54 protein-coding genes, 3 tRNA genes, 1 pseudogene and 1 riboswitch (2 of these 59 running past the window's edge) are annotated in these 54,306 nt (G+C 59.8%); of the genes and pseudogenes, 26 read left to right on the top strand and 32 right to left on the bottom strand.

All coding sequences use genetic code 11. From position 1 onward, the window contains the following. The 3 genes from HMPREF3143_RS15655 to HMPREF3143_RS15645 form a co-directional block, all read right to left on the bottom strand. On the bottom strand, window positions 1-708 hold the beginning of the coding sequence (locus HMPREF3143_RS15655) for an AMP-binding protein (RefSeq protein ID WP_008499866.1). 726 nt of this gene lie to the left of the window's left edge; only the first 708 of its 1,434 coding nucleotides appear in the window; the start codon lies at window positions 706-708; its stop codon lies beyond the left edge, outside the window. Then, window positions 705-1,823 (bottom strand): MBOAT family O-acyltransferase, encoded by a 1,119-nt coding sequence (locus HMPREF3143_RS15650; protein WP_008499865.1) that lies wholly within the window; start codon window positions 1,821-1,823, stop codon window positions 705-707. The genes HMPREF3143_RS15655 and HMPREF3143_RS15650 overlap by 4 nt, the downstream gene beginning before the upstream one ends. Window positions 1,824-1,951: 128 nt before the next feature. Then, entirely contained in the window at window positions 1,952-3,088 is a 1,137-nt protein-coding gene (locus HMPREF3143_RS15645; protein ID WP_070533603.1) for a D-alanyl-lipoteichoic acid biosynthesis protein DltD, read from the bottom strand. A gap of 278 nt (window positions 3,089-3,366) precedes the next feature. Here HMPREF3143_RS15645 and HMPREF3143_RS15640 point away from each other — a divergent pair. Further along, a tRNA-Ser gene (locus tag HMPREF3143_RS15640) sits at window positions 3,367-3,454 on the top strand. A gap of 44 nt (window positions 3,455-3,498) precedes the next feature. Here HMPREF3143_RS15640 and HMPREF3143_RS15635 read toward each other — a convergent pair. The 3 genes from HMPREF3143_RS15635 to hpxO are packed head-to-tail and all read right to left on the bottom strand — an operon-like array spanning window position 3,499 to window position 6,652. Next, complete coding sequence (locus HMPREF3143_RS15635; protein WP_070533602.1) at window positions 3,499-4,434, bottom strand: PDR/VanB family oxidoreductase; 936 nt, start codon at window positions 4,432-4,434, stop codon at window positions 3,499-3,501. Window positions 4,435-4,445: 11 nt separating this feature from the next. Then, the gene (hpxD, locus tag HMPREF3143_RS15630) at window positions 4,446-5,480 is read right to left on the bottom strand and encodes a molybdenum cofactor-independent xanthine hydroxylase subunit HpxD (protein WP_063616704.1); all 1,035 of its coding nucleotides are present in this window, start codon (window positions 5,478-5,480) and stop codon (window positions 4,446-4,448) included. A gap of 17 nt (window positions 5,481-5,497) precedes the next feature. Beyond that, on the bottom strand, window positions 5,498-6,652 hold the full coding sequence (gene hpxO, locus HMPREF3143_RS15625) for an FAD-dependent urate hydroxylase HpxO (RefSeq protein ID WP_070533573.1): 1,155 nt from the start codon (window positions 6,650-6,652) through the stop codon (window positions 5,498-5,500). Between the two features lie 239 nt (window positions 6,653-6,891). Here hpxO and uraD point away from each other — a divergent pair, with 239 nt between their 5' ends. Then, window positions 6,892-7,392 carry a 2-oxo-4-hydroxy-4-carboxy-5-ureidoimidazoline decarboxylase gene (gene uraD, locus HMPREF3143_RS15620; protein WP_070533572.1) on the top strand — a complete coding sequence of 167 codons (501 nt, stop codon included), beginning with the start codon at window positions 6,892-6,894 and terminating at the stop codon, window positions 7,390-7,392. Next, entirely contained in the window at window positions 7,389-7,712 is a 324-nt protein-coding gene (uraH, locus tag HMPREF3143_RS15615; protein ID WP_063616707.1) for a hydroxyisourate hydrolase, read from the top strand. The genes uraD and uraH overlap by 4 nt, the downstream gene beginning before the upstream one ends. Here uraH and guaD read toward each other — a convergent pair. Further along, window positions 7,692-9,008 (bottom strand): guanine deaminase, encoded by a 1,317-nt coding sequence (gene guaD / locus HMPREF3143_RS15610; RefSeq protein ID WP_045406703.1) that lies wholly within the window; start codon window positions 9,006-9,008, stop codon window positions 7,692-7,694. The genes uraH and guaD overlap by 21 nt on opposite strands. A gap of 102 nt (window positions 9,009-9,110) precedes the next feature. Then, a complete protein-coding gene (locus HMPREF3143_RS15605) occupies window positions 9,111-10,607 on the bottom strand; it encodes an NCS1 family nucleobase:cation symporter-1 (RefSeq protein WP_070533571.1) in 1,497 nt (498 codons plus the stop codon). Window positions 10,608-10,751: 144 nt separating this feature from the next. On the opposite strand from HMPREF3143_RS15605, the gene HMPREF3143_RS15600 reads away from it, so the two are divergent. The 3 genes and pseudogenes from HMPREF3143_RS15600 (at window position 10,752) to puuE (ending at window position 13,155) form a co-directional block, all read left to right on the top strand. Beyond that, window positions 10,752-11,468, top strand: coding sequence for a GntR family transcriptional regulator (locus HMPREF3143_RS15600; protein ID WP_070533569.1), 717 nt, complete (start codon window positions 10,752-10,754; stop codon window positions 11,466-11,468). Next, window positions 11,468-12,207, top strand: a pseudogene (locus HMPREF3143_RS15595) (aspartate/glutamate racemase family protein); the annotation flags it as partial. The gene HMPREF3143_RS15600 and the pseudogene HMPREF3143_RS15595, both read left to right, overlap by 1 nt. 15 nt (window positions 12,208-12,222) lie before the next feature. Beyond that, window positions 12,223-13,155: an allantoinase PuuE gene (puuE, locus tag HMPREF3143_RS15590; RefSeq protein ID WP_070533564.1), complete on the top strand. Its 933-nt coding sequence runs from the start codon at window positions 12,223-12,225 to the stop codon at window positions 13,153-13,155. Between the two features lie 114 nt (window positions 13,156-13,269). Here the strand turns inward: puuE and hpxZ are convergent, their stop codons facing one another. From hpxZ to hpxW, 4 genes are read right to left on the bottom strand one after another with little or no spacing between them, the layout of a single operon-like run. After that, a complete protein-coding gene (hpxZ, locus tag HMPREF3143_RS15585) occupies window positions 13,270-13,656 on the bottom strand; it encodes an oxalurate catabolism protein HpxZ (RefSeq protein ID WP_008499851.1) in 387 nt (128 codons plus the stop codon). Next, window positions 13,653-15,050, bottom strand: a complete 1,398-nt coding sequence (locus tag HMPREF3143_RS15580; RefSeq protein ID WP_070533562.1) for an AtzE family amidohydrolase — start codon at window positions 15,048-15,050, stop codon at window positions 13,653-13,655. Before HMPREF3143_RS15580 ends, hpxZ begins: the two co-directional genes overlap by 4 nt. Next, window positions 15,047-15,235, bottom strand: a complete 189-nt coding sequence (gene hpxX / locus HMPREF3143_RS15575; RefSeq protein ID WP_021240826.1) for an oxalurate catabolism protein HpxX — start codon at window positions 15,233-15,235, stop codon at window positions 15,047-15,049. The genes HMPREF3143_RS15580 and hpxX overlap by 4 nt, the downstream gene beginning before the upstream one ends. Before the next feature lie 10 nt (window positions 15,236-15,245). Next, complete coding sequence (gene hpxW, locus HMPREF3143_RS15570; protein WP_070533560.1) at window positions 15,246-16,829, bottom strand: oxamate amidohydrolase; 1,584 nt, start codon at window positions 16,827-16,829, stop codon at window positions 15,246-15,248. Window positions 16,830-16,971: 142 nt separating this feature from the next. Here hpxW and hpxU point away from each other — a divergent pair, with 142 nt between their 5' ends. From hpxU to hpxK, 7 genes are all read left to right on the top strand, one after another. Then, window positions 16,972-17,811, top strand: a complete 840-nt coding sequence (gene hpxU / locus HMPREF3143_RS15565; RefSeq protein ID WP_069598101.1) for a MurR/RpiR family transcriptional regulator HpxU — start codon at window positions 16,972-16,974, stop codon at window positions 17,809-17,811. A 191-nt stretch (window positions 17,812-18,002) separates the two neighbouring features. Beyond that, window positions 18,003-18,785, top strand: a complete 783-nt coding sequence (locus HMPREF3143_RS15560; protein ID WP_023311064.1) for a transporter substrate-binding domain-containing protein — start codon at window positions 18,003-18,005, stop codon at window positions 18,783-18,785. 4 nt (window positions 18,786-18,789) lie between these two features. Continuing rightward, a complete protein-coding gene (locus tag HMPREF3143_RS15555; RefSeq protein WP_039023905.1) occupies window positions 18,790-19,455 on the top strand; it encodes an amino acid ABC transporter permease in 666 nt (221 codons plus the stop codon). After that, the gene (locus HMPREF3143_RS15550) at window positions 19,455-20,111 is read left to right on the top strand and encodes an amino acid ABC transporter permease (protein WP_014883296.1); all 657 of its coding nucleotides are present in this window, start codon (window positions 19,455-19,457) and stop codon (window positions 20,109-20,111) included. Before HMPREF3143_RS15555 ends, HMPREF3143_RS15550 begins: the two co-directional genes overlap by 1 nt. Next, window positions 20,092-20,829, top strand: coding sequence for an amino acid ABC transporter ATP-binding protein (locus tag HMPREF3143_RS15545; protein ID WP_008499843.1), 738 nt, complete (start codon window positions 20,092-20,094; stop codon window positions 20,827-20,829). The genes HMPREF3143_RS15550 and HMPREF3143_RS15545 overlap by 20 nt, the downstream gene beginning before the upstream one ends. Window positions 20,830-20,842: 13 nt before the next feature. Continuing rightward, window positions 20,843-22,084: a pyridoxal-phosphate-dependent aminotransferase family protein gene (locus HMPREF3143_RS15540; RefSeq protein WP_070533558.1), complete on the top strand. Its 1,242-nt coding sequence runs from the start codon at window positions 20,843-20,845 to the stop codon at window positions 22,082-22,084. Then, on the top strand, window positions 22,081-23,310 hold the full coding sequence (hpxK, locus tag HMPREF3143_RS15535) for an allantoate amidohydrolase (RefSeq protein WP_021240819.1): 1,230 nt from the start codon (window positions 22,081-22,083) through the stop codon (window positions 23,308-23,310). Before HMPREF3143_RS15540 ends, hpxK begins: the two co-directional genes overlap by 4 nt. 85 nt (window positions 23,311-23,395) lie before the next feature. Here the strand turns inward: hpxK and HMPREF3143_RS15530 are convergent, their stop codons facing one another. After that, a complete protein-coding gene (locus HMPREF3143_RS15530; RefSeq protein WP_021240818.1) occupies window positions 23,396-24,397 on the bottom strand; it encodes a magnesium transporter in 1,002 nt (333 codons plus the stop codon). A 60-nt stretch (window positions 24,398-24,457) separates the two neighbouring features. Then, window positions 24,458-24,627, bottom strand: a riboswitch (M-box (ykoK) riboswitch). Between the two features lie 158 nt (window positions 24,628-24,785). Between HMPREF3143_RS15530 and HMPREF3143_RS15525 the strand changes: the two genes are divergently transcribed. Further along, window positions 24,786-25,289, top strand: a complete 504-nt coding sequence (locus HMPREF3143_RS15525) for a DedA family protein (RefSeq protein WP_070533556.1) — start codon at window positions 24,786-24,788, stop codon at window positions 25,287-25,289. 1 nt (window position 25,290) lies between these two features. Here the strand turns inward: HMPREF3143_RS15525 and HMPREF3143_RS15520 are convergent, their stop codons facing one another. Beyond that, on the bottom strand, window positions 25,291-26,040 hold the full coding sequence (locus HMPREF3143_RS15520; protein WP_070533554.1) for an SDR family oxidoreductase: 750 nt from the start codon (window positions 26,038-26,040) through the stop codon (window positions 25,291-25,293). A gap of 100 nt (window positions 26,041-26,140) precedes the next feature. Between HMPREF3143_RS15520 and HMPREF3143_RS15515 the strand changes: the two genes are divergently transcribed. Continuing rightward, entirely contained in the window at window positions 26,141-26,500 is a 360-nt protein-coding gene (locus HMPREF3143_RS15515; protein WP_008499836.1) for a winged helix-turn-helix transcriptional regulator, read from the top strand. Window position 26,501: 1 nt separating this feature from the next. Here HMPREF3143_RS15515 and HMPREF3143_RS15510 read toward each other — a convergent pair whose 3' ends face one another. Together HMPREF3143_RS15510 and HMPREF3143_RS15505 are read right to left on the bottom strand one after the other, a co-directional pair. After that, window positions 26,502-27,296 (bottom strand): SDR family NAD(P)-dependent oxidoreductase, encoded by a 795-nt coding sequence (locus HMPREF3143_RS15510; RefSeq protein ID WP_032674506.1) that lies wholly within the window; start codon window positions 27,294-27,296, stop codon window positions 26,502-26,504. A 125-nt stretch (window positions 27,297-27,421) separates the two neighbouring features. Continuing rightward, window positions 27,422-27,865 carry a winged helix-turn-helix transcriptional regulator gene (locus HMPREF3143_RS15505; protein ID WP_008499834.1) on the bottom strand — a complete coding sequence of 148 codons (444 nt, stop codon included), beginning with the start codon at window positions 27,863-27,865 and terminating at the stop codon, window positions 27,422-27,424. 152 nt (window positions 27,866-28,017) lie between these two features. Between HMPREF3143_RS15505 and agp the strand changes: the two genes are divergently transcribed. Then, window positions 28,018-29,259, top strand: coding sequence for a bifunctional glucose-1-phosphatase/inositol phosphatase (agp, locus tag HMPREF3143_RS15500; RefSeq protein WP_070533552.1), 1,242 nt, complete (start codon window positions 28,018-28,020; stop codon window positions 29,257-29,259). A gap of 35 nt (window positions 29,260-29,294) precedes the next feature. Here agp and HMPREF3143_RS15495 read toward each other — a convergent pair whose 3' ends face one another. After that, window positions 29,295-29,522, bottom strand: coding sequence for a YccJ family protein (locus tag HMPREF3143_RS15495; RefSeq protein ID WP_008499832.1), 228 nt, complete (start codon window positions 29,520-29,522; stop codon window positions 29,295-29,297). A gap of 20 nt (window positions 29,523-29,542) precedes the next feature. Continuing rightward, the gene (gene wrbA / locus HMPREF3143_RS15490) at window positions 29,543-30,139 is read right to left on the bottom strand and encodes an NAD(P)H:quinone oxidoreductase (protein ID WP_008499831.1); all 597 of its coding nucleotides are present in this window, start codon (window positions 30,137-30,139) and stop codon (window positions 29,543-29,545) included. Between the two features lie 391 nt (window positions 30,140-30,530). Between wrbA and HMPREF3143_RS15485 the strand changes: the two genes are divergently transcribed. Together HMPREF3143_RS15485 and HMPREF3143_RS15480 are read left to right on the top strand one after the other, a co-directional pair. Beyond that, entirely contained in the window at window positions 30,531-30,701 is a 171-nt protein-coding gene (locus tag HMPREF3143_RS15485; protein ID WP_013097201.1) for a con-10 family general stress protein, read from the top strand. A gap of 118 nt (window positions 30,702-30,819) precedes the next feature. Beyond that, window positions 30,820-31,740 carry a DMT family transporter gene (locus HMPREF3143_RS15480; RefSeq protein ID WP_023327076.1) on the top strand — a complete coding sequence of 307 codons (921 nt, stop codon included), beginning with the start codon at window positions 30,820-30,822 and terminating at the stop codon, window positions 31,738-31,740. 110 nt (window positions 31,741-31,850) lie between these two features. Here the strand turns inward: HMPREF3143_RS15480 and rutG are convergent, their stop codons facing one another. The 7 genes from rutG to rutA are packed head-to-tail and all read right to left on the bottom strand — an operon-like array spanning window position 31,851 to window position 37,285. Next, window positions 31,851-33,173, bottom strand: a complete 1,323-nt coding sequence (gene rutG / locus HMPREF3143_RS15475; protein WP_070533550.1) for a pyrimidine utilization transport protein G — start codon at window positions 33,171-33,173, stop codon at window positions 31,851-31,853. A gap of 21 nt (window positions 33,174-33,194) precedes the next feature. Next, on the bottom strand, window positions 33,195-33,689 hold the full coding sequence (gene rutF, locus HMPREF3143_RS15470) for an NADH-dependent FMN reductase RutF (protein WP_039023899.1): 495 nt from the start codon (window positions 33,687-33,689) through the stop codon (window positions 33,195-33,197). A 9-nt stretch (window positions 33,690-33,698) separates the two neighbouring features. After that, window positions 33,699-34,289, bottom strand: coding sequence for a malonic semialdehyde reductase (locus tag HMPREF3143_RS15465; protein ID WP_047747677.1), 591 nt, complete (start codon window positions 34,287-34,289; stop codon window positions 33,699-33,701). A 9-nt stretch (window positions 34,290-34,298) separates the two neighbouring features. After that, on the bottom strand, window positions 34,299-35,099 hold the full coding sequence (rutD, locus tag HMPREF3143_RS15460) for a pyrimidine utilization protein D (protein ID WP_021240807.1): 801 nt from the start codon (window positions 35,097-35,099) through the stop codon (window positions 34,299-34,301). Window positions 35,100-35,106: 7 nt separating this feature from the next. Beyond that, entirely contained in the window at window positions 35,107-35,493 is a 387-nt protein-coding gene (gene rutC / locus HMPREF3143_RS15455; protein ID WP_008499822.1) for a pyrimidine utilization protein C, read from the bottom strand. Window positions 35,494-35,504: 11 nt separating this feature from the next. Continuing rightward, window positions 35,505-36,194, bottom strand: a complete 690-nt coding sequence (gene rutB, locus HMPREF3143_RS15450) for a pyrimidine utilization protein B (RefSeq protein WP_070533548.1) — start codon at window positions 36,192-36,194, stop codon at window positions 35,505-35,507. After that, on the bottom strand, window positions 36,194-37,285 hold the full coding sequence (gene rutA, locus HMPREF3143_RS15445) for a pyrimidine utilization protein A (protein ID WP_045372964.1): 1,092 nt from the start codon (window positions 37,283-37,285) through the stop codon (window positions 36,194-36,196). The genes rutB and rutA overlap by 1 nt, the downstream gene beginning before the upstream one ends. 245 nt (window positions 37,286-37,530) lie before the next feature. Between rutA and rutR the strand changes: the two genes are divergently transcribed. Beyond that, complete coding sequence (gene rutR, locus HMPREF3143_RS15440) at window positions 37,531-38,169, top strand: HTH-type transcriptional regulator RutR (protein WP_008499819.1); 639 nt, start codon at window positions 37,531-37,533, stop codon at window positions 38,167-38,169. On the opposite strand, the gene HMPREF3143_RS15435 is transcribed toward rutR, so the two are convergent. Together HMPREF3143_RS15435 and putA are read right to left on the bottom strand one after the other, a co-directional pair. After that, window positions 38,166-38,561: a lysozyme inhibitor LprI family protein gene (locus HMPREF3143_RS15435; protein WP_070533545.1), complete on the bottom strand. Its 396-nt coding sequence runs from the start codon at window positions 38,559-38,561 to the stop codon at window positions 38,166-38,168. The genes rutR and HMPREF3143_RS15435 overlap by 4 nt on opposite strands. Before the next feature lie 101 nt (window positions 38,562-38,662). Continuing rightward, window positions 38,663-42,625: a trifunctional transcriptional regulator/proline dehydrogenase/L-glutamate gamma-semialdehyde dehydrogenase gene (gene putA, locus HMPREF3143_RS15430; RefSeq protein WP_070533543.1), complete on the bottom strand. Its 3,963-nt coding sequence runs from the start codon at window positions 42,623-42,625 to the stop codon at window positions 38,663-38,665. A gap of 423 nt (window positions 42,626-43,048) precedes the next feature. Here putA and putP point away from each other — a divergent pair, with 423 nt between their 5' ends. Both putP and HMPREF3143_RS15420 read left to right on the top strand, forming a co-directional pair. Continuing rightward, window positions 43,049-44,557, top strand: coding sequence for a sodium/proline symporter PutP (putP, locus tag HMPREF3143_RS15425; RefSeq protein WP_070533541.1), 1,509 nt, complete (start codon window positions 43,049-43,051; stop codon window positions 44,555-44,557). A 116-nt stretch (window positions 44,558-44,673) separates the two neighbouring features. After that, window positions 44,674-45,093: a DUF3574 domain-containing protein gene (locus HMPREF3143_RS15420; RefSeq protein WP_045417148.1), complete on the top strand. Its 420-nt coding sequence runs from the start codon at window positions 44,674-44,676 to the stop codon at window positions 45,091-45,093. A gap of 70 nt (window positions 45,094-45,163) precedes the next feature. Here the strand turns inward: HMPREF3143_RS15420 and HMPREF3143_RS15415 are convergent, their stop codons facing one another. Continuing rightward, a complete protein-coding gene (locus HMPREF3143_RS15415; protein ID WP_021240801.1) occupies window positions 45,164-46,348 on the bottom strand; it encodes a NupC/NupG family nucleoside CNT transporter in 1,185 nt (394 codons plus the stop codon). Window positions 46,349-46,599: 251 nt separating this feature from the next. Here HMPREF3143_RS15415 and efeU point away from each other — a divergent pair, with 251 nt between their 5' ends. The 4 genes from efeU (at window position 46,600) to phoH (ending at window position 51,179) form a co-directional block, all read left to right on the top strand. Then, window positions 46,600-47,433 carry an iron uptake transporter permease EfeU gene (gene efeU / locus HMPREF3143_RS15410; protein ID WP_070533539.1) on the top strand — a complete coding sequence of 278 codons (834 nt, stop codon included), beginning with the start codon at window positions 46,600-46,602 and terminating at the stop codon, window positions 47,431-47,433. A 40-nt stretch (window positions 47,434-47,473) separates the two neighbouring features. Beyond that, window positions 47,474-48,601 carry an iron uptake system protein EfeO gene (efeO, locus tag HMPREF3143_RS15405; RefSeq protein WP_070533537.1) on the top strand — a complete coding sequence of 376 codons (1,128 nt, stop codon included), beginning with the start codon at window positions 47,474-47,476 and terminating at the stop codon, window positions 48,599-48,601. Window positions 48,602-48,606: 5 nt separating this feature from the next. Further along, entirely contained in the window at window positions 48,607-49,890 is a 1,284-nt protein-coding gene (efeB, locus tag HMPREF3143_RS15400) for an iron uptake transporter deferrochelatase/peroxidase subunit (RefSeq protein WP_045334692.1), read from the top strand. 500 nt (window positions 49,891-50,390) lie between these two features. Continuing rightward, the gene (gene phoH / locus HMPREF3143_RS15395; RefSeq protein WP_008503509.1) at window positions 50,391-51,179 is read left to right on the top strand and encodes a phosphate starvation-inducible protein PhoH; all 789 of its coding nucleotides are present in this window, start codon (window positions 50,391-50,393) and stop codon (window positions 51,177-51,179) included. A gap of 154 nt (window positions 51,180-51,333) precedes the next feature. Here phoH and HMPREF3143_RS15390 read toward each other — a convergent pair. The 3 genes from HMPREF3143_RS15390 to HMPREF3143_RS15380 all read right to left on the bottom strand — a co-directional run bounded on the left by HMPREF3143_RS15390 (window position 51,334) and on the right by HMPREF3143_RS15380 (window position 53,127). Beyond that, window positions 51,334-51,421: transfer RNA gene (locus HMPREF3143_RS15390), tRNA-Ser, on the bottom strand. A gap of 147 nt (window positions 51,422-51,568) precedes the next feature. Further along, window positions 51,569-52,246, bottom strand: a complete 678-nt coding sequence (locus HMPREF3143_RS15385) for an isochorismatase family protein (protein WP_008503510.1) — start codon at window positions 52,244-52,246, stop codon at window positions 51,569-51,571. Window positions 52,247-52,266: 20 nt separating this feature from the next. After that, the gene (locus HMPREF3143_RS15380; RefSeq protein WP_008503511.1) at window positions 52,267-53,127 is read right to left on the bottom strand and encodes a pirin family protein; all 861 of its coding nucleotides are present in this window, start codon (window positions 53,125-53,127) and stop codon (window positions 52,267-52,269) included. A 109-nt stretch (window positions 53,128-53,236) separates the two neighbouring features. Between HMPREF3143_RS15380 and HMPREF3143_RS15375 the strand changes: the two genes are divergently transcribed. After that, window positions 53,237-54,142, top strand: coding sequence for a LysR family transcriptional regulator (locus HMPREF3143_RS15375; protein ID WP_025912992.1), 906 nt, complete (start codon window positions 53,237-53,239; stop codon window positions 54,140-54,142). Window positions 54,143-54,276: 134 nt separating this feature from the next. On the opposite strand, the gene HMPREF3143_RS15370 is transcribed toward HMPREF3143_RS15375, so the two are convergent. Continuing rightward, a tRNA-OTHER gene (locus HMPREF3143_RS15370) sits at window positions 54,277-54,306 on the bottom strand; it runs 47 nt beyond the window's last position.

Here is a 54,306-nt window from a genome sequence, read left to right as displayed (position 1 = left end):
CTGCTGGTAAGCAAAAGAGGGGGTGGAAACCCAGGCGGAGACGGCGTTGCTTTTCAGTCGCTCCAGCCAGTTCGCTTTCTGAATATCGTCTTTGGCGTTCAGCACGATGTGTCCACCCATCGCCAGATTCGCCAGTAAAGGGATCAGGGAGAGGTCAAAGCTGAACACCGCGTGGTTCATCAGGACCGGTTTTTCCGGCAGCGAAAAGTCCTGGCTGACCCATTTCATGAAGTGCCACACGCTTTCACGCCCAATCTGCACCCCTTTAGGCTTGCCGGTGCTGCCGGAGGTAAACATGATGTAGGCCAGATCCTGCTCCTCCAGCACCTTGCCCGGTTCACCCGTGGCGATGAACTGCCGGGTCGCGACGTCGTAATAGTAAGGGGCGCTGGCCAGGTGGCAGATCTCCCGCAGGCGCTCCTGCGGGTAAATGCAGTCCACCGGAATGTACGGAATGTTGTGCAGCAGGCAGCTATAAATCGCCACGGCGAACTCGGCCTGCTGGTGTCCGTACAAGACGACCGGCGTACCGGCAACAGGCTGGCTACGCTGATAGCGCTGCGCCCAGTCCGTCACGGCAGCGGAAAGCTGCAGCCAGCTTAAGGCTTCGTCGCTGCCGCTGATGGCCATCTGCTGCGGGGAGGCGGGATCGCATAATGCTGCACGCAAGAAATCCTGCAGTTCCTGAAGATCGGAGAGATTTTTCATAGAGGTGACATTCCACTAAAGATGTAAAGGGCGCCCGCGGCGCTTCCCAGCGTCAGAATGCGCCCTAAAAACGCAACAGCCGGATACTGCAACCCGCGGTGCAACGCCGGGCTGCGTTTGGCTGACCACAGCAGCATGTTGTGAGCGACAGAAATGGCGCCAAACAGCGCGCCGCTGATGACGTAATGGCGTTCCAGGCCATTCCATGCCCCCATGCAAAACAGGGTGCAGAAAATACCGATATTTTGCGCCAGCGTTTTGTTCTGACGGAAAAAGTTAAACTTCATCAGGTTCATATAAACGGGCATAAAGACCACATCGCGCAGCCATTCAGACAGGCTAATGTGGAAGCGGCGCCAGAAGTCCTGCGGGTTCTTTGCCAGAAGCGGCATATTGAAGTTTGCCGGAATGTTCAACCCAAACAGGCGGCCCGCACCGATGGCCATATTGCTGTAGCCCGCAAAATCAAAATAGAGGTAGGCGCTGTAGGCTATCGACATCACCACGCCCACGGTCAGCGTAAACGGCTTATGGCTCCAGGGCTGCACGACAAGTGAATCAACCAGCATGGCAAACAGGAACTTCTGGATAATGCCGGTAATGATTTGCTCCAGCGCCACTAAAAACTGTTCGCGGTTAAGGGCAAAGACGGGCTTGCTGACGTCGTTCATCCATGTCCGCCAGCGGTACATTGGGCCTGCCAGAATAATAAAGGGCATAAACAGATAGCAGAAATAGTGCACGAAATTCTGCCCTTCTTTTTTACTGCGATAGAGCAGCACGTCCACCGCGCGGAATGTCATAAAAGAGAGGCCGATCATGCCGAGATGATGATTAAGGTGCAATTTCACCAAAAATAAAGGAAGCAGCGTTAACACAATCGCCTGCCAGGTTTTTAACCATCCTTTTTCTTTTAACGCGGCGACTAGATAAAAACTGATAAAAACGACCGCGGGAACACGGTAATCACCCTGAAAAATATAGCCCCAGCCTAATGCGGCCATGACGGATAATGCCGATAAATACGTCAGGCGATGGCGTAATAGGCGATTGACCAGCGCAAACGCTAGGGCGGATGAAAACAAACAGACAAAAAACATTCCTGAGCTATACATTATTCGGCCTCAGAACTTTTGATATTCAAAATGCAGCTGCATACTCATACTGTCATCGACAGAGGTCCACGCGACGATGGTGATCGCCAGCAGGAGATAAAGGAAAAAAAGACGGATTGCGATTTTCATTATTTAAAGCTCTGTGCAATAAAGCGAATCATAGGAACCCAGGCCAGTTCGGAAGGGTGCAAACGATCCCAGTTCCAGCCATTCTGATAAGGCATGGCGTACATATCTAAATACGGGATCTGGTTCTTTTCCAGAATGGTTTTAATTTGCTTATCCACCGGGCGGAAGGTATCGGTGTTGTAAAGCGCCCAGGGGTTAACCGGGTCGACGATAGCAATCACCTGCACGTGGTGTTCTTTAAGCAGCTGGACGGTTTTACTGAAGGCGGCGATTTGCGCAGGCACGACAGGCGTGTCATCCCACTGCTGCCGCGTACCGTCCTCCTCGTAAATCGTTTTGTCCATCCACAGGGTGGCCGCGCTCTGCTGGCGTTTTTTATTTAACTCGCGGGCATTCGCCAGCTCTTTATCCCAGTCAGGGGCAATGTGGGTGGTCGGCTGTGGCGGCCACGGCTGTTCCGTCCGGGGCGTGATGTGAAGCAGCGCCAGCCAGTCGTTTTTTATCAGGGTGCAGACGTTGGCAAACTGGAAACTCACCTCGTCCCATATCAGATCGGGGTGCCAGCCAAAGACACGCATTTGGCCAAAGGTTAAATGGCTTATTTCTTTACTCTCAATATGTTTTAAATAATTAACCAATATTGGGCGTGCCTGCGGATCCTTCATCAAAGGATTAAAAACAGAACCCGGGAAATTATCGGCATAGATAGCGGGAGGCAGGCCTTTTGAGTAAAAGCTGTCAGGTGCCAGCAGCAAAACAACTTTACTGTTTGCGTTAAGGCTATTTTTAAAACGTGAGAACAGTAAAAACTGCGTTTCGTCATCGACAAACGCATCGCCATACGCCACGACGGGTTTGTGCAATTGCTTATTAAAGTAATTATAGACAGCGTAATGTTCATCTTCTGACGTCGCCACCTCAGACGCACCAATGAAGAATATCGCATTCCCTTCTAAGGCATGAGAAATAGTGGCAATTTTTTCCGCCTGTTCTTTAGGCGTGCCCGCCATTGATTTAATCAGCGGCTGGAAGGTAAGCGGCGGATCGAAGCTCGCCACCAGCGGGTGAATACAAAGAAACGAAATGGCCAGAAACGCCATCAGAAAATGTAAGCAAAGCGTATTTTTGATTTTCATCATCAACCAGTAACACTGCATGGCAGTAATGTCTTAAATCTGCGGAAATTCAGATTAATAACAATTACACAACAAATAGCCGTCTATTTTTGTGGCATTCTATACCAGAGCGATTTAAAAGGATGAGCGTTGCTGTGTTACGGTATGTACAAGGTCGCGGAGAGTGATGTGAAGTCAGCGTTTGGGTGACTTTTTGCGCAGTCAAACGCCCGTGGGGAAAAATCGAAAAATTCCTGCTTTACAAGGCGCTAATAGATGTTTATAGTGCGCCTCACTTTGGAAGCGTGGCCGAGCGGTTGAAGGCACCGGTCTTGAAAACCGGCGACCCGAAAGGGTTCTAGAGTTCGAATCTCTACGCTTCCGCCAAATTCGAAAACCCTGCGATAGCAATATCGCAGGGTTTTTTCGTTTTACAGCCCAATCACCAGCTCCCCGGAATAGCTTCGCGAACAGCACAGCGCCACCTGCTGGTCCGTTGCGCCTTTTTCCGCCTCCGACTGCACGCTATCCCGGTGATCCACCGCACCGTCAATCACCGGCGTCAGGCAGGCGCCGCAGATCCCCATCTCACAGGAAAGCGGGACCGTCACGCCATTTTCCTGCAGCACCTGGGCGATGGTTTTATCCGCAGGCACCGGCCAGCGCTCCCCGGTGGAGGCCAGTTTGACCGTGAAGATCTCCCCGGCTTCACCGCCTGCGGCGGGCGCAACGGGCTGAAACGCCTCGCTGTGAAGATGGGCGTCATCCCATCCCTTTGCCGCCGCCACCTCACGCACTTTTTCCATAAAACCTGCCGGACCACAGACCCAGGCGTGAAGGCCAGATTCGGCTGCGAGGAGATGTGCCGCCAGCGCTGTGCGCGGGCTGGTGGTATGAATGAGGCACCCACCGAGCCGGGAGAGTTCGCGCTCAAACGCCGCGCTTTCCCGGTTTCTGACGTAATAATGCAGCGTGAACGGCGTTCCGGTCGCCTTCAGCTGCAGGGCCATCGCATACAGCGGCGTAATGCCAATTCCCGCCGCCAGGAGCAAAACCCGCTCTGCCTGCTGCAGCGGAAACAGGTTGCGTGGAGCCGATATCATCAGCTTTTGCCCGGGACGCAGCGTCTCGTGAACGTAACGCGACCCGCCGCGCGAGGCGGTTTCACGCCCCACGCAAATAAGATAGCTCTCGTCCCCACATGCTCCGGTCAGGGAATACGGGCGCACCACGCCGCAGGGCAGGTGGACATCAACGTGCGCCCCGGGCTGCCACGCCGGCAGCGCGTCGCCGTTATCAGCCACCAGCCTGACGGCGAGGCTTTTGTCGCCCTCGCGCCACAGCCCGTCAACAATTACGCTCAGCATATTGGCCTCCGTCATACCAGGAAAAACTCGCCAAAGCCCATTTTCTTCAGCCCCCGACGATAGGCAATCGAGCTTTTATCCGCGGGGATATGCGCCTCCAGCGTCAGGTCCAGCGGCAAGCTTTCCGGGCGCTGGGTTTCCACCATCAGGCGATCCTCTTCAAAAATGCGCAGGTTAAAGGCATGCACGTCCTCCACCGGAATATGCAGATCAAAGTTGCGCGCGATGGGCGCGAACATGCGGGTCACCCGTGACGAGACGGGCGAGGCGGCGTTCATGATCACCAGCCGCGATTCACCCGGAAAATGAATCGTCAGGGTGGCGGTGAACGGCAGGTGCATTTCAAAATGGCGCAACCACTGGAACCCTTCTGGCGCCTGCACGGGGGAACTGGCGGGATAGTTGCTCACGGCGCTCCAGTAATCCGCCACGAAGCCGAACGGCGTCTCCTGTGGCTGATAGGCAGGCACAAGCTGATTATTGGGGTCGGCAAAGGTTTCGGTGTGGATCCACGCAAAGTGCGCCACGTCCAGAAAACCCTCTACCTGACGTCCGGCAAAGCCGTTCACCTCAAACGCCGGGCAGTTAATCTGCTGAAATCCGTCGTCATCCCAGTGCGGCATGGTGGGCAGCGGCGCGGGGTTTTCCGGATCATAGGCCAGGCAGGCCCAGATCAGCCCGAACCGCTCTTCGACCGCGTAGTTAATCAGGTTCAGCTTCGCCGGAACGGGCTGGTCGGGGCTGGACGGAATACGGTTGCAGCGTCCGTCCTCCCCAAAGCGTAAGCCATGATAGGGGCAGATAATCCCGTGCTCGTCGTGAAAGCCGAGCGTCAGCGGCACGCCGCGGTGCGGGCAAACGTCACGGGCGACCACGACCTGGTCGTTAATGCGGTAAATCACCAGCTGTTCATCCAGCAGCGTCGCTTTGACCGGCGCCGGACCGACGTCGCAGGCGCGCGCGACCGGATGCCAGCATTTCGCCAGACGCAGCCAGTCCTCTGGCTCAAACGTACAGTGGGCGGGTGGGGTCGGTTCTCTTTTCATCGTTGTCCCTCTTGCGTTCAGCCTAACGGGCCGCCCTGAATGGTCTCGCACAGACCGTTGATGATGCGCTCTCCGGTCTCCTCTTTGAGCTCCTGATACCAGGCCTGCGTCAACGCCATATCTTTGCCGTGGGTGACGTCGCAGCGCTTGCGCGCCTTCAGCACCAGGTCGCGTACGCGGTCGCAGCGCAGCGCCTCGTACTGCCGCAGCGCCAGCGTGATGTTGTGGTTTTCACGCAGGCATTCCCCCAGCACCACGGCATCTTCCATCGCCGCGCAGCCGCCCTGGCCGATATCCGGCGTGGTGCTGTGCCCGGCATCGCCCAGCAGCGCGACGTTGCCGCGCACCAGGCTGTCGAACGGCTCAATGTCGTGGATTTCAATCCGATTGGTCGTTTCAGGATCCAGCGCCGCGATAAGCTTCTGCACCGGCGGTGCCCAGCCGCGGAAGTAGCCCGTGAGATCGGCGCGCAGGGTGGTGCGATCCTCCGCCAGGCCTGCGGGCAGCGGCACGTCAAAAAAGAAATAGAAGCGTCCGCCGGAGACGGGCATCAGCGACACGCGTTTGCCTTCGCCAACGAAGGTGGTCCACTGGTGCGCCGGGGCGATCTCTTCGTCAATCTTCACCAGCCCGTTCCAGTTCACATAGCCCGCGTAGCGGCGCTCCGGGGTGTATCCCAGCACGTACGGGCGAACCGCCGAGTGGCTGCCGTCGGCGGCAATCAGGAAATCGCCGGCGGCGGTGGTGCCATCGGTGAAGGTCACGCTCACGCCCGCGTCGTCTTCATGGACGCCTTCGACGCGCTTGCCGAACTGCACCTTGTCGCGACCCCAGAAGTCCAGCATTTCGCGCTGAAGCTCAGCGCGCGAGACGGGGCAGGGGCGCCCGCCGGTACGCTCAACCAGCGGGGCAAGGCTAAAGCAGGTCAGGGTATCGCCGCGCCGGTAATCCTTGTAGGCCATAAAACGCATCGGCCCGCCCCAGGTCTCGATGATGTCGCCCATGCCGAGGTGCTGCATGCATTTCACGCCGTTAGGCCAGATGGAGATGGCCGCCCCGACGGGCCTGATCTCCTTTACGGCTTCAAACACGGTACAGTCGATGCCCGCTTTCTTCAGCGCGACGGCGGCGCTCAGGCCGCCAATACCCGCGCCAATAACGATTGCTTTCATGCTTCTCTCCTTTTGCAGGGTGTAAAGACAGTCAGCAATTTGCGTACCAGGCTGCAGCATGGCGAAAACGGCGTTGTAAGGGAGACGTTTGCACTGCTAAGGTGCGTAAACGCGGTGAGCGTGCCTTTTTATGAATCAAAAATTTCCTGGTCGACCTTGTGGAATCGACTGTTTCACGCCTGTGCTCAGGGTGGCGTGGTTTGTGCAATAGCCTGGAGAAGGACAATAAAGGAGACACTATGATCGCACTGCACGACTTCAATCATCTTCCCCATGAACAGGCGTTAGCGCTGATTCACCCCTGCGTGGCGCTTCCCTGCTGGGCCGATGCGCTGGTTCACGGGCGGCCTTACGCCAGCCGGGACGAATTGTTCAGTACGGCGAAATCGCTGATGCAAAACTGGGACGAAGCGGCGCTGGCGCAAGCCCTGAGCGCCCATCCGCGCATCGGGGAAAAACCAGCGGGTTCAGCGGCGGAGGCGGCGCTGTCGCGCCAGGAGCAGGGGGCGGTGAATGACCGCGATGCTGCTCTTGCCCGGGCGCTGCGTGAAGGCAACGCCCGCTACGAAGCCCGCTTTGGACGCGTCTTTCTGATCCGCGCGAAGGGCCGCAGCGGCGAGGAGATATTGCAGGCCCTGCACGCGCGGCTGGAGAACAGCGACGCGCAGGAAATCCGTGCTGCGCTGGAACAGCTGCGGGAAATTACGCTGCTGCGCCTGGAAGGAGTCATCCACGAATGAGCACACTCAGCACCCATATTCTCGATATTTCGACGGGCAAGCCCGCGGAGGGCGTGACGGTTCATCTGCAACAGGACGGGAAGACGCTGGCCACGGGCGTGACCAACGCCCAGGGGCGCATCGCCGCGTTCGTTCCCTCTCTGCCCGCGGGCCGCTATCGGCTGGTGGCGGAGATCGGGGCGTGGTTTAGCGATACCGGCCGGAAGACGATCTATCCCTGCGCGCACATTGAGTTTATCACGGGAGAAACGGCAGACGAACACTTCCATCTGCCGTTTGTGATTGCCCCCGGCGGATGGTCAACCTACCGGGGCAGTTGACCACACCCGCTCGCCGTTGACCCAGGTCTCGCTGATGTTGCGCTCGTCGCCGAGGGTCATCAGCACGAAAAGCTGCTCGTAGATATCCTGACAGCGCCGATTGCGCAGGCGCTGCAGCGGCGTGACGTTGGGGTCGATAACCACAAAATCCGCCTCTTTGCCTGCCGCGAAGTTGCCAATCTTGTCATCCAGCCGGAGGGCGTGCGCGCCGCCCAGCGTGGCGTGGTAAAAGGCCTCGCTGGCACGCAGGCGGTAGCTTTGAAGCTGGCCGACCTTGTAGGCTTCCCCCAGGGTGCGCAGCATGCTGAAGGTGGTGCCCGCGCCGACGTCGGTGCCGATGCCCATCCGCACCCTGTGCTGCCAGCAGGCGGGCAGGCGAAACAGCCCGCTGCCGAGAAACAGGTTTGAGGTGGGGCAAAACGCCACCGCCGAGCCGGTGTCATGCAGGCACTGCCACTCGCTGTGGTGCAGATGGATCGCGTGGGCAAACACGCTGCGCTCGCCGGTCAGGCCGTAGTGGTGATACACGTCCAGATAGCGCTCATGCTCCGGCCAGAGATCGCTCACCCAGGCCACTTCGTTGGGGTTTTCGCTCAGGTGGGTCTGCAGCCAGGTATCCGGGAACTCCTCTCTGAGCAGGCTGACCGCCGCAAGCAGCTCGGGTGATGAGGTCGGGGCAAAGCGCGGCGTTATCGCATAACCCAGCCGCCCACGGTGATGCCAGCGCTGAATCAGCGCCCGCGTCTGCCGGTAGCTCTGCTTCGCGTCTTCGCTCAGGTAGTCCGGCGCGTGTCGGTCCATCATCACCTTTCCGGCGATAAGGCGCATATTGAGGCGCAGGGCTTCGGTAAACAGCGCTTCGACCGATTCCGGATGCAGCGTGCAAAACACCAGCGCGGTGGTGGTGCCGTTGCTCACAAGCTGCTGAATGAAAAATTCGGCGATCTCTTTCGCGTAGGCCTCATCGGCAAACTGGCTCTCCACCGGGAAGGTGTAGGTGGTCAGCCACTCCAGCAGCTGTTCGCCAAAGGCGCCGATCATCTCCGTTTGCGGGTAATGGACGTGGGTGTCGACAAAACCGGGCAGCAGCAGCCTGCCGCGCAGGTCGGTATAGCCTTTGTGCGGGTCAAGATACTGCTCGCCCTCCTGCCACGGCATCTGCGCCAGAATTTTTCCGTTCTGGATAAACAGCAGGCCGTCCTCAAGGTAGCGCGCGTGCCGGGCAATGGCGTCTGCGCTGTCGCAGACCCGGGCAATATCAAAAAATGCACCGCGTATCGCAGTCTGGTATTCCATCATGGTTCCTGCCTTCGTGTGTGCGTAGCGGGGTGGGAAAACTCAGCAAGAACGGTGCCAGAATGAACGGGCCGCAGATACGCTGCGGCCAGAGGGGAGGGGTTACTCTTTTTGCGTCGCCACGCGGGAGCCAAACGACGTCGCGCCTGCCGTCTCGCGCTCTTCCCGCGCCAGCCAGCGGTAGGTGACGCCGCCGAGGAAGACGCCGATAAACCAGCTGAAGTTTGCCACCTCATGCAGGGCCGGGATAAAGCTAATGATCAGGCCCACGGCAACGGACGGGATCAGGGCACCAATGGCTTTCGGGTTAAAGCCGTTGCGGTACCAGTATTTGCCCTTTGGCGTGTCGTCGAACAGATCGTCAACCGACACCTTGCCGCGCTTAATCAGGTAGAAATCGGCAATCAGAATGCCGAACAGCGGGCCGATAAACGCCCCGAGCACGTCCAGGGTGTAGTGGATAAGCTCCGGCGAGTTGAACAGGTTCCACGGGGTGAGCAGGATCGAGCCGACGGCGGCAATCATGCCCCCGGTGCGGAAGCTGATTTTCTGCGGCGAGCAGTTAGAGAAATCAAACGCCGGGGAGACGAAGTTCGCGACGATGTTGATCCCGATGGTGGCGGTGATCATCGTCAGCAGGCCAATCGCCACGGCCAGATCGTTGCCCACGCGGCTGACGGTTTCGATCGGATCGGTGATCATGCGGCCAAACAGCGACTGGGTGCCGGAGACAATCACCACGGTGACGATGGAGAACAGCAGGAAGTTAAACGGCAGCCCCCAGCGGTTGCCGCGGCGGATCTCGCCCATGCTTTTGCCGTAGCGGGAGAAGTCGCCAAAGTTGAGCAGCGGGCCGGAGAAGTAGGAGACCACCAGCGCGGTCGCGGTGATCATCTGCCAGGTCTGTTCGCCCGCGCTCAGGGATTTGCTGGCGAGGGTAAAGGAGATCCCGTCAAAACCGGTCTTGTATACAATCCAGCCGGCAAGGGCCAGCATTACCACATAGACCGCCGGACCGGCGATATCAATAAAGCGCTTGATGGCACTCATGCCGTGCCAGAAGACCATCGCCTGCAGGACCCACATAATGGCAAAGCAGATCCAGCCCAGATGCGACAGGCCCAGGAATGCGCCGGTAGTGAGTGAAGAGAGCGATGGCCAGAACTTCAGCGCCACCAGCATCAGGGCGTTGGCGGCGAGATAGGTCTGAATCCCGTACCACGCGAAGGCAATCAGCCCGCGGATCACCGCCGGAATATTGGCCCCGAACACGCCGAACGCCTGACGACTGATCACCGCATAGGGCACGCCCGCCATCTGGCTCGGTTTGGCCACCAGGTTGGCGCACAGCTGCACGATGCAAATCCCCACCAGCAGGCAGAGCAGCACCTGCCAGCTTGCCAGCCCGAGCGTAAAGAAGCTCGCGGCGACCACATAACCCCCCATGCTGTGAACGTCCGACATCCAGAACGAAAAGATGTTGTACCAGCTCCAGTTCTGGTCACGCGTCGGTGCCAGATCCTCATTGCAAAGACGTGGGCTGTAAACCGCACCGGAATCAGCGGCCGTACCTTGCTGCGCGTTTTGACTGTTTGGCATGAAACCTGCTCCTGTGAATGAAAACCCGTTGAGTGGGAGTGCAAACGGTGTTGCAGGATCCAGGCCAAAATAATAAATCTTGTATGCAATATTTTATTTTTATGTATACGATTCGATAACGGAAAGTAAAATTCGGAGTGGTGAATGAACAACATTAACGCCCTGCAGACCGCGCCAGACCTGCATGACAAAGACGAAACCATCTTCCAGGCGCTGATGACCGCGATTGTCGAACACCAGCTGCTGCCGGGGAGCAAATTGCCGGAAGAGGCGCTGGCCGAGGTCTTTGGCGTGAGCCGCACGGGCATCCGCAAGGTGCTTCAACGACTCGCTGCTGTGCAAATGGTCACCCTGACGCCCAAGCGTGGTGCACACGTCGCCAGCCCGACGGTGGAAGAGGCGCGGCACATCTTCCGCACCCGCGCGCTGCTGGAGGTCGCCAACCTGCCGGACGTGCTGGCGCACTGCCAGCCGCCGCATCTTGCTGCGCTCGAGGCCATTATTCGCCAGGAGCTGCAGGCGCACGAGGCCTATGACGGCCCGGCGGCGATTCGCCACTCCGCCAATTTCCACATTCAGCTGCAGGCTATCTCCGGCAACCAGGTGCTCACGGAGATGGTGACCGGCCTGAGCCAGCGTTCTTCGCTGGTGATCGCCACCTGGGGCGCGCCGTGGCGTCAGGGCTGCCGCTGCAACGATCATGAACAGCTGGTGGATCTGCTGCGCCAGAAGGCGCTTGAGCCACTAAGCAATGCCCTCATGCACCATTTTGAACATATCGTCGCCAGCCTCTGCTTCGAGCGGGCGGGCGAGTGCCTGCCTGATTTTGCCCGGCTGTTTGCCGGCCACAAGGAGTCGTAATGTCTGTCTGTATACAAGTGATCAACCCCAACACCAGCCTCGCCATGACGGAAACCATCGGCGCGGCGGCCCGCGCGGTGGCGGCGCCGGGGACGGAGATCCTCGCGGTCTGCCCGAGCGCGGGCGTGCCGTCCATAGAAGGCCACTTCGATGAGGCCATCGCCGCCGTGGGCGTTCTTGAACAGGTCAAGCTCGGAAGAGAGCAGGGCGTGCACGGTCACGTCATCGCCTGCTTTGGCGATCCGGGCCTGCTGGCGGCGCGCGAGCTGGCGCAGGGGCCGGTGGTGGGCATTGCGGAAGCCGCCATGCATATGGCGACGCTGGTCGCGACGCGCTTTTCGGTGGTCACCACGCTGCCGCGCACGCTGATCATTGCCCGTCATCTGCTGCACCAGTATGGCTTTCAGGACCACTGCGCGGCGCTGCACGCTATCGATCTCCCGGTGCTGGCGCTGGAAGACGGCAGCGGTCTGGCGCAGGAGAAGGTGCGCGCGCGCTGTATACAGGCGCTGCAAGAGGATGGCTGCGGCGCCATCGTGCTGGGCTGCGGCGGCATGGCGACCCTGGCGCAGGAGCTGACCCGCGAACTGCGCGTGCCGGTGATCGACGGCGTCAGCGCGGCGGTAAAGATGGTGGAGTCGCTGGTGGCGCTGGGGCTGTCGACCAGCAAGCACGGCGATCTGGCGTTCCCGGAGAACAAAGCGTTCAGCGGACAATTTCAGGCATTGAATCCATTTTAAATTTTGGGGGTGGCATGGGGCTTTTCGAACAGGATTATCCGCGGGATCTGCGCGGCTACGCGGGTAACCCGCCGCACGCGCGGTGGCTGAATCAGGCACGCATCGCCGTGCAGTTTGTGCTCAACTATGAGGAAGGGGCGGAAAACCACGTTCTGCACGGCGATGCCGGATCCGAGCAGTTCCTGTCGGACATCATCGGCGCGGCCAGCTACCCGGACAAACACATGTCGATGGACTCCCTCTACGAATACGGCAGCCGCGCCGGGTTCTGGCGGATCCACAATGAATTTCAGAAACGCGGCCTGCCGCTGACGGTCTTTGGCGTGGCGATGGCGCTGGCGCGTCACCCGGAGATTGTTGAGGCGATCAAAGCGGCGGATTACGACGTGGTCAGCCACGGCTGGCGCTGGATCCACTATCAGAATATGGACATCAGCCAGGAGCGCGAACATCTGCACAAGGCGGTGCACGTTCTGACCGACCTGTTCGGCAAGCCGCCAACGGGCTGGTACACCGGGCGCGACAGCCCCAACACGCGTCAGCTGGTGGTGGAGCATGGCGGCTTCGACTACGACAGCGACTACTACGGCGACGACTTACCCTTCTGGACGGAAGTGGCCTGCAGCGACGGCTCCCGCAAGCCGCACCTGATCGTGCCGTATACGCTGGATGCGAACGACATGCGCTTTGCGACCGCGCAGGGATTTAACACCGCCGAGCAGTTTTATACGTATCTGAAGGACAGTTTTGACGTGCTGTACGAAGAGGGGGAAAGCGCGCCGAAGATGATGTCCATCGGCATGCACTGCCGCCTGCTGGGGCGACCGGGGCGTTTTCGCGCGCTGCAGCGGTTCCTGGATTATGTGCAGCAGCACGAGCGGGTATGGGTCTGTACCCGCCAGCAGATTGCTGACCACTGGCGGGACGTACATCCGTTTCAGAAATAATTGAGCCGTGTTGTGCCGGGTGGCGGCTGCGCCTTACCCGGCCTACAGAGCCCACATGGCATACGGGACATCGTAGGCCCGGTAAGCGCAGCGCCACCGGGCAGGTTTTCAGCGTTACACCATCAAACTCACCTGCGCCGCCACAATGCGCCACCCGTAGGCAAACCGCACCCACGTCTGCTGCTGGCGGCCAATGCGTTCCGTGCTCTCGCGGGTAAACTCGGTGCTGCACACGGCATAATCCTCCCCGAAGGTGGTGATGACGGTGTGGCGCAACGTCCGCTGCAGCCCGGCGGCGGGGCGCGCCGCGCGAAAGGCGCGGATTTCATCGATCCCGTACAGGTTTTCACCCGCCCCCAGCCGCACCGTGTTTTTGTCGTGCCAGAACAGCTCGTCCAGCACCGCAACGTTGTTGCTCACCAGCGCGTCCTCATAGCGGTAAAACGCGGCCGTCACCTCGGCAACCACCCACGGGAGGTTAATGTCATCGTGATTCATCATGCTGCTATCTCCGTCGGGCGGGCATCGGTGATGCCGCTCTCTTCCAGAACCCGCGCGACGCGCAGGCAGGCCTGCTCGTTAAACGGCGCGGCAATCAGCTGCAGGCCAATGGGCGCGCCCTGCGCGGTGCGCAGCGGAACGGTGGTCACGGGCAGGCCTAAAAACGAAATCGGCTGGGTCAGCATCCCCATGCTGGCGCGGATGGGAAGCGGCTGACCGTTAATCTCCATGGTTTGCTCGCCGATCCGCGTGGCGCTGCGCGGCGTTGCCGGGGCAATCAGCACGTCGGCCCGTGCAAACAGCGCGTGAAACGCCTGCCGTGCCTGCGCGCGAAACCGCTGGGCCTGAATGTACCAGGCGGAAGGGATCATCGCCCCGGCCAGCAGGCGTTCGCGGGAGTGCGGCTCAAAACGCTCGGGCTCCCGGCGAAGCGCAGGCAGGTACTGATTTCCCCCTTCGGAGGCGCTGATGATAAACGCCGCGGAACGCGCCAGCTCGGCGTCAGGAAACTGAAGCTCATCCTGCACGTCGAGCGCCTTCGCCACCCGCGCCACGGCGTCTCTGGCGTCCGCGTCGCACCAGGTGGTGAAGTAGCCGCCGAGCACCGCGCAGCGCAGGCCGTCAAGCCCGCGGTCAAGCAGGGGGCGCGTCTGTTCCCGCGAGCTCTCTGCCTGAAAACCGTCGCTGGTGTCCCGGCCCTGCAGCGCGTCGTACACGGACGCCAGGTCGCATACGCGGCGCGCAAAGGGCCCGATATGATCCAGGCTCGCGACAAACGGATGGCTGCCGGATCGCGACAGGCGGCCAAAGGTGGGCTTCAGGCCGTAGATGCCGCACAGGGAGGCCGGAACGCGAATCGAGCCGTTGGTGTCGGTGCCGAGCGAAAAGTGCACCAGCCCGGCGGCCACCGCGGCGGCTGAACCGCCGGACGACCCGCCCGCAATGCGCGTCAGATCGTGCGGGTTACGCGTCGCGCCGTAGTGGCTGTTCTCGGTGGTAAAGCCGTAGGCGTAGGCGTCCATATTGACCATCCCGGTCAGCAGCCCGCCCGCGCTGCGCAGCTGGCGCACGGCGAAGCTGTCGGCGGCCGCGGCGGGGCGCTGGCTGAACAGCTCGGCCCCGGCGAGGGTGGTGTGACCGGCAACGTCGAACAGGTTTTTCACCGCGTAGGGTACGCCCGCCAGCGGCGGCAGGGGACGCTTTTCCCGTCGCAGGGTATCGATATTGTCGGCCTCGGCGAGCATGCGTGCTTCCGTCACGGCGGTCCAGGCGCCGATCTGCGGGTTAACGCGCGCAATCCCCTCCAGCGTCTGTCGGGCGATCTCGCGAGCGCTCAGCTCCCCAGCGCTCAGCGCCTGCTGAATAGCGCTGATACTCATCTCGTGTAGCGTCATGCTTTATACACTCCTGCAATCTCCAGACGGTCGTCGAGCGGCAGCGCCATCAGCGGGGCGGCCATGGTGACTATGCGGCTGAACTGCAGCTGCAGCTCGGCGCGGCGGGCGTCATCCAGCGTCACGCCGAGTACGGTTTCCATTTGTGCCAGGTACGCCTGCCAGTCGGGTTGGTGTGTCGTCATTATTTTCTCCTCAGAATCCGGCGGCCGCGCCGTTGCTGCGCGGGTCAAATGCCCCTTCAAACAGCCCGTTGGGGTGGCGAACAATGGCGCCCGCGTGGCCCATGGCTTCACTAAAGTCAGGGAATACCTCCACCTCGTGACCGAGTGCCCGCAGGCGCGCGACCGTCTCGGGTGAAAAACGCCCTTCAAGCTTTAGGGTGTCGGAGGTTTGCCCCCAGGTGCGCCCCAGCAGCCAGCGTGGGCGGGTGATGCTCTCCTGCAGGGGGACGCCCTGGACAACGTAGCGGGTAAAGAGCGCGGCCTGGGTTTGCGGCTGTCCGTCGCCGCCCATCGAGCCGTAGACCATCACGCGACCGTCCTTCAGACGCGCCGCCGCCGGGTTCAGGGTGTGGAACGGCTGTTTGCCCGGCGCGAGGGCCAGAAGATGGGCGGGATCGAGGCTGAACGATGCGCCCCGGTTCTGCCAGACGATGCCGGTATCGGGCAGCACCACACCGCTGCCGAACTCGTGATAAAGGCTCTGGATAAACGACACGGCAAGCCCGCTGCTGTCCATCACCCCCATCCACACCGTATCGCCGGGACCTTTTCCGGTTCCCCACGGCGCGGCGCGGCCGTCGTCAACCCTGTCGGCAAGCGCCTGCAGGGCGGCGGGATCCAGCAGTTTCTGAACATCGGTTTTCAGCGCGCGCGGGTCGGTGATGTGGGCATCGCGCAGGCTAAAGGCCAGCTTGGTGGCTTCAACGATGCGGTGAATGGTTTCGGCATCGTCGGCTTCCGCCATGTTCAGGCGGTCGGTGATGCCGAGTATCGCCAGCGAGACCAGCCCCTGCGTTGGCGGGGCGTGGTTAAAGATCTCTCCCTGCTGATGCTCCAGCTTCAGCGGCGTGGTGCGCCGGGCCGCGTGGGCGTTGAGATCGGCCAGCGTCACGGGGAGACCCAGCGTCTCCATGCCGTGCGCCAGGACTTCCGCCAGCGGGCCGCGATAAAAGCTGTCCAGACCCTCTTCCGCCAGGCGCGTCAAGGTCGTGGCCATGGCGGGCTGGTAAAACCGGCTCCCGACCTGCGGTGGCTTACCGTCGACCAGCCAGGTTTCCGCGAAGCCGGGGATGGCCTTCAGCTCGTCGAACTTGCTGGCCGTGGCGTGGGCCTGAGAGGCCGTGACCGGGGTGCCGTTCTGCGCATAGTCAATGGCGTCGGCCAGCAGGCGGGCCAGCGGCAGCGCCTTGCCGGTCATCTCACGGGAAACCTTCAGCGCCTCGTCCCAGCCGCTGACCGTGCCGGCGACGGTCAGCGCCGCCTGCGGTCCGCGATGGGGGATCTGCGTGAGCCCATCGTAGGCGGCCAGCGTCGCGCGCGATCCCGCCGCGCCGCTGGCGTCAATGGCGATGGGGTCGCCTTCCGGCGGCACGATAAGCCAGAAGCCATCGCCGCCCAGCCCGTTCATATGCGGGTAAACCACGGCGATGGTGGCCGCTGCCGCGACCATCGCCTCTATCGCGCTGCCGCCTTCGCGCAGCACCGCCAGCGCGCTCTGGCTGGCAAGATGGTGGGGCGCAACGGCCATGCCGTGCGTGGAGACATTACTTTGCATGAAGCGTCCTCGTAACCCTGAAAGTCACAAGGTGCTGCAAAAGCTGTTCCAGTTCTGAAAGAAAAGTTTCAGTAAACTGGCACGTATAATGAATACATACAAAAAAGGTACAATGTAATGAAACAAAAGTTACAGAGGCGCTATGGAACAGTTAGATGAACGTCTGAAAGCACAATACCCGTCGCTGTCGCCGCAGGAGCAACGGGTGGCGGACTTTATATTCGACCATTTTGACGATCTGATTAGCTACAACAGCGCCGAGCTTGCGCAGCTGAGCGGGGTGTCGAAAGCCACGGTGAGCCGTCTGTTTAAGCGGCTGGGCTATGAGAAATATAAGGACATGCGCGACGAGCTGCGCACCCTGCGTCAGAGCGGAATGCCGCTCACCGATAATCGCGACGCGGTGCAGGGCAACACGCTGCTGGCGCGCCACTATAAGCAGGAGATGGCGAACCTGACCCAGTGGGTCAATGCCCTTGACGCGCAGCAGTTTGCCGACGCCATAGCCTGCATGGTCAGGGCGCGGCGCATCGTCATTATCGGCATGCGTAACGCTTATCCGGCGGCGCTTCATCTGCGCCAGCAGCTGCTGCAGGCGCGCGGTCAGGTGCTGGTCCTGCCGCAGCCCGGGCAGAGCCTGAGCGAGGAGCTGGTGGACTTAACGCCGGACGATCTGGTGGTGATGATGGCCTTTCGCCGTCGCCCGCGCATCATCCGTCCGCTGCTGCAGCAGCTTCAGAGCAGCGGTATTCCGGTGCTGCTGATGTGCGAGCCGCAGGCCCACAGCCTGTTTCCGCTGGCGAGCTGGCGGCTCTGCACCCCGCTGGACAGCGTCTCCGCCTATGACAGCTATTCGTCGGTCAACAGTCTGATCAACCTGCTGGCGAACGCCTTCCTGCATGACATTCTCGATAAGGGCCGTCCGCGCATTCACGAGATCGCCTCCCTCTACCAGCAGCTGGACGAACTCGAACAGCGATAATGGGGCATCAGGGTGGTGCTTTGCATTAAAATGGTGCATAAGGGCGGGGCGAAAATGGAGAGCGTTTTCGCCCCGCCCGCGTTTTATCAGGCTTTATTAGAAAAATCCCCGCTTCGCCTTATCTGGCACATTAGTTGCAAAAACACCTTCAAAGAATCTTTTGTTTCATGTTAACGTTACGGGGAAGCACCATGAAAAAACTGTTAATTGCACTGGCCGGGGCCGCATGCCTCTTCACACAGCTGCCGGCAAAGGCTGACCAGCTTCAGGATATCGAGAAGCGCGGCACCATTCGCATTGCCGTTCCGCAGGATTTCCCGCCGTTTGGCTCGGTGGGAACCGATCTGCAGCCGCAGGGCTACGACATCGACATGGCGCGCTACCTCGCCAAACAGATGAAGCTCAAGCTGCAGCTGGTGCCGGTGACCAGCGCCAACCGCGTGCCGTACCTGCAAACCGACAAGGTGGATCTGGTCATTTCCAGCCTCGGTAAAAACCCGGAGCGCGAGAAGGTAATCGACTTCAGCCGCGCCTACGCGCCGTTCTTCCTCGGCGTGTTTGGTCCGAAAGGGGCTGAACTGAAGGACGCCGCCGCGCTGAGCGGAAAAACCATCGGCGTGACGCGCGGGGCGGTGGAGGACATGGTGCTGACCGGCCTGGCGCCGAAAGACGCGGACGTGAAGCGCTACGAAGACAATAACACCACGCTCTCCGCCTACCTCTCTGGCCAGGTGCAGTACGTGGCAACAGGCAACCTCGTGGTGGCGGCCATTTCGCGCCAGAACGCGGATAAAGCCCCGGTCCCGAGCTTTATGCTGAAAGATTCGCCGTGCTTTATCGGCCTGAAGAAAAACGAACCGGCCCTGAAGGCAAAAGTGGACGCGCTGATTGAGCAGGGCATCAAGGACGGCACGCTGAACGGCCTGTCCGAGCAGTGGCTGAAGGCCCCGCTGCCGGCAAATCTTGGCGCCTGAGCCGATGACGGAGCAACTTGATTTTTCAGCCCTCTGGCCGCACTGGCCGGCGCTGCTGGCGGGATTGTGGGTCACCATTCAGCTGACGGTGATGGCGACCGTCGGCGGGCTGGCAATCGGGATTTTCGGGGCGGCGATCCGCAGCGGACGCACCACCTGGTTCAGCCGGATCTGGGGCGCGTACGTGGAAATCATCCGCAACACGCCGTTTGTGGTGCAGCTGTTTTTCATCGTCTTCGGTCTGCCGAATCTGGGCCTGAAGATGACGGCGGGGGAAGCGGCGCTGCTGGCCATGGTGGTGAACCTGGGCGCCTACAGCACCGAAATTATCCGCGCGGGCATTCAGGTCACGCCGAAAGGGCAGTGGGAGGCCGGGCGCGTGCTGGGGCTGACCCGCCTGCAGACCTTTATTCGCGTGGTGCTGCCGCCCGCGCTGCAGCGCATTTACCCGGCGCTGGTGAGCCAGTGCATCATCGTGATGCTCGGCTCGTCGGTGGTGTCGCAGGTCTCGTATGAAGAGCTGACCTTCGCCGCCAACCTGATCCAGTCCAGAACGTTTTTGAGCTTTGAGGTCTATCTGGTGACAACCGGCATTTACCTGGCGCTATCGATTACCCTGCGCCAGCTGATGATGGCGGCAGGACGCAAATGGCTGGGGGTGCAGGCATGATGACCACCTTTACCGACTGGGACATTATTCGCAACCTGCTGCTGGCCGGACGCTGGACGGTGCTGCTGTCGCTGGTGGCGTTTGTCGGCGGGGCGGTGGTGACGCTGCCGCTCCTGCTGCTGCGCCTCACCGGCGGGCGCACGGTGAAGCGCATCATCCGCGGCTATATTGAGCTGTTTCAGGGCACGCCGCTGCTGATGCAGCTGTTCCTGGCCTTCTTCGGCGTGGCGCTGTTCGGCATCGACGTCTCGCCGTGGACCGCCGCCTCGCTGGCGCTGACGTTTTACACCAGCGCGTTTCTGCTCGATATCTGGTACGGCAGCATTCGCGCGCTGCCGAAGGGGCAGTGGGAAGCGTCGCGCTGTCTGGGGCTGACCTTTGGCCAGACCCTGTTCCGCGTGGTCGCCCCGCAGGCGCTGCGCATCGGCATTGCGCCGACGGTCGGCTTTGCCGTGCAGGTGATCAAGGGGACCGCGCTGGCATCGATTATCGGCTTTATCGAGCTGACCAAGGCCGGGACCATGCTGACCAACGTGACCTATCAGCCGTTTAAGGTCTTTGCGCTGGTGGCGCTGGGCTACTTTATTCTGTGTTATCCGCTGTCGCGCTACAGCCGCTATCTGGAGACGAAATTCAATGCCTCTCATCACCATTAATCAGGTGCAGAAGTACTACGGCGATAACCACGTGCTCAAGGGCGTCGATCTGGATATCGACATGGGCCAGGTGATCTCCATCATCGGGCGCAGCGGATCGGGCAAAAGCACGCTGCTGCGCTGCATCAACGGCCTGGAAGGCTATCAGGACGGCAGCATTAAGCTTGGCGGCATGACCATTACCGACCGGGATTCTCAGGCGCGCGAAATCAGCCGCTCGGTGGGGATGGTGTTCCAGAGCTTCAACCTGTTCCCGCACATGACGGCGCTGGAGAACGTGATGCTCGCCCCGCGTCGGGTGCTGAAGAAAAGCGCCGCCGAATGCCGCGAATTGGCCCAGCGCATGCTGGAGAAAGTGGGGCTTGGCGATCGTCTGGATTACTACCCGTCGAGCCTCTCCGGCGGCCAGCAGCAGCGCGTGGCGATTGCCCGCGCGCTGGCGATGTCGCCGAAAGTGTTACTCTGCGACGAGATCACCTCCGCGCTCGACCCGGAGCTGGTGGGCGAAGTGCTCAAGGTGCTGGAGCAGCTGGCAGCCGAGGGGATGACGCTCATACTGGTTACCCATGAAATGAATTTTGCCCGCGAAGTGGGCGACCGCGTGGTGTTTATGCACCAGGGGAAAGTCTGGGAGCAGGGCGACAGCAAAACGCTGTTCGCCAACCCGCAGACCACGGAACTGAAGCAGTTCATCTCCTCCGTGCGCGGCCTCAACTGATAAGGACTGAACAATGGATATCGCACACTTTCCGCAAATCAACCCGCCGCAGCGCCTGCTGATGGGGCCGGGCCCGATCAACGCCGACCCGCGCGTGCTGCGCGCCATGTCGAGCCAGCTGATCGGCCAGTACGATCCGGCCATGACACACTACATGAACGAGGTGATGGCGCTCTATCGCGGCGTGTTCCGCACCGAAAACCGCTGGACGATGCTGGTGGACGGCACCTCCCGCGCGGGGATTGAAGCCATTCTGGTCTCCGCCATTCGCCCGGGAGATAAGGTGCTAGTGCCGGTGTTTGGCCGCTTTGGTCACCTGCTGTGCGAAATTGCCCGCCGCTGCCGCGCGGAGGTGCATACCATCGAAGTACCGTGGGGCGAGGTGTTTACCCCGGACCAGGTGGAGGATGCGATTAAGCGTATTCGTCCGCGCCTGCTGCTGACCGTGCAGGGTGACACCTCCACCACCATGCTGCAGCCGCTCGCCGAGCTTGGCGCGATCTGCCGTCGCTACGACGTGCTGTTTTACACCGATGCCACCGCGTCGCTCGGCGGTAACGCGCTGGAGACCGACGCCTGGGGGCTTGACGCCGTCTCGGCCGGGATGCAGAAGTGCCTCGGCGGCCCGTCCGGCACGTCGCCGATCACCCTGAGCGCGCGGATGGAAGAGGCAATCCGCCGCCGCAAGTGCGTGGAGGAGGGCATTCGCACCGACGCCCACCGCGACGGCGACGAGGAGATGATCTACTCCAACTACTTCGATCTCGGCATGGTGATGGACTACTGGGGGCCGGAGCGGCTGAACCACCACACCGAAGCAACTACCGCGCTGTTTGGCGCTCGCGAATGCGCGCGACTGATCCTGCAGGAGGGGCTGGATAACGGCATCGCGCGTCACAAGCTGCACGGCGATGCGCTGCTGAAGGGCATTCAGGCGATGGGGCTGGAGACCTTCGGCGACCTGAAGCACAAGATGAACAACGTGCTGGGCGTGGTCATCCCGCAGGGGATCAACGGCGACCAGGTGCGTAAGCTGATGCTGGAGGATTTCGGGATTGAAATCGGCACCTCGTTTGGCCCGCTGCACGGCAAAGTGTGGCGCATTGGCACCATGGGCTATAACGCGCGCAAGGACTGCGTGATGACTACCCTGAGCGCGCTGGAGTCGGTGCTGAACTACCTGAAGTTCACCACCACGCAGGGGGCCGCCATGCAGGCTGCGTGGGACCACTACCGTCGCGAGACGCCGCAATGAGCCCGGCGGCAGAGCGAGTGATGGCGCGCGCCGACGCGCTGGCCGCCATCAGCGAAACCCCGGACGGCCTGACGCGGGTCTATCTCTCCACGCAGCATCTGCAGGCCAACCAGCTGGTCGGGGAGTGGATGCGCCAGGCGGGCATGACCGTCTGGCAGGACAGCGTGGGCAATATCTGTGGACGCTACGAGGGCGCGCAGGAGGGGGCGCAGGCGGTGCTGCTCGGCTCGCATCTGGACACCGTACGCAACGCCGGGCGCTACGACGGCATGCTCGGGGTGCTCACCGCCATCGAAGTGGTGGACAACCTGCACAAGCAGGGGCGGCATCTGGCGCAGGCCATCGAGATTGTCGGCTTTGGCGACGAAGAGGGCACCCGTTTTGGTATCACCCTGCTGGGCAGCCGGGGGCTGACGGGAACCTGGCCGCAGGGCTGGCTGGAGACGTGCGATGCTCATGGCATCAGCGTGGCGCAGGCGATGGTGCAGGCGGGGCTCGATCCCACTCGCGTGGCGCTCGCGGCACGCCATCAGGAGGATTTCAGCGCCTGTCTGGAACTGCATATCGAACAGGGACCGTGTCTGGAGCAGGAAGGGCTGGCGCTGGGCGTGGTGGAAGCCATCAACGGCGCGCGCCGCCTCAACTGCCGCTTCACCGGCGAGGCCGGGCACGCCGGTACCGTGCCGATGAACCATCGTAAGGATGCTCTGGCCGCCGCCGCCGAGTGGATGGTGCTGATTGAAAACACCACCCGGCAGCAGGGCGGCAACCGGGTGGCAACGGTCGGAGAACTGCGTTGCCTGCCCGGCGCGGTGAACGTCATCCCCGGCGAGGTTGCGCTCTCGCTGGATATTCGCGGCCCGCAGGATGCCCCGCTGGACGCGCTGCTCGCTGAACTGCTGGCGCAGGCGCAGGCGATCGCCGCCCGTCGCGGGCTGAGCTTCAGCGCCGAGGAGTTTTACCGGATCGCCGCCACGCCGTGCGATGCGCGTTTGCAGCGCCTGCTGGGCGACGCGGTTGAATCGGTGCAGGGGCGCTCGTTATCTCTGCCCAGCGGCGCCGGGCATGACACCATCGCCCTGGCGGAACGCTGGCCGGTGGGGATGCTGTTTGTGCGCTGTAAGGGCGGGATCAGCCACCACCCGGCAGAATCGGTGATGGCTGAGGATGTTGCCCTGGCGATTGAGGCATTTGGGCAGGCGGTGAGAGCGCTTGGTGCGATCTGATTGTTGCCCGGCGGCGCTGCGCTTGCACGGGCCTACGGGATGGGTAGGCCGGGTAAGCGGCAGCGCCACCCGGCAAGGAATCACATCACTCCAGCCCCAGCGTATATTGCGCGATCTTAAAGTAGATAATCAGCCCGGTACCGTCGATCAGCGTCGCGATAAACGGCGCGGAGACGACCGCCGGGTCAATGCCGCAGCGCTTGAGCACCATCGGAATGACGGACGAGACAATCGCACTCCACAGCGTAATGCACACCAGCGTCAGGCTGACGATGAGCGTAATCTCCAGCCCGATCCCCATCATCCAGGCGCGAATGCACCCGGCAATGCCGAGCGTCACGGCAATCATCAGCGAGGTGGTCATCTCTTTGCGCAGCACGCGGCCCACGTCGCGCAGATGAACTTCACCCAGCGCCATGGCGCGCACCAGCGTGGAGGTGATCTGCGTCCCGCTGTTGCCGCCCGTGCCGATCAGCAGCGGAATAAAGAACGCCAGCGCGATGGCGGACTCCAGTGCCTCTTCAAAATGCTGAATGACCGAGCTGGTGTAGGCTTCGGCGACAAACAGCAGCAGCAGCCAGACGGAGCGTTTCTTCCACAGGCTGAAGGCGCTGGTTTCCAGATAGGGCTTCTCCAGCGGCAGCGTCGCCCCCTGAAGCTGAGCATCTTCGGTGACGTCATCTTCCAGCAGATGGGCAATTTCCCGCTCGGTCAGGCAGCCGACGAGTTTGCCGTGGGTCACCACGGGCACGACATCTGCGTCGCCGTGCGCCAGCAGTCCTGCAACATCGGCACGTTCATCCTCCGGTTTGACCTGCAAAAACTGCGAAATCATCAGGCTTTTAATTGGCTGTACGGTATCTGTGGTCTGTAGCAGCTTGCGCACGGCAACCATCCCCGCAAGGCGGCCATTGTCTTCAATAAAAATATGCGACGGAATATCATCGTCTTTTAATTTTTTGAAGAATTGCTCGCGCGCCAGCGCCACGCATAATGCGATATCGAGGACGATAAAATCGGTATTCATATATTGCGCGACCGCGCTGTCATTGAATGCCAGGTTTTGGTTGTGAATAGCGTAAGACATAGTGAATTCCCTTTGAATAATAACATCTCTCAGGGGCGAGCAAGACAGGGCATGTCGAAGAGGAGATCCCCACGTCCTGGGTTCAGCACTGTACACCGTATCCCGCAAGGGAAGTTATACTGACAAAGCCTTGATTCGACAGTGCCTGTTTTACCCTGTGCCGGTTCTCTCGAACCTACCAGAGCGATAACGTGTATTTGTACAGGAGCCTCGCCATAACGAGATCGTTGTAAAACGAGAGGGATAATACGCCTGTTTAAATTTAGCGCTCAGAAAATTAAATAATGTTTAAGAACGGTTTAGATAAATATTATTAATAAAATGTTGAGGCTTTATTTAGGTTTATTCACTTTAAATGGAGGATTAAATAATTAACGGAGGAGAGAAAATGGCGTGGCTTGATAATCTGCTGAATCATTTTGCGCTGTATCCGGCACATCTGTTCGCGCTGTTATTTGTGATGGCGCTGAGCAAGTCCACGGTGCTGATCTCCTCCGTGCTGCCGCCCGCCTCGGTGATGCTGCTGGCGGGCATCGGCGTCAGCCAGGGGAGCATGCATCCTGCCCTGGCGTGGCTGGCCGTGGTGATGGGGGCGACGGCAGGTTCGATGCTGAATTACCATATCGGCCAGCTGATGGGGCACACCCGGCTGGTCGCGCGCTTTACGGCGAAGCATGCCGCTACGTTTTTACGGGTTCAGCATCAGCTGCAAAAAAACGGTGTCATCGTACTGTTTACGTCGCGCTTTCTGGCGGTGTTGCGCTATGTCGTGCCGCTGGCGGCGGGTATGCTCAGGCTTAACGCCGTCAAAGTCTACGCCGTCAGCCTGCTTTCCGCCTGCGCGTGGGCGGCGCTGTATGTCGGCGCGGTCACCGGCATCAGCGCCTTTTGAATTACAGACTTCCCATTCCGCCGTCCACCAGCAGCTCCGTTCCCACCGTGTAGCTCGACTCGTCGGAGGCCAGATAGAGCGCGGCTTTTGCCAGCTCCGTCGTCGAGCCCATTCTGCCGAGCGGCACCAGCTTGATGATTTCCGCCATCATCGCGTTAAGCGCCTCGTCGCTTAAGCCCGTTTTCGTAAACGCCGGGGTCTCCACCGGACCGGGGCTCAGGCCGTTGACGCGGATCCCGCGCGGCAGCAGCTCCGCCGACAGCGTGCGCGCCAGCGACAGCAGGGCGGCCTTGCTCGCGGCATACACGCTGCTGGTGGGCAGGCCGATGCGCGCGCTCACGGAGCCGCAGAGGATCACCGAGGACGGGTTGTTCAGCAGCGGCAGCAGCGCCTGGATTAAAAAGAACGGCCCCTTCAGGTTGATGTTTATCAGACGGTCCCAGGCCTCTTCCTGCCAGGCTTCCAGCGGCGCGTGCGTCACGTCGCCGGCGTTGAGAAACACCGCGTCCAGGCGCGGCCAGCGGGCGGCGAGGGTTTCCGCCAACGCTTTTTGCGAGGCGATATCGCCCGCATCGGTCGGGATCACCCAGGCCTTATCGCCCAGAATGCGCTCAGCTTCAGCGAGGGTGTCCGGGTTGCGTCCGGTCACGGCGACGCGCGCCCCTTCGGCGATAAACGCCTGCGCGGTGGCAAGACCGATGCCGCTGGTGCCGCCGGTAATCAACGTATACTTATCGGTTAAACGACCCATGTTCTTCTCCTGAAATGTCACTGGAGAAAGCACTATAGAAACGTTAGTATCGAAAGGAAACCAGGTACCAAATGGATACTAACGAGGCAAGAGGTGTGCTATGGCAGAAATGCTGGGTGAGTGCTGTGAAAAAAAATCTGAGGCCTATACCTGCCCGATGACGCAGTTTGTAAACCTGATTTCCGGCAAATGGGCAATCCCGATCCTTTATCGTCTTATTGTGATTAACACGCCTGTCCGCTTTGGCGATTTGCTGCGGGCGGCTGCACCCATCACCCAGAAAGAGCTGACGAAGCAGCTGCGCCTGTTTGAACAGCGCGGGCTGGTGACGCGGACGGTCTACCCGGAGATCCCGCCGCGCGTGGAGTATCAGATTACCGGGCTGGGGTTAACCCTGCAGGATGCGCTCTCGCCGCTGGCCGCCTGGATGAGCGAGTACGGCGACCAGCTGGAGCGTTAGGCTACTGCTTTACGTAGCGCGGAGCCGGGATGCCGGTGCGCGCGCTGTTAAACAGCTCGAGGCGCGCCGCTTCGTAGCGGTCCCACAGGCTGACGTCATGCATCGGCGGGATGGTGATCGGTTCGCCCTGATCCAGACCCGCCAGTGACGCATCCACCATATCGTCGGTGGTCATCACCGATCCTTCCGGCAGATCGTCCACCGTGACGCCAGAATGGCTCCAGATCTCCGTCGCGGTCGCGGCGGGCAGCACGGCCTGAATGCGCACGTTGCTGTCGGCAAATTCTTCCTGCAGTCCGCGGGTAAAGCTCAGTACCCAGGCCTTGGTGGCGCTGTAGAGCGCGCTGCCCGCACGGACATGGAGCGATAACACCGATGCGATATTGATCAGCGTGCCGCGATTGTTCCGCGCCAGTCGCGGGAGAATGGCGTAGGTCAGCCGCATCAGCGCCGTGGTGTTGAGGGTATTGATGGCCTGATGCTGCGCCACCTCGCCCGCGAGGAACGGCGCCATCTGCGCGGTGCCCGCGTTGTTAACCAGCGTATCAATGGCGGTATTGCTGCGCAGTTCCTCTTCCACCGCCCGGATCCCGGCTTCATCGGTGAGATCGGCCACCAGAATATCGACGGCCACGCCGTAGCGCGCGCGCAGGTCGGCGGCGAGGGTTTTCAGGCGATCCTCGCGGCGGGCGACCAGGACCAGGTTGGCACCGCGCGCGGCAAGGCGATCGGCATAGACGGCACCGATCCCGGAAGAGGCACCCGTGATCAGGGCGGTGGTGATTTGCGTAGTCATAATGCATTACCTCAGGCAAAGTGGGTTATTTGGTTTCAATATGAAACTGAATTAACTCTCTGCCATTTGGTTTTATAATGCAACCACATTGGCGGGATTTTTTTGCTTTTGCCTGGCGGGTGGGCTCAGGAGGGGAGTTTGGCCACGATCTCTTCAGGCGTCAGTTCGCGCCCGTCGTCAGCGATAAGCATCAGTTTTCGCAGCGGTTTGCGCTGTTCGCTATCGACGAGAACGGTGCCGCATTCGTTTTCCGCGAACAAAAATTCATTGCCCCACTGGGACAAGGCAACCAGCACGGTTTGCAGGGCGCGTCCCTTGTCGGTCAGGACGTATTCCTGCCAGGCGCTGCCGTCGGAGGCGGGCTGAAGCCGGAGGATGCCTTCGTCCACCAGCAGCTTGAGCCGCGTGGTCAGCATGTTTTTCGCGATACCGAGGCTTTTCTGAAACTCGCCGAAGCGTTTAATACCGCGAAGCGCGTCTCGAACGATCAGCAGCGACCACCAGTCGCCGATGATATCCAGCGAACGGGCGACGGGGCAGGTGCTCTCTTCAAGGCGGGTACGTTTCACAGCGAATTCTCCGGTGGGGTGTGGTTTTATTATAAAACTAATTGGCACACTCCGTAAGCACGTTAATCATCAGTTTGAGAAATGCTTCCCGGAAAATTGTGACGAACCTGTCACACTGAACGCGACATTTTAAAACGAGTGAGGAATTAGGGATGAGAAAAGCACTACTCGCGCTGGCAGTCGCCGGTTCCATTTCAGCAACGTTTGGCGTACAGGCGCAAGAGACGCCGGAAGGGTATCAGCTGGAGCAAGTTTTAATCATGAGCCGTCACAACCTGCGCGCGCCGCTGGCCAATAACGGCAGCGTGCTGGAGCAGTCCACGCCGAAGCAGTGGCCGGAGTGGGAAGTGCCGGGCGGCCAGCTCACCACCAAAGGTGGCGTGCTGGAGGTGTATATGGGGCACTACATGCGCGAGTGGCTGGCGCAGCAGGGGATGGTGAAGACGGGAGAATGTCCACCGGCGGAGAGCGTTTACGCCTATGCTAACAGCCTGCAGCGCACCGTTGCCACCGCGCAGTTCTTTATCACCGGCGCGTTCCCGGGCTGCGATGTGCCCGTGCACCATCAGGAAAAAATGGGCACCATGGACCCGACATTCAATCCGGTGATTACCGATAACTCGCCGGCATTCCGCGAAAAAGCGCTCAAGGCGATGGAGTCCGAGCGGCAGAAAATGCAGCTTGGTGAAAGCTACAAGCTGCTGGAGCAGATGACCAACTACGCCGACTCGCCGTCCTGCAAAGAGAAAAAGGTCTGCTCGCTGGCGGACGCGAAAGATACCGTCAGCGCCGACTATGAAAAAGAGCCCGGCGTTTCCGGGCCGCTGAAGGTGGGCAACTCGCTGGTGGACGCGTTCACGCTGCAGTATTACGAAGGCTTCCCGGCCGACCAGGTGGCCTGGGGCGAAATCAAAACCGACCAGCAGTGGCGCGTGCTGTCGAAGCTGAAAAACGGCTATCAGGACTCGCTGTTTACCTCTACCGAGGTGGCGCAAAACGTGGCGAAACCGCTGGTGAAGTATATCGATAAAACGCTGGTCACCGAGCAGGCGAAAGCGCCAAAGATCACCCTGCTGGTGGGGCATGATTCGAACATTGCTTCCCTGCTCACCGCCCTCGATTTCAAACCGTACCAGCTGCACGACCAGCAGGAGCGCACCCCGATTGGCGGCAAGATTGTCTTCCAGCGCTGGCATGACAAAAATGCCAACCAGGAGCTGATGAAAATTGAGTATGTCTATCAGAGCTCAGAGCAGCTGCGCAACGCCAGCGTGCTGTCGCTGCAGTCTCCGGCGCAGCGCGTGACGCTGGAGCTGAAGGGCTGCCCGGTGGATGCGAACGGCTTCTGTCCTGTCGATAAATTCAATGCGGTGATGAATAACGCGGCGAAGTAAGAGAGAACCCCCCGCGTGATGGCGGGGGGAAACGCTTAAACGTTTTTACGTTCGATGGTTTGCTCACCCCAGAAGAGCGAGTCTTTGTCCGTTTTTTCGAAGGCGCGCACCAGCACTTCATCGTTGCCTTCTTCCCAAATCTGCTCGGCCAGCTTTTCATCGTATTTCGCGACTTCAAAGATAGCTTCGGCAATCTCCGGAGAGGTGTTGCGTAAACTTGCCCATTCGCCCACGTGGTGAGCTTTGGATTCTTGAGTTGGCATGCTTGTCCTCCTGTTGGGTGTTAGCCGTTGAGTTTTTTGGCCAGACCCGCGACGTATTCACCCTGATAGCGGGCGATAGACAGTTCTTCATTGCTTGGCTGGCGTGAACCATCCCCACCGGCAATGGTGGTTGCACCGTACGGCGTACCGCCGCGCACCTGGGAAATATCAAACAGCTCCTGCGCGCCGTAGCCAATTGGCACAATCACCATCCCGTGATGAGCAAGGGTAGTCCAGGTTGAGGTAATCGTCTGCTCCTGACCGCCGCCGGTCCCGGTAGAGCTGAATACGCTGGCGAGTTTGCCGTAGAGCGCCCCGGATGCCCAAAGTCCGCCGGTTTGATCGAGGAAGGTGCGCATCTGGCCTGACATATTGCCGAAGCGGGTTGGGGTGCCGAAGATAATAGCATCATAATCCGCCAGCTCCTGCGGGGTGGCGACCGGGGCGTTTTGTGTTTTTCCCCCGGCTTTCGCGAAGGCTTCCGCCTGCATGGTTTCCGGTACGCGTTTCACCACAACCTCAACGCCGTCAACCCTGTTTGCACCTTCTGCTACCGCGTGAGCCATGGTTTCAATGTGTCCATACATGGAATAATAGAGCACCAGAACTTTTGCCATTTTGCTTCACTCCTCGTTGGTTTCTCTGACAGCGGATCGCTGCGCTCTTTTAAAGATATGTCATCACAGCCAGACTGCAAAAATGAACGCCATTTATTTGATTTATAACAACATGAGGAGAAAAATGGCTTTGTAGCAAAATGATACAACTTTCCCGGTGCGGATTTTTAAAATGATAAGAAAGGCTTATGAATTACCGCCGCGTCATCTCACCCGAAAGACTGAGATCATGTTGCAGGATATTACCTTCGGCTTGCCGGATAACCTCATTCCACTAAGCTTAGTTTCACGCGGCACAGATAAAGGCGTTGTCCTTGAGCCGCGAGGTGAAAGAATCCTCTTTTACTGAATGCAATATGATGTCTAATGTTTCACACTCTGGAGGTTAGAGATGGCAAACCATCGTGGTGGTTCAGGTAATTTCGCAGAAGACCGTGAAAGAGCATCAGAAGCAGGCCGTAAAGGTGGCCAGCATAGCGGGGGGAATTTTAAAAATGACCCTCAGCGCGCATCTGAGGCTGGCAAGAAAGGGGGGAAAAACAGCCATGGCGGTAATAAGTAATTCGCCGGGTTGACTCCCTGCCGCCGGGTTTCCCCCGGCGGTTTTTTTATTTCTGCAACATTGAACTGTAACCAAAGGCAACGCACACTACAGAATTGTTCTCATTTGCTGGTGCCGCATGTCTGTCTCACGCTTTAAATTCTCCGTAAAACCACAGGAAGCCATCCTCATTCTCATCACCATGTTTTGGGGCGGGACGTTTCTGGCCGTTCAGTACGCGGTGACCCTCAGCGATCCGTTCTTCTTTGTCGGCCTTCGCTTTGCGACGGCGGCGTTAGCCGTGGGGCTAATATCCCTTAAAACGCTGCGGGGTCTGACGCTGAAAGAGCTTAAGGCGGGCGTGGCGATTGGGGTGGCGATAGCCATGGGCTACAGCCTGCAGACGTGGGGATTGCAGACCATCTCCAGCAGCAAATCCGCGTTTATCACTGCCATGTATGTGCCGCTGGTGCCGCTACTGCAATGGCTGTGCCTGGGGCGGCTGCCGGGTCTGATGTCCTGTATTGGCATCGTGCTGGCGTTTATCGGCCTGATCTTACTGGCCGGGCCGGAAAACAATCTTCTGGCGCTGGGGCCGGGCGAGATCATTACCCTGATTGGGGCGATTGCCATTGCGGCGGAGATTATTCTCATCAGCGCGTGGGCGGGCAAGGTCGACGTCAAACGGGTGACGGTGGTGCAGCTCGCGACCGCGTCGCTGGTGGCCTTTGCGACCATGGTGCCGGCAGGAGAGTCCGTGCCGCCGATGTCCACGGGCCTGGTCGTGGTGGCGCTGGGGCTGGGGATTTTCAGCGCCATTATCCAGGTCACCATGAACTGGGCGCAGCGCAGCGTATCGCCAACGCGGGCAACGGTCATCTACACCGGCGAGCCGGTCTGGGCGGGCATTTTCGGGCGACTCGCCGGGGAACGTCTGCCGCTGCTGGCCCTTGTGGGCGCGGCGTTTATTGTCGCCGGGGTGCTGGTGAGCGAGTTGAAGTTAAAAAAACGACGTAAGGCGATTGCCGGGGTAGGTGCTGAACAAGGTGCTGATAGCTAACAACGCGTACGCTGCCCGTTTCGCCCGGCGGCGCTACGCTTGCGCGGGCCTACATTCCAACTGTAGGCCGGGTAAGCGTAGCGTCACCCGGCAAGAAAGTGAAACACATATCAGGTGGACGGGGTGATGGCTTCCCCTTGTGCCACATCCCTTTTCCGGCGGCTCAGCAGGGCGTTAAGCAGGATCGCGCCGAAGGTCGCCGTGCCAATCCCGCCGATCGTAAACCCGCCCAGCGTCAGGGCAAAATCGCCCGCGCCCAGCACCAGCGTGACCGCCACCATAATCAGGTTGCCATTCTGACTAAGGTCGACGCGATGCTGCACCCAGATGCGCGCCCCGGCCACGGCGATCAGCCCAAACACCACGATTGATGCCCCGCCGATGACCGGTGACGGAATGGTATGGATCAGCGCGCCGAATTTCGGCGAGAAGCCGAGCAGCATCGCCATCACTGCCGCCGCCACGAAGACCAGCGTCGAATAGACTTTGGTCACCGCCATCACGCCGATATTCTCGGCATAGGTGGTAACGCCGCTGCCGCCCACGGAACCGGAGAGCATGGTCGCCAGCCCGTCGCCGACGAACGCGCGGCCCATGTACGGGTCCATGCTGCGTCCGGTCATTCCCGCGACCGCCTTCAGGTGGCCCAGATTTTCCGCCACCAGGATAACTGCGACGGGGGCGATAAGCATCATCGCCTGGGTGTTAAAGGTGGGGGAGGTGATCTGCGGCAGGCCGAACCAGGCGGCCTGATGCAGCAGCGTAAAATCAACCGGCTTGCCGAAACCAAAAACGTTTGCCAGCAGGGCATATACCAGACAGGCGACAATCAACCCGACCAGGATCAGCAGCCGCTGGATCATGCCCCGCGTAAAGACCGCCACCAGACCGATGCACAGCACGGTCACGACGGCCATCCAGCTTTCAAAGGGCGAGCCGGAGACGCTTTTCACCGCAATCGGCGCAAGGTTCAGACCGATCGCCATTACTACCGCGCCGGTGACGACGGGGGGCATCATGCGTTCGATCCAGCGCGTGCCGATCTTCATCACCACCAGACCAATCAGGGTATACACCAGACCGCAGGCGATAATGCCGCCGAGGGCCACGCTCAGGTTGGGGTTGATTCCCTGGCCGTTAAAGCCGGTGGTGGCGATCACCACGCCGACAAAGGCGGCGCTGGAGCCCAGATAGCTCGGCACGCGCCCGCCGGTGACAAAAAAGAACAGCAGGGTGCCGATACCCGACATCAGAATCGAGAGGTTGGGATCCAGTCCCATCAGCATCGGCATCAGCACCGTGGCGCCAAACATGGCGACCGCGTGCTGGACGCCCATCACCATCGTCTGCCCGAGCGGGAGGCGTTCATCCGGCGCGACCACGCCAGCGTCTGTGGAGGTCGATTTCAACTGCCAGTGGGGAAATCCGAACATGGTCTGTCTCCTTAGAGCGCCTTAACAGGCGGGTCGCATCAGCGCGTGGTAGCCGCGGTCAAACCACACCAGCCCTTGCGGCGCCGGGTGGCGAATAATCGAAACGATGTCGCAGAACAAAATGTCATGGGTGCCGACGCTCACCACCTGGCTGATGCGGCAGTCAAACGAGGCCAGCGCATCCTCCAGACGCGGACATCCGGTGTCGCCCGTCTGCCAGCGGGCGGCGGCGAAGCGTTCTTCTATTGGCGTTTTGCCGCCAAACAGGTTTGAGAGCGGCTCCTGTCCGGCGCTGAGGGTATTCACGCAAAGGGTGCGGTTTTCGCTGAACGTCGGCCAGACGGACGCGCCGCGGTTCAGGCACACCAGCAGGGTGGGCGGTGAATCCGTAACGCTGCACACCGCGCTGGCGGTGAAGCCTGCCAGCCCCGCCGGGCCGTCGGTGGTGATGATGTTCACCGCCGCGCCAACGCAGGCCATGGCGTCGCGAAAGGTTTGCTTATCCGGTGTCGTCATGTTCGCTCCTTACGCCAGCCCGCAGGCATCGTCGAAGGTCAGGCGCGGCAGGCGCCCGTAAAGTTTGCCCGGGTCGCCGTAGCCAATGTTGATCAGCAGATTGCTTTTAAGCGTCGTGCCGGTGAAAAAGGCCTCGTCGACCTTTTGGCGGTCAAAGCCCGACATCGGGCCGGTGTCCAGCCCCAGCGCGCGACAGGCGAAAATCATGTAGGCGGCCTGCAGCGAGCTGTTGCGGAAGGCGGTCTCTTCCGCCAGCGCGGGACTTGCGGTAAACCAGCTTCTGGCATCGCCGTGCGGGAACAGTTCAGGCAGGCGCTCGTAGAATTCACTGTCCCAGGCCACGATCGCCGTAACCGGGGCGGTGAGCGTTTTCTCCAGGTTGCCGCTGGAGAGCGCCGGGCGCAGCTTCTCTTTTCCCTCCGCGCTTCGCACAAACACAATCCGTGCCGGGGAGCAGTTGGCCGAGGTTGGCCCCCATTTCATCAGGTCGTAGATTTCGCGCAGCGTCTCGTCGCTGACGGCAATATCCTGCCAGCCGCTATGGGTGCGGGCGCCGGTGAACAGCGTTTCCAGCGCGGTGGGATTAATGGCTTCGCTCATTACAGCTCCTTATAAAGCGTGTTCATGACTGTGCAGCAGGCTGGCCAGCCCGTTCAGCAGCAGGGTGTTAAAGGTGTCCGGCTCGGTGACGTTGCAGGCATGGCCGCCCTGGCGCATCACCGCGCTGTGGCTGTGCGGGATGGCCGCCTGCAGCTCAGACGAGCAGACAGAGGGCACCAGCATGTCGTCGGCGGAACAGATGATCTGGACCGGGCAGCGGATGCGCGCGGCGTGGCGGCTGAAGTCGGCCTTTTTCAGGGCGCTGAGTCGGTGCAGCAGGTTGGCTTTTCCCTGAAAGTGGGCCAGCGCCAGCGCTTCTTCGGCCTCCAGACGGGGGGCGCGAGCGGCCATCCAGTCTGCCGGGTAGAGAAACAGCGGCTGCGCCTCAACCCACGCCTGTGGGCCGCCGTAATGCAGCAGGCGCTCGCGGATCTGAAAGCAGCGGCGGGTATGCGCGCTGAGGGTCAACCAGCCGTTGACGCACACCAGCGCGGTGAGGGCGTCGGGGCGGTCGAGGGCCAGCTGCAGGCCGACCAGTGCCCCCAGCGCATGGCCGACGACGCTGTAGCGGGCAATCCCGGCCTCAGCCAGCGCCTGGGCCAGTTCGTCCGCCATCTGTGCCAGGCTGTATCCTTCCGGCAGGGCGTCGGGGTTATTGCCCGTTCCGCGCTGGTCATAACACACCACCTGATACTCGGGTTCCAGCGCGGCCAGCTGGGGCAGCCAGTAGCTGCCGCTGCCGCCGAGACCGGCAATAAGGACCACCACGGGCGCACCCTCATACGGGGGCGGTGAGACGGAGAGTTTCATGCCTGCCTCACTTCGCGATGTGCGCAACGGTGGCGATCTCAACCAGCGCGTCCGGCTTCACCAGCCCGCACTGAATGCAGAATCGGGCCGGCTTATCGCCGGGGAAGAACTCCGCGTAGATTTCGTTAATCGCGGCGTAGTTTTTCCAGTCGGTAATAAAGATGCTGTTGAAGGTCACGTCTTCCATCGTGCCACCCGCCGTTTCGATCACGGTTTTGATCGTCTCCAGCACGTGGCGGGTTTGCGCCTTTGGGTCGTTGATAAACACCACGTTGTTGTCTTTATCAAACGGCAGCGTGCCGGAGACATACACCACGCCGTCGGCAAGGGTGCCGGGGACAAACGGGGCGATGGGCGTGCTGGTGCCCGGCGGGATGATTACGGATTTCGGCATCGTGCGTCTCCTCAGGCGATACGGGCGAGCGGGGGATTCAGGGCGTCGCAGAAATCCGCAACGTTACTGACCCAGCCAAAAAAGGTTTCGATATTGAACAGGGCCGCCTTCTGGGCGAAATCCGGCCCGGCCTGATGGGTCGCGTCTTCCAGCACCACGCCGAAATACTCGAGGAAAAAGCCGTCGCGCAGGGTCGACTCCACGCAGACGTTGGTGGCAATGCCGGTAAAGACCAGGTGGCGAATGCCCCGGCTGCGCAGCAGGCTGTCGAGCGGGGTGTTGAAAAAGCCGCTGTAGCGCGGTTTCGGCAGGACGATATCACCCGCCTGCGGGACCAGCTCATCCACCAGCTGATAGTCCCAGCCACCCTTCGCCAGCAGCTTGCCCTGCAGTTCGGGCCGTTTACGCATGGTTTTCAGGGCGTTCGACTTGTGAAAGTTCGGTGAACCGGGACCGCCGGCCTCAACGTACTGGTCATCCCAGCCGTTCTGGAACCAGATGATAAGCATGCCCGCGGCGCGCGCGGCGGCGACGGCGGTTTTGATGTTCGCGATCACCGGCCGGGTGGTGGAGACGTCGAACCCCGCCAGATCCAGATAACCGCCCTGGCTGGCGTAGGCGTTTTGCATGTCCACCACGATCAGCGCGCTCTGCTGCGGCGCAAAGGTGATGGCTTCCGGGCGTGCGTTAAGGGTTGTCATTACGCTACCTCCTTCGTGACGGCAGGGATGTGGGCGCGGCACTGCATCAGCGGCTGGATGCGCTCGCCGAAGGTTTCCACGCCGGTGAGGAAGTCATCGAAGGTCAGCAGGACGCCTTCCGCCCCGGGAACGGCTGCCACTTCGTCCAGCATCCTGGCGACGCTGGCGTACGAGCCGACCAGCGTGCCCATGTTGATATTGACCGCGGAGGTCGGGTCGGCCATCTGGCGAACGTTGGTATCCGCCCCGGAGCGGGTATCCTTCTGGCTCTGCTCGGTGAGCCAGCTCAGGGCCTCCTCGTCGGCGCCGTCCTTATAGCGCTGCCATTTGGCGCGTGCGGCCTCGTCGGTTTCGTCGGCAATGACCATAAACAGCACGTAGGAGCCCACGTCGCGCCCGGTTTTGTCGGCGGCTTCTTTCATGCGCGCGGCGGTCGGGGCGAAGGCGGCAGGCGTGTTAACCCCTTTACCGAAGCAGAAGTTGAAGTCGGCGTATTTCGCCGAGAATTCCATCCCGGCGTCGCTCTGCCCGGCGCAAATCACCTTCATCGGCACCGACGGCTGCGGGCTGACGCGGCAGTCGTTCATGGTGAAGAAGTCGCCCTTGAAATCGCTTTTTCCGGTCCCCCACAGGTCGCGCAGGACCTGCACGTACTCGGTCAGGTAGTCGTAGCGGCGAGAGAAGTAATCGTCGCCCGGCCAGAGACCCATCTGCTCGTACTCCGGTTTTTGCCAGCCGGTTACCAGGTTGACGCCAAAGCGTCCGCCGGAGATGGAGTCGATGGTGGAGGCCATGCGCGCCACGATCGCCGGGGGCAGGGTGAGGGTGGCTGCGGTGGCGTAGATCTGGATCCGCGAGGTGACCGCGGCCAGCCCGGCCATCAGGGTGAAGGACTCCAGGTTGTGATCCCAGAACTCGGTTTTGCCGCCGAAGCCGCGCAGCTTGATCATCGAAAGCGCAAAGTCGAAATGATAGTGCTCCGCTTTCTGCACGATGGCTTTATTCAGCTCAAAGGTCGGCATGTATTGCGGTGCAGTGGTCGAGATAAGCCAGCCGTTGTTGCCGATGGGTACAAATACGCCAATTTTCATCACGAACCTCTCTTCATTACGTCGCAGGTGTAACGGTGTTTTTGCAAAGGCAGTGCCAGTTTTGAAAATGGCAGTGTTATTAATGTGTTAATCAGAGGTTGGTGGTTTGATGTGATTAAATGTGGACTAACTGGTCAAAAACATTGCACAGAAAACAGGCATTCATGCGCGATCGGGGTGCAGGATGTCGTGGCGAGACGGGGGTTTTGCTATGCTGAGGGCAACGCAGAATAAGGAGAGCGGGAATGACACAAGGCGCAGTGAAAACACCAGGTAAACGTTCGCAGGCGGTGAGCGCCAAGAAGCAGGCGATCCTCAGCGCGGCGCTGGAGACCTTTTCGCAGTTTGGCATTCACGGCACGCGCCTGGAGCAGGTGGCGGAGCAGTCCGGGGTATCCAAAACCAATCTGCTCTACTATTACCCGTCGAAAGAGGCGCTCTATGTCGCGGTGATGCAGCAGATCCTCGATATCTGGCTGGCGCCGCTGAAAGCGTTCCGCGAAGAGCTGGCCCCGCTGGTGGCGATCAAAGAGTACATACGCCTGAAGCTGGAGGTGTCGCGCGATTACCCGCAGGCATCACGGCTGTTTTGTCTTGAGATGCTGCAGGGGGCGCCGCTGTTGCAGGCGGAGCTGACCGGAGATTTAAAACAGCTGGTGGACGATAAGTCGGCCATTATTGCCGGATGGGTGGCCAGCGGAAAGTTGGCCCCGGTCGATCCGCATCATCTGATCTTTATGATTTGGGCCTCCACCCAGCATTACGCTGACTTTGCGGCCCAGGTCGAGGCGGTGACCGGAAAAACGCTCCAGGACGAAGCGTTTTTCCACAGCACCCTGGAGAACGTGCAGCGGATGATTATCGAAGGGATCCGCTTGCGCTAGTTCCCCGGTGGGAGAGGGCAGCTTAAGTCGCCCTCTTCACACTGCATCAGCGAGGCCAGAAACGCCTCGCGCTCCACGGTTTTCTCCGCCAGGCACTGATTCACGATCATCGGCTGAACGCTGCCGCCTTCCGTCCCCGAACCGATAAACGCACAGTCCGCGTCGCGCAGGGCAATCCAGGCCTGCTGCGCCTTTTTCAGCAGCTCGCGCTGAGGGGCTTCCGCACGCTTGACGGCGGCCTGATAGGTCTGGTTGAGCTTTTTATCGGCAGCCTGGTACTGCTGCGCGCTACAGGTGTTCAGTTCAAGCTGGGTGGTCGCCTTGTCGCACTCGTCGGCCAGCGCGCTGGCGCTTAGCAGCAGCGCTGCGCCTGTGAGAAATACTCTTTTCATCATCCCCTCCGTGTAAAAAAGCCGGATGCGCTGCGCTTATCCGGCCTACGGTTGTTTTGTAGCCCCGGTAAGCGTAGCGCCACCGGGGAAAGTTTACACGATTAACCGATGGTCATCAGGCTGGCGTTACCGCCTGCCGCCGCGGTATTGACGCTGAGCGAGCGCTCTACATACAGGCGTTCCAGCAGCAGGTTGGTTTCCCCGCGCGCGAAGCCCTGTACCGAAACAATCGCCCCGCTGCGGGCCGCAACCTGCTCGCAGAGCTCGCGCAGCTGATCGGAATCACCGTGATAAATCACGGCATCAAACGGCTGCGTCAGCAGCGCATCGGCTTTCGTGAAGTGGATACGGGCCGAGACCGCTTTCGGCAGCTGTTTGGCCAGGTCGCGATGCAGCGCATCGTCCGGCCACAGCACTTCACACCCGGTGGCCATCGCGGCGGCCAGCTGTACCAGCGCGTCCTGCTCGTTATCCGCCACGCACAGAACGCGCTCGCGCGGCATCAGCGTCCAGGTATTGCGCTCGCCGGTCGGCCCCGGCAGCAGACGCTGCGTACCGGCCTGTGCCAGCTCGCCGTACTGCTGCGCAATCGCACGCAGCTCTGGACGATTATCAGCCCACTTAATCAGCGCGTCCAGCGGCTGGGTCAGCACGGTTTTCAACTGCGCATCCACCGGATACTCCGCATCCTGACGCGCCAGGGTGACGCCCAGCGCGTTCTCAGGACGGTTCGCCAGCAGACGGTACAGGTAGAGCGGACCGCCCGCTTTCGGGCCGGTGCCGGAGAGGCCTTCACCGCCGAACGGCTGCACGCCCACGACCGCGCCAACCATGTTGCGGTTAACGTACAGGTTGCCCACTTTGGCGCTGCCGGTCACCTGCGCGATGGTCTCGTCGATACGGGTATGCACGCCGAGCGTCAGGCCATAGCCGGAGGCGTTGATCTGCTCAACCAGCTCGTTGAGGTTGTTACGGTTGTAGCGCACCACGTGCAGCACCGGACCGAAGACCTCTTTTTTCAGCTCGTCGAAGCTTGCCAGCTCGATAAGCGTAGGCGGCACAAAGGTGCCGGAACGCCACTCGCGGGCGTCTTCGCTGTTGTCTCGCACCGCCTGGAACACCGGACGGCCTTTCGCGCGCATGGCCTGAATGTGGTTTTCAATATTGGCTTTGGCTTCCGCGTCGATCACCGGCCCGATGTCGGTGGTGAGACGGCCCGGGTTGCCCATGCGGCATTCGGCCATCGCGCCGCGCAGCATCTTCAGCGTGTGGTCCGCCACGTCATCCTGCAGGCACAGCACGCGCAGGGCGGAGCAGCGCTGACCGGCGCTGTCGAAGGCGGAGGCCAGAACGTCAACTACCACCTGCTCGGTGAGGGCAGAGGAGTCGACGATCATGGCGTTCATGCCGCCGGTTTCCGCAATGAGCGGCGTAGGACGACCCTGCGCATCCAGACGGGTGGCAATATTGCGCTGCAGCAGCGAGGCCACTTCGGTCGAACCGGTAAACATCACGCCGCGCACGCGGTTATCGGAGGTCAGTTTGGCGCCCACGGTTTCACCGCGGCCCGGCAGCAGCTGGACCACGCCCGCCGGTACGCCTGCCTCCAGAAGAATGTTGATGCCCTGTGCGGCAATCAGCGGGGTCTGCTCCGCCGGTTTTGCCAGCACGCTGTTGCCTGCGGCCAGGGCGGCGGCTATCTGGCCGGTGAAGATCGCCAGCGGGAAGTTCCACGGGCTGATACAGACGACCGGGCCGAGCGGACGGTGGGTTTCGTTGTCGAAATCATCGCGCACCTGACCGGCGTAGTAGTGCAGGAAGTCGACCGCCTCGCGCACTTCGGCGATGGCGTTGCTGAAGGTTTTACCCGCTTCGCGCACCAGAATGCCGATGAGCGACTGCATCTGATCTTCCATCAGCACCGCCGCGCGTTCCAGAATGGCGGCACGCTCCTGCGGCGGGGTGGCGAACCAGATAGGGGCGTTATTCACCGCGCTGTCCAGCGCCTGATCCACCTCCGCTTCGGTGGCTTCACGCACGTAGCCGACGATGTCTTTTGGCTCCGCCGGGTTGATGACCGGCTGCATGTCGCCGTCAGCAACGGGCTGCTCCAGCATCGGTTTCGCCTGCCACTTCTGCAGCGCGCTGTTGAGCAGGGCAGAGGAGAGGGACGCCAGACGGTGTTCGTTGGCGAGATCCAGCCCCGCCGAGTTGACGCGACCCTTGCCGTACAGCTCGCGCGGCAGGGCAATCTTCGGATGCGGCAGGCCAATCTGGCCTTCCTGCGCCGCTATCTTCTCAACGGCCTGCACCGGATCGGCGACCAGCTCGTCGAGTGGCAGCGTGGTGTCGGCGATGCGGTTAACGAAGGAGGTGTTCGCGCCGTTTTCCAGCAGGCGACGCACCAGGTACGCCAGCAGGGTTTCGTGGGTACCCACCGGGGCATAAATGCGGCACGGGCGGTTCAGCTTGCCGTCCGCCACTTTACCGGTCACCTGCTCGTACAGCGGTTCACCCATGCCGTGCAGGCACTGGAACTCGTACTGGCCCGGGTAGTAGTTCTGCCCGGCCAGGCTGTAAATGGCCGCCAGGGTGTGGGCGTTGTGAGTGGCGAACTGCGGATAGATCAGGTTCGGCACGCCGAGCAGTTTTTTCGCGCAGGCGAGGTAAGAGACGTCGGTATAGACCTTGCGGGTGTAGACCGGATAGCCTTCCAGCCCTTCCATCTGGGCGCGTTTGATTTCGCTGTCCCAGTAGGCCCCTTTCACCAGGCGGATCATCAGGCGACGGCGGCTGCGGCTGGCCAGGTCAATCAGGTAATCAATGACGAACGGGCAGCGCTTCTGGTAGGCCTGGATCACGAAGCCAATGCCGTTCCAGCCCGCCAGCTCCGGTTCGAAGCACAGTTTTTCCAGCAGATCGAGGGAGATCTCCAGACGGTCGGCCTCTTCGGCGTCGATGTTAATGCCGATATCATACTGGCGCGCCAGCAGGGTCAGGGACTTCAGGCGCGGGTAGAGCTCTTCCATTACCCGATCGTACTGCGCGCGGCTGTAGCGCGGGTGCAGGGCGGAGAGCTTAATGGAGATGCCCGGGCCTTCATAAATACCGCGACCGTTGGACGCTTTACCGATGGCGTGGATCGCCTGCTGGTAAGAGACCATGTAGGCCTGCGCGTCGGCGGCGGTCAGCGCCGCTTCGCCCAGCATGTCGTAGGAGTAGCGGAAACCTTTATCTTCCAGCTTACGGGCGTTCGCCAGCGCTTCGGCAATGGTTTCCCCGGTGACGAACTGCTCGCCCATCAGACGCATCGCCATGTCCACGCCCTTGCGGATCAGCGGCTCGCCGCTCTTGCCGATGATGCGGTTCAGGGAGCGGGACAGGTTGGCTTCGTTATGGGTCGAGACCAGTTTGCCGGTGAACAGCAGGCCCCAGGTCGCGGCGTTGACGAACAGCGACGGGCTGCGGCCAATGTGCGAATGCCAGTTGCCGTTGCTGATCTTGTCGCGGATCAGCGCGTCGCGGGTGGCTTTATCCGGAATACGCAGCAGCGCTTCCGCCAGGCACATCAGCGCCACGCCTTCCTGTGAGGAGAGGGAAAACTCCTGCAACAGACCCTGAACCATCCCGGCGCGGCCGGTGGCGGTTTTCTGGTTACGCAGTTTGTCAGCCAGCTGGTACGCCAGGCTGTGCGCCTGTGCGGCAATAGCTTCCGGCAGACGGGCCTGCTCCAGCAGCATCGGCACGGCGTCGGTTTCGGCGCGACGGTACGCGCCGGTGATGGCGGCGCGGCTGACGGACTGCGGGAGGATCTGCTCGGCGAATTCGAGGAACGGCTGATGGCTTTCATCGCCAGCGGCTGGCGCGTCTTCGCTTTCATTGGCGGCACCGGCGAGCAGGGCAGGCAGCTCCGGCAGGCCCTCGTCGCTCTCGAGTCTTTCGAGATAGTTAAAAATCGCCTGCTTAATTAACCAGTGCGGCGTGCGATCAATGCGGGTTGCTGCGGTCTTAATCCGTTCGCGGGTCGCGTCATCCAGCTTAACCCCCATGGTGGTCATACCCATGCCAAAGCTCCTGTTGTGCTTTCATCGTGTTTGGTCGTTAGCGTGAAATATCCACCATGTTGCAACTTTGTGCAACCGTGTTAAATGTGACCTGGTTTGCAACCCAGAAAATGAATGGATTGTTAACGAATGGTTAGCTGGAAAAACGTGCTGGCTTTGTCGCGGAAAGCCTGGTTTTATGCGGGAGTTAACACTTTTCAAAGGTGCAACCCGTAAAAGCGTGAGCGAGTGCAACCTATAGGAAACTCGTATCAAACCGGGGATGAAATTGATGTAAATGCAGTGTTAAATCGTTTGTCAGCGGAGGGCGCATACGGCAGGATAGCGCGCCCAACCGAAACACAAGATACCGTCACCTCGTTCCGGTGATCATATAACAAGGCAACCCGGATGGTTGTCGCTCGACACTTTTGGAGAATTTGAATGGCAATTAGCACACCGATGCTGGTGACATTTCTCGTTTATATTTTTGGCATGATCCTGATAGGGTTTTTGGCGTGGCGTTCCACGAAAAACTTTGACGACTACATTCTGGGCGGACGCAGTTTAGGCCCGATGGTGACCGCACTCTCCGCGGGCGCATCGGACATGAGCGGATGGCTGCTGATGGGTCTGCCGGGTGCGATTTTTATCTCCGGTATCTCGGAAAGCTGGATCGCCATCGGTCTGACCGTGGGCGCGTGGATCAACTGGAAGCTGGTGGCGGGCCGTCTGCGCGTGCATACCGAGGCTAACAACAATGCCCTGACGCTGCCGGACTACTTCACCGGACGCTTTGAAGATAACAGCCGCATTCTGCGCATTATCTCTGCCGTGGTTATCCTCCTGTTCTTTACCATCTACTGTGCCTCCGGCATCGTGGCGGGCGCGCGCCTGTTCGAAAGCACCTTCGGCATGAGCTACGAAACCGCCCTGTGGGCCGGTGCGGCGGCGACCATCCTCTATACCTTCGTGGGCGGGTTCCTGGCGGTAAGCTGGACCGACACCGTGCAGGCAAGTCTGATGATCTTTGCCCTGATCCTGACCCCGGTGATTGTGATTTTCACCGTTGGCGGCTTTGGCGAATCGCTGGAAGTGATCAAGCAGAAGAGCATTGAAAACGTCGACATGCTGAAAGGGCTGAACTTTGTCGCCATCGTCTCCCTGATGGGCTGGGGTCTGGGCTACTTCGGTCAGCCGCACATTCTGGCGCGCTTTATGGCGGCTGATTCTCATCACACCATCGTTCATGCGCGTCGCATCAGCATGACGTGGATGATTTTGTGTCTGGTGGGCGCGTGTGCGGTCGGTTTCTTCGGTATCGCCTACTTTAATAACAACCCGGCGCAGGCGGGCGCGGTGAACCAGAACGCCGAGCGCGTGTTCATCGAACTTGCGCAGATTCTGTTTAACCCGTGGATTGCCGGTATTCTGCTCTCTGCGATCCTGGCGGCGGTGATGTCCACCCTGAGCTGTCAGCTGCTGGTCTGCTCCAGTGCAATCACCGAAGACCTCTATAAGGCCTTCCTGCGTAAAAACGCGAGCCAGAAAGAGCTGGTGTGGGTAGGGCGCTTTATGGTGCTGCTGGTGGCGCTGGTGGCGATTGCGCTGGCGGCCAACCCGGAAAATCGCGTGTTGGGTCTCGTGAGCTACGCGTGGGCGGGCTTCGGTGCGGCGTTTGGTCCGGTCGTCCTGTTCTCCGTCATGTGGTCCCGTATGACCCGTAACGGCGCGCTGGCGGGGATGATTATCGGTGCGGTGACCGTTATCGTCTGGAAACAGTTCGCCTGGCTGGGCCTGTACGAAATCATTCCTGGCTTCATCTTCGGCAGCATCGGTATCGTGGTCTTCAGCCTGCTGGGTAAAGCACCGTCTGCCTCCATGCAGAAACGCTTTGCGGAAGCCGACGCGCATTACCACTCCGCGCCGCCGTCTAAGCTGCAGCCGGAATAATTTTTCCCACGGAAAACCGTAGGCCGGGTAAGCGCAAGCGCACCCGGCTTTTTTCTTGCCAAAATCCGTCTTTTCCTGTGATATCCCTGTGCTTATAACAATGAGGATAGCGAAGCATGACGATCAAAACAGGGTTAATGGCGGCGGCATTATTGATGCTGGCGGGCTGCAGCGCGCCATCGCAACACGCGGCGGTGGAGACCTGCAAAGCGGATAGCCAGATGCAGCAAACCACGCTCTATTTCGGCTTAAACCGTCCTGCCGGGGCGCAGATTACCCCCAACGAGTGGCAGCAGTTTGTTGACCAGGACGTGACGCCGCGCTTTCGCGATGGCTTAACGGTGTTTGATGCCCGCGGGCAGTGGCTGGGGAACGACGGAAAAGTGGCGCGCGAGCCGAGCAAGGCGCTGATGCTGATCCACGTTAAAGATGCGCAGAGCGAGAAGAACATCGAAGCGTTACGCGGGATTTATAAGTCCCGCTTCGCGCAGGAGTCGGTGATGCGTGTCGATCAGCCGGTGTGCGTGCAGTTTTAATGAAAACGGCGGGAATTCCCGCCGTTGTTGTTTTGTAGGCCGGGATCGCTGCGCGCCACCCGGCATTGCATCAGAGCACCAACCCCGCAAAGCTCGCCGACAGCAAACTCACCAGCGTCGCGCCGTACACCAGACGCAGCCCGAAACGCGATACCACGTTACCCTGCTGCTCGTTCAGGCCCTTAATCGCCCCGGCCACGATGCCGATGGAGGCAAAGTTCGCGAACGAGACGAGGAAGACGGATAAAATCCCCAGCCCGCGCGGGGACATCTGGTGGGCTATTTTCTGCAGCTCAATCATCGCCACAAATTCATTCGCCACCAGCTTGGTCGCCATAATGCTGCCCGCATTTAAGGCATCGCTTAGCGGAATCCCTACCAGCCACGCCAGGGGATAAAATACATAGCCCAGGATCTGCTGGAAGCTCATGCCAAATACGCTGGAGAAGAGGGCATTAACGGCGCTAATAAGCGCGATAAAGCCAATCAGCATCGCCAGAATAATCATCGCCACTTTAAAACCGGCCAGAATATACTCGCCGAGCATCTCGAAGAAGCTCTGGGATTCATGCAGTTTTTCGAGCTTAACATCCGGTTCCGCTTCCGGGCGCGCCGGGTTGATGACTGAGAGGATAATAAAGGTGCTGAACATGTTGAGAATCAGCGCCGCGACGACATATTTGGCGTCGAGCATGGTCATATACGCCCCGACAATCGACAGGGAGACCGTCGACATGGCCGTGGCCGCCATGGTGAACAGACGACGCGAGGAGAGATCGCCCAGCACGCCTTTGTAGGCAATGAAGTTTTCCGACTGGCCGAGGATCAGCGAGCTCACCGCGTTAAAGGATTCCAGCTTGCCCATACCGTTCAGTTTTGACAGCAGCGTACCGATTACCCGAATAAAAATTGGCAGGATCCGCCAGTGCTGAAGAATACCGATCAGTGCGGAAATAAAAATAATCGGACAAAGCACGCCGAGGAAAATGAACGCCAGCCCTTTTTCACCCATACCGCCAAAGACGAAATTGGTGCCTTCGCCAGCAAATTTGAGCAGTGACTCAAAAAATCCTGAGACGTATTTAATCAGGAATAACCCGCTTTCGGCGTGCAGGAAAAAGAACGCCAGCGCAATTTCAATAACAATCAGCTGTAAAACAAAACGAACCCGAATTTTTCGGCGGTCAAAACTCGTAAGCCAGGCGAGCGCAAGAATAATCACCAGCGCCAGCAGGAAATGGACAATTTTAAACATGGTTTATTTTCAGTTAGGTTGTGAGGCGGATATTTAGCCACAGCCCTGAATCAGCGTAAATGGGCATTTTCGTTATAACTTATAAACCTGAACGTTACGTACGTCACTATTATCAGGCTTTGCGTTTACAACTCGTCATCAAAACACCGCACATTTCGCTTGTTTTTCTTTCCGCCGTAATGATAATCACTATCACAAGAATTTACCTTTCTTTGCATCAGTTGACCGCGATAAACATTTAAGGTGTCGGCATGTTTGTTCCATTTCTCATTATGTTACGTGAAGGGCTCGAAGCCGCCCTTATCGTGAGCCTCATCGCCAGTTATCTGAAGCGAACCCAGCGCGGGCGCTGGATTGGCGTCATGTGGGTCGGGGTATTCCTTGCCGCGGCGCTCTGCCTGGGCCTGGGCATTCTCATTAACGAAACTACCGGCGAGTTCCCGCAGAAAGAGCAGGAGCTGTTTGAAGGTATCGTCGCCGTGATTGCGGTGGTGATCCTCACCTGGATGGTGTTCTGGATGCGTAAAGTCTCGCGTAACGTGAAGGTGCAGCTGGAGCAGGCGGTGGATAACGCGCTGCAGAAGGGGAACAACCACGGCTGGGCGCTCATTATGATGGTCTTTTTCGCCGTCGCGCGTGAAGGGCTGGAGTCTGTTTTCTTCCTGCTGGCGGCGTTTCAGCAGGATGTGGGGATCTGGCCGCCGCTGGGGGCCGTGCTGGGCCTCGCCATGGCCGTGGTGCTCGGTTTCCTGCTGTACTGGGGCGGTATCCGCCTGAATCTGGGCGCCTTCTTCAAGTGGACCAGCCTGTTTATTCTGCTGGTGGCCGCGGGTCTGGCGGCGGGGGCGATTCGCGCCTTCCATGAAGCGGGCCTGTGGAACCACTTCCAGGACGTGGCGTTTGACCTCAGCAACGTTCTCTCCACGCACTCTCTGACCGGCACCCTGCTCGAAGGTATCTTCGGCTATCAGGAAACGCCGAGCGTCAGCGAGGTGGCGATGTACTTCATTTATCTGGTTCCGGCGCTGGTGCTGTTCGCAATGCCGCCGCGTACCGGCACGCAGGCGTCGCGCGTTGCGCCGTAATTTTTGATTTAGTGACAACATACTTTTAAAGGGAAGAGTCATGGCAATTCAGTTCCGTCGTAGTGCGTTATGCGCAGGCATTGCCGCGCTGTTCGCTTCTGCATTCTCCGCCTGGGGCGCGGATGTTCCACAGGTTAAGGTCACCGTCAACGACAAGCAGTGTGAGCCGATGACCCTCACGGTGAACAGCGGTAAAACCCAGTTTATTATTCAGAACCACAGCCAGAAGGCGCTGGAGTGGGAGATCCTGAAAGGCGTTCTGGTGGTGGAAGAGCGTGAAAATATCGCCCCTGGCTTTAGCCAGAAGATGACCGCCAACCTGCAGCCGGGCGAGTATGAGATGACCTGCGGCTTGCTGACCAACCCGAAAGGGAAGCTCATCGTCAAAGGTGAAGCGACGGCCGATGCGGCGAAAGGCGCTGCGGTGCTGAGCCTGGGCGATGCAATTACCGCGTATAAGGCGTACGTCACGAAAGAGACGGCGGAGCTGGCGACGGCAACCAAAGCCTTTACCGATGCGGTGAAGGCCGGGGATATCGAAAAAGCGAAATCCCTCTATGCGCCAACCCGTCAGCACTACGAGCGCATCGAGCCGATCGCCGAGCTGTTCTCTGACCTTGATGGCAGCATCGATGCCCGTGAAGATGATTTCGAGCAGAAGGCCGCCGATCCGAAATTCACCGGTTTCCACCGTCTGGAGAAAGCCCTGTTTGGCGACAACACCACCAAAGGGATGGAGAAATACGCTGAGCAGCTGAACAGCGACGTGCTGGAGCTGCAAAAGCGCATCAGCGAGCTGGCCTTCCCGCCGTCTAAAGTGGTGGGCGGCGCGGCCGGTCTGATTGAAGAAGTGGCCGCGAGCAAAATCAGCGGTGAAGAGGATCGCTACAGCCATACCGACCTGTGGGACTTCCAGGCAAACGTCGACGGCGCGCAGAAAATTGTTAACCTGCTGCGTCCTCAGCTGCAGAAAGAGAACGGCGAACTGCTGGCGAAAGTGGACGCCAACTTCAAAAAGGTCGACACCATTCTGGCGAAGTACCGTACCAAAGGCGGCTTTGAAACCTACGACAAGCTGACCGATGCCGACCGTAACGCGCTGAAAGGCCCGATTACCGCCCTGGCGGAAGATCTCTCCCTGCTGCGCGGCGTACTGGGTCTGGACTAAGCACCATGAATAAGCATAACGAGAACGACGTGGCTGAGCCTTCCCGTCGTCGGTTGTTAAAAGGGGTGGGGGCGCTCGGGGGCGCGCTTGCTCTGGCTGGCGGGTGTCCGGTGGCGCACGCGGCGAAACCGCAAAGCGCGCCCGGCACGCTGTCACCCAACGCCCGCATGGAGACGCAGCCGTTTTATGGCGAGCATCAGGCGGGCATTCTGACGCCGCAGCAGGCGTCGATGATGCTGGTGGCCTTTGATTCGCTGGCCAGCGATAAAGCCGATCTGGAACGCCTGTTCCGTCTGCTGACGACGCGCATCGCGTTTCTTACCGCCGGTGGACCGGCGCCCGATACGCCGAACCCGCGTCTGCCGCCAATGGACTCCGGCATTCTGGGGCCATTCATCGCCCCGGATAACCTGACCATAACCGTTTCGCTGGGAGAATCGCTGTTTGACGCGCGCTACGGGCTGGCAAAACAGAAGCCGAAGGCGCTGCAAAAAATGACGCGCTTCCCGAATGATTCCCTGGACGCCGCCCTCTGCCACGGCGATCTGCTTCTGCAGATTTGCGCCAATACGCAGGACACGGTAATCCACGCCCTGCGCGACATCATTAAGCACACGCCGGATCTGCTGAGCGTGCGCTGGAAGCGGGAAGGGTTTATCTCTGACCACGCCGCCCGCAGCAAAGGGAAAGAGACCCCGGTGAACCTGCTGGGCTTCAAGGACGGCACGGCCAACCCGGACAGCCATGATAGTGCGCTCATGAAGGAGGTGGTGTGGGTCACTGCCGATCAGGGCGAACCGGCATGGTCGGTGGGCGGTAGCTATCAGGCGGTGCGCATTATTCAGTTCCACGTGGAGTTCTGGGACCGCACGCCGCTCAAAGAGCAGCAGACGATCTTCGGTCGCGATAAGCAAAGCGGGGCACCGCTCGGCATGAAGAACGAGCATGATGTGCCTGACTACGCCCGCGATCCGAATGGCGACGTGATTGCGCTGGACAGCCATATTCGTCTGGCCAATCCGCGTACCAAAGAGACGCAGTCCAGTCTGATGATGCGTCGGGGATACAGCTATTCGCTCGGCGTGACCAATTCCGGTCAGCTCGATATGGGGCTGCTGTTCGTCTGCTATCAGCACGATCTCGAGAAAGGGTTCCTGACTGTACAGAAGCGCTTAAACGGCGAAGCGCTGGAAGAGTACATTAAACCTATCGGCGGCGGCTATTTCTTTGCCCTGCCAGGCGTGCGCGACAGCAACGCGTATCTCGCGCAGGGTCTTATTGAAGCCTGATAATTGTCCCCGCAACCGTTCGCGGGGACATTATTTTTTCATATGACTATCCTGCTGTTATATTTCTGTAATATTTCTATATGAGACTGATTTCAACTGTAGGGACAGTCCTAAAAGTTGCATTCAGGTAAAATAAATGTTGCATTTATGATAACTCCTGATGTACTTAAGATAAGACAGCGGTAGTTCCCGGCAGTGATGCTGAATCACTATGGAGATCGCGAATGGTTGCGTCCTGTACTGGACAAGGTAAACATAACAACCGCAGCACCCGGCGCGGAGGCTCAGACTCCGGCAGCGATTTCCTCACCACTAAATTTTCCCCCCTCCCTCAAGAATCTGATTCGACCGACGTGCAGAACGGTGCGCGTAGCTGTTCCGTATCGTCATCCGATAGTGCAAGCAATGGCTTACAAGGAAGCCAACCCTCTGATGTTCGTGCGCATAATCGTGCCGACGCTGGCGCGTGTGATGAATACCAACAACTCAAGGTGCTATCCATGGGAAGACAAAAAGCAGTGATCAAAGCTCGTCGCGAAGCAAAACGTGTGCTGAGACGGGATTCACGTAGCCATAAACAGCGTGAAGAAGAATCGGTCACCTCGCTTGTGCAGATGAGTGGCGTAGAAGCAATTGGCATGGCCCGTGACAGCCGTGATAATTCTCCAATTGTGGCGCGCAATGAGGCTCAGGCGCACTACCTGAATGCTATCGAGAGTAAACAGCTCATCTTTGCAACCGGTGAAGCCGGATGCGGGAAAACCTGGATCAGTGCAGCCAAAGCGGCGGAAGCGCTGATCCATAAGGACGTGGAAAGAATCATTGTTACCCGTCCGGTACTGCAGGCTGATGAAGATCTCGGCTTCTTGCCCGGTGACATTTCGGAGAAGTTTGCCCCGTACTTCAGGCCCGTCTATGACGTGCTGGTGAAGCGGCTGGGTGCATCCTTCATGCAGTACTGCCTGCGGCCAGAGATTGGCAAGGTGGAAATCGCGCCGTTCGCCTATATGCGCGGACGTACATTTGAAAATGCGGTCGTCATTCTTGACGAGGCTCAGAACGTGACCGCTGCGCAAATGAAGATGTTTTTAACGCGCCTCGGGGAGAACGTGACGGTTATCGTTAACGGCGATATTACCCAGTGTGACCTGCCGTCCGGCGTGAAATCCGGACTGAGCGACGCGATGTCACGTTTTGAGGAAGATGAGATGATTGGGGTGGTACGCTTCACCAAAGATGACTGCGTGCGCTCGGCGCTCTGCCAGCGCACGCTGCAAGCGTATTACTGAGTGTGCAGTTGCGTTCAAGGCCCGGGAAACCGGGCTTTGTTTTATGTGCAGGCATGTTGTCGGGTGGCGCTGCGCTTACCCGACCTACAATACTGCATGCGTGCAATATGCGAAAAAAAAGCCCGTACTTTCGTACGAGCTCTCATCTCGAATATGGCGGTGAGGGGGGGATTCGAACCCCCGATACGTTGCCGTATACACACTTTCCAGGCGTGCTCCTTCAGCCACTCGGACACCTCACCATATTGTTTTGCTGCCTGACCGCGTGGGGGGCAACGGGGCGCTACTATAGGGAGTTGCGCTGACACGGTCAAGCAGATTTTCAGCTTTAGTGCCTGTTCGGTTAAGCAATAATCAGCTCCACGGTTTTTACGCCGCGGAGCAGGGGATTAACGCTGTGAATCGAGCACTTCGCTGTTTTTAACCACTTCCTGTGCTTTGCTGTAGCTTTCGATCAGAAGCTGATAAGCCGGGAAGATGTGGGTGTACACTTCCGCCCACTCCGCTGCATCTTCACGGTTCCAGGTACGCTGGATCTCAGAGGCCACCGCCGCCGTATCCATCGGGACCACACCGGCCTGTACAACGCGCGCCAGCGTGATCTCCTGCGCCATTTTGCTGTAGGTGCCGGAGGCATCAATCACCGCAAACACCTTATACCCGTCCGCAACCGCGCTGATCGACGGGAAGGCCATGCAGACGCTGGTAATGGTACCCGCAATGATCAACGTCTTACGCCCGGTGGCTTTTACCGCCGCCACGAATTCCGGGTTATCCCAGGCGTTGATCTCGCCTTTGCGGGCAACATATTGCGCATGCGGCGCGTTGGCGTGGATCTCCGGGATAAGCGGTCCGTTCGGCCCTTGCGGGACGGACGCGGTGGTGATCACCGGGATCTTCGCCAGGGTAGCGATTTTTGCCAGCGCTGCCGCACGGGCACGCAGTTCCGGCATTGGCATATCACCAACGGTCTGGAACAGACCGCTCTGGTGATCGATAAGGAGCATCACAGCATCGTTCACATCGATGACCGGACGGGTTCCATTAAAGTTCGCAGGTGTAGACATGTTCTTCTCCTTTATTACGTTCAGAGCTGGCCGAAGCGGCCGGAATTGAAATCACGAATGGCTTCGTTGATTTCGGCTTTACTGTTCATCACAAACGGGCCGTAGCCCACGATCGGTTCATTCAGCGGCTCGCCGGCCATCAGCAGCACTTTTGCATCGCTGTTCGCTTCCAGGTGCAGTTTGTCGCCTTCCTGACTTAACACGACCAGCTGGGCTTCACCCGCCTGAGCGGTACCGTTTACCGTGATGCTGCCTTCAAGCACGACCAGCGCCGTGCTCCAGCCTTCCGGCTGAGCGAGCGTCAGATGGCTTCCCTGGTTCAGCGCGAAGTCCCAGACGTTGAGCGGCGAGAAGGTGTGCGCCGGGCCGGTCACCGTGTCGTAGCGACCGGCAATAACCCGCAGCGTTCCACCGTCGTCAGGCAGCGTCACTACCGGGATGTCGGCTTTCGTAATGCTCTGGTAGCCCGGTGCGGCCATCTTGTCTTTCGCCGGCAGGTTGACCCAAAGCTGCATCATTTTGAGTTCTCCGCCTTTCTGTGAGAACGCGCTGGAGTGGAACTCCTCGTGCAAAATGCCTGCGCCGGCGGTCATCCACTGCACGTCGCCGGGCCCAATGACGCCGCCTTTCCCCGTGGAGTCGCGATGCTCCACTTCACCGGAATAGACGAGAGTGACCGTTTCAAAACCCCGGTGAGGGTGTTGGCCTACGCCGCGTTTCGCACCGTCTGCCGGAAAGGTGTATGGGCCCGCGTAGTCCAGCAGCAGGAACGGGCTGAGCGGCTCGCCGTGCGTCTGATAGGAGAACATTGAACGGACCGGGAAACCGTCGCCCACCCAGTGCTGACGAGGAGCGGTATAAACGCCAGTGATGTTTTTCATGATTAACTCCTGATGTTCTGTTGATGTAATTAGCTTATATTCAGGGCTAATAACCCGGTAGATAGTTAAAATGGCATTCACTGTTCTGAAAATAGAACGATGAGGATTTATGCAGGATCTCAATGACTTCGTCTGGTTTGTGAAGGTAGTGGAGTACGGGGGGTTTGCGGCGGCGGGAAGGGCGCTTGACCAACCCAAGTCCAAACTGAGCCGCAGGATCGCGCAGCTGGAGGAGCGGCTTGGCGTACGGTTGATACAGCGCACGACGCGGCAGTTTACGGTGACGGAAGTGGGGCACACTTTCTATCAGCACTGTAAGGCAATGCTGATAGAAGCAGAAGCGGCAGAGGAGGCCGTTGCTGCGCTGCAGGCTGAGCCGCGCGGCGTCGTCAGGATCACCTGTCCCGTCACGTTACTGCACGTCCACGTGGGACCGATGCTGGCGCGGTTTATGGCGCGCTACCCCGGGATTAATCTCCAGCTTGAGGCCACCAATCGTCGGGTCGATCTTGTTGGCGAAGGTATTGATGTGGCTATCCGCGTGCGTCCGCGTCCGTTTGATGACAGCGATCTGGTGTTAAGGGTGCTGGCTGACAGGGGGCATTGCCTGGTGGCAAGTCCGCAGTTGATTGAACGTATGGGTAAACCGCGAATGCCTTCCGAGCTCAGTGAATGGCCTGGATTAAGTATGGGGGCCGGTAAACAGGTGCATAAATGGGAGCTCAGTGGTCCAGAAGGGGCGAAAGCGGAGATCCACTACGCACCGCGCTTTATTACCACCGACATGCTGGCATTGCGGGAAGCAGCGATGGCGGGCGTGGGCGTTGTACAGTTGCCGATATTGATGGTGAAGGATCAGCTTGCGTCAGGGGAACTGGTACGGGTGCTGGACGCGTGGGAACCCCGACGGGAAGTGATTCACGCGGTTTATCCTTCGCGGCGCGGCATGCTGCCGTCGGTCAGGACGCTGGTGGATTTTCTGACTGAAGAGTATGCGAAGATGGTGGAGGAGTAGCTTTTTGTAGGTCGGGTAAGCGCAGCGCCACCCGACATAAAGAGCGCAGGGAGTTTCAAGGTTCGAATCCCCCCTGCATGCGTGCAATATGCGAAAAAAAAGCCCGCATTTTCATGCGAGCTCTTCTTTAAATATGGCGGTGAGGGGGGGATTCGAACCCCCGA

It is taken from the genome of Enterobacter sp. HMSC16D10, assembly GCF_001807145.1.
Classification (GTDB): domain Bacteria; phylum Pseudomonadota; class Gammaproteobacteria; order Enterobacterales; family Enterobacteriaceae; genus Enterobacter; species Enterobacter roggenkampii.
Note: the sequence above shows the minus strand (reverse complement) of the source record. Positions and strands in the feature narration are given on the sequence as shown.

Excerpts from the sequence above, each read along its gene's own strand:
- HMPREF3143_RS15555 (WP_039023905.1), top strand. The coding sequence starts at position 18,790 with ATGACGGAGCAACTTGATTTTTCAGCCCTCTGGCCGCACTGGCCGGCG.
- hpxU (WP_069598101.1), top strand. The coding sequence starts at position 16,972 with ATGGAACAGTTAGATGAACGTCTGAAAGCACAATACCCGTCGCTGTCG.
- HMPREF3143_RS15525 (WP_070533556.1), top strand. The coding sequence starts at position 24,786 with ATGGCGTGGCTTGATAATCTGCTGAATCATTTTGCGCTGTATCCGGCA.
- efeO (WP_070533537.1), top strand. The coding sequence starts at position 47,474 with ATGGCAATTCAGTTCCGTCGTAGTGCGTTATGCGCAGGCATTGCCGCG.
- hpxD (WP_063616704.1), bottom strand. The coding sequence starts at position 5,480 with ATGAAAAGAGAACCGACCCCACCCGCCCACTGTACGTTTGAGCCAGAG.
- HMPREF3143_RS15540 (WP_070533558.1), top strand. The coding sequence starts at position 20,843 with ATGGATATCGCACACTTTCCGCAAATCAACCCGCCGCAGCGCCTGCTG.
- HMPREF3143_RS15435 (WP_070533545.1), bottom strand. The coding sequence starts at position 38,561 with ATGAAAAGAGTATTTCTCACAGGCGCAGCGCTGCTGCTAAGCGCCAGC.
- wrbA (WP_008499831.1), bottom strand. The coding sequence starts at position 30,139 with ATGGCAAAAGTTCTGGTGCTCTATTATTCCATGTATGGACACATTGAA.
- rutG (WP_070533550.1), bottom strand. The coding sequence starts at position 33,173 with ATGTTCGGATTTCCCCACTGGCAGTTGAAATCGACCTCCACAGACGCT.
- HMPREF3143_RS15420 (WP_045417148.1), top strand. The coding sequence starts at position 44,674 with ATGACGATCAAAACAGGGTTAATGGCGGCGGCATTATTGATGCTGGCG.
- hpxK (WP_021240819.1), top strand. The coding sequence starts at position 22,081 with ATGAGCCCGGCGGCAGAGCGAGTGATGGCGCGCGCCGACGCGCTGGCC.
- HMPREF3143_RS15485 (WP_013097201.1), top strand. The coding sequence starts at position 30,531 with ATGGCAAACCATCGTGGTGGTTCAGGTAATTTCGCAGAAGACCGTGAA.
- HMPREF3143_RS15380 (WP_008503511.1), bottom strand. The coding sequence starts at position 53,127 with ATGAAAAACATCACTGGCGTTTATACCGCTCCTCGTCAGCACTGGGTG.
- rutD (WP_021240807.1), bottom strand. The coding sequence starts at position 35,099 with ATGAAACTCTCCGTCTCACCGCCCCCGTATGAGGGTGCGCCCGTGGTG.
- putP (WP_070533541.1), top strand. The coding sequence starts at position 43,049 with ATGGCAATTAGCACACCGATGCTGGTGACATTTCTCGTTTATATTTTT.
- rutF (WP_039023899.1), bottom strand. The coding sequence starts at position 33,689 with ATGACGACACCGGATAAGCAAACCTTTCGCGACGCCATGGCCTGCGTT.
- HMPREF3143_RS15560 (WP_023311064.1), top strand. The coding sequence starts at position 18,003 with ATGAAAAAACTGTTAATTGCACTGGCCGGGGCCGCATGCCTCTTCACA.
- HMPREF3143_RS15605 (WP_070533571.1), bottom strand. The coding sequence starts at position 10,607 with ATGCCAAACAGTCAAAACGCGCAGCAAGGTACGGCCGCTGATTCCGGT.
- efeB (WP_045334692.1), top strand. The coding sequence starts at position 48,607 with ATGAATAAGCATAACGAGAACGACGTGGCTGAGCCTTCCCGTCGTCGG.
- HMPREF3143_RS15375 (WP_025912992.1), top strand. The coding sequence starts at position 53,237 with ATGCAGGATCTCAATGACTTCGTCTGGTTTGTGAAGGTAGTGGAGTAC.
- agp (WP_070533552.1), top strand. The coding sequence starts at position 28,018 with ATGAGAAAAGCACTACTCGCGCTGGCAGTCGCCGGTTCCATTTCAGCA.
- HMPREF3143_RS15645 (WP_070533603.1), bottom strand. The coding sequence starts at position 3,088 with ATGAAAATCAAAAATACGCTTTGCTTACATTTTCTGATGGCGTTTCTG.
- phoH (WP_008503509.1), top strand. The coding sequence starts at position 50,391 with ATGGGAAGACAAAAAGCAGTGATCAAAGCTCGTCGCGAAGCAAAACGT.
- uraD (WP_070533572.1), top strand. The coding sequence starts at position 6,892 with ATGATCGCACTGCACGACTTCAATCATCTTCCCCATGAACAGGCGTTA.
- HMPREF3143_RS15520 (WP_070533554.1), bottom strand. The coding sequence starts at position 26,040 with ATGGGTCGTTTAACCGATAAGTATACGTTGATTACCGGCGGCACCAGC.
- HMPREF3143_RS15510 (WP_032674506.1), bottom strand. The coding sequence starts at position 27,296 with ATGACTACGCAAATCACCACCGCCCTGATCACGGGTGCCTCTTCCGGG.
- HMPREF3143_RS15385 (WP_008503510.1), bottom strand. The coding sequence starts at position 52,246 with ATGTCTACACCTGCGAACTTTAATGGAACCCGTCCGGTCATCGATGTG.
- hpxZ (WP_008499851.1), bottom strand. The coding sequence starts at position 13,656 with ATGATGAATCACGATGACATTAACCTCCCGTGGGTGGTTGCCGAGGTG.
- rutR (WP_008499819.1), top strand. The coding sequence starts at position 37,531 with ATGACACAAGGCGCAGTGAAAACACCAGGTAAACGTTCGCAGGCGGTG.
- rutC (WP_008499822.1), bottom strand. The coding sequence starts at position 35,493 with ATGCCGAAATCCGTAATCATCCCGCCGGGCACCAGCACGCCCATCGCC.
- HMPREF3143_RS15550 (WP_014883296.1), top strand. The coding sequence starts at position 19,455 with ATGACCACCTTTACCGACTGGGACATTATTCGCAACCTGCTGCTGGCC.
- HMPREF3143_RS15650 (WP_008499865.1), bottom strand. The coding sequence starts at position 1,823 with ATGTATAGCTCAGGAATGTTTTTTGTCTGTTTGTTTTCATCCGCCCTA.
- hpxO (WP_070533573.1), bottom strand. The coding sequence starts at position 6,652 with ATGAAAGCAATCGTTATTGGCGCGGGTATTGGCGGCCTGAGCGCCGCC.
- HMPREF3143_RS15495 (WP_008499832.1), bottom strand. The coding sequence starts at position 29,522 with ATGCCAACTCAAGAATCCAAAGCTCACCACGTGGGCGAATGGGCAAGT.
- HMPREF3143_RS15415 (WP_021240801.1), bottom strand. The coding sequence starts at position 46,348 with ATGTTTAAAATTGTCCATTTCCTGCTGGCGCTGGTGATTATTCTTGCG.
- putA (WP_070533543.1), bottom strand. The coding sequence starts at position 42,625 with ATGGGTATGACCACCATGGGGGTTAAGCTGGATGACGCGACCCGCGAA.
- uraH (WP_063616707.1), top strand. The coding sequence starts at position 7,389 with ATGAGCACACTCAGCACCCATATTCTCGATATTTCGACGGGCAAGCCC.
- rutB (WP_070533548.1), bottom strand. The coding sequence starts at position 36,194 with ATGACAACCCTTAACGCACGCCCGGAAGCCATCACCTTTGCGCCGCAG.
- rutA (WP_045372964.1), bottom strand. The coding sequence starts at position 37,285 with ATGAAAATTGGCGTATTTGTACCCATCGGCAACAACGGCTGGCTTATC.
- efeU (WP_070533539.1), top strand. The coding sequence starts at position 46,600 with ATGTTTGTTCCATTTCTCATTATGTTACGTGAAGGGCTCGAAGCCGCC.
- HMPREF3143_RS15465 (WP_047747677.1), bottom strand. The coding sequence starts at position 34,289 with ATGAGCGAAGCCATTAATCCCACCGCGCTGGAAACGCTGTTCACCGGC.
- guaD (WP_045406703.1), bottom strand. The coding sequence starts at position 9,008 with ATGGAATACCAGACTGCGATACGCGGTGCATTTTTTGATATTGCCCGG.
- HMPREF3143_RS15635 (WP_070533602.1), bottom strand. The coding sequence starts at position 4,434 with ATGCTGAGCGTAATTGTTGACGGGCTGTGGCGCGAGGGCGACAAAAGC.
- hpxX (WP_021240826.1), bottom strand. The coding sequence starts at position 15,235 with ATGACGACACACCAACCCGACTGGCAGGCGTACCTGGCACAAATGGAA.
- HMPREF3143_RS15545 (WP_008499843.1), top strand. The coding sequence starts at position 20,092 with ATGCCTCTCATCACCATTAATCAGGTGCAGAAGTACTACGGCGATAAC.
- puuE (WP_070533564.1), top strand. The coding sequence starts at position 12,223 with ATGGGGCTTTTCGAACAGGATTATCCGCGGGATCTGCGCGGCTACGCG.
- HMPREF3143_RS15480 (WP_023327076.1), top strand. The coding sequence starts at position 30,820 with ATGTCTGTCTCACGCTTTAAATTCTCCGTAAAACCACAGGAAGCCATC.
- hpxW (WP_070533560.1), bottom strand. The coding sequence starts at position 16,829 with ATGCAAAGTAATGTCTCCACGCACGGCATGGCCGTTGCGCCCCACCAT.
- HMPREF3143_RS15580 (WP_070533562.1), bottom strand. The coding sequence starts at position 15,050 with ATGACGCTACACGAGATGAGTATCAGCGCTATTCAGCAGGCGCTGAGC.
- HMPREF3143_RS15600 (WP_070533569.1), top strand. The coding sequence starts at position 10,752 with ATGAACAACATTAACGCCCTGCAGACCGCGCCAGACCTGCATGACAAA.
- HMPREF3143_RS15530 (WP_021240818.1), bottom strand. The coding sequence starts at position 24,397 with ATGTCTTACGCTATTCACAACCAAAACCTGGCATTCAATGACAGCGCG.
- HMPREF3143_RS15515 (WP_008499836.1), top strand. The coding sequence starts at position 26,141 with ATGGCAGAAATGCTGGGTGAGTGCTGTGAAAAAAAATCTGAGGCCTAT.